Origin of the sequence: uncultured Veillonella sp. (assembly GCF_934190855.1) — a bacterium.
Classification (GTDB): domain Bacteria; phylum Bacillota; class Negativicutes; order Veillonellales; family Veillonellaceae; genus Veillonella.
Window position 1 is genome coordinate 1 of record NZ_CAKPTN010000001.1, and the last position, 57,671, is coordinate 57,671.

Annotated in this window: 53 protein-coding genes (1 of these 53 running past the window's edge); 46 read left to right on the plus strand and 7 right to left on the minus strand. The window is 40.7% G+C overall.

The features are described from left to right. Nucleotides 1–243 precede the first annotated feature (243 nt). From Q0F90_RS00005 to Q0F90_RS00015, 3 genes are all read left to right on the plus strand, one after another. On the plus strand, nucleotides 244–1,281 hold the full coding sequence (locus Q0F90_RS00005) for a nicotinate-nucleotide--dimethylbenzimidazole phosphoribosyltransferase (protein ID WP_296001775.1): 1,038 nt from the start codon (nucleotides 244–246) through the stop codon (nucleotides 1,279–1,281). A 9-nt stretch (nucleotides 1,282–1,290) separates the two neighbouring features. Then, complete coding sequence (locus Q0F90_RS00010) at nucleotides 1,291–2,604, plus strand: DUF389 domain-containing protein (protein ID WP_367113383.1); 1,314 nt, start codon at nucleotides 1,291–1,293, stop codon at nucleotides 2,602–2,604. Nucleotides 2,605–2,972: 368 nt separating this feature from the next. Next, nucleotides 2,973–3,806: a MetQ/NlpA family ABC transporter substrate-binding protein gene (locus Q0F90_RS00015; RefSeq protein ID WP_105098123.1), complete on the plus strand. Its 834-nt coding sequence runs from the start codon at nucleotides 2,973–2,975 to the stop codon at nucleotides 3,804–3,806. 143 nt (nucleotides 3,807–3,949) lie between these two features. On the opposite strand, the gene Q0F90_RS00020 is transcribed toward Q0F90_RS00015, so the two are convergent. Then, nucleotides 3,950–4,840 (minus strand): PocR ligand-binding domain-containing protein, encoded by an 891-nt coding sequence (locus tag Q0F90_RS00020; protein WP_296001784.1) that lies wholly within the window; start codon nucleotides 4,838–4,840, stop codon nucleotides 3,950–3,952. Nucleotides 4,841–5,352: 512 nt separating this feature from the next. Between Q0F90_RS00020 and pduB (Q0F90_RS00025) the strand changes: the two genes are divergently transcribed. The 23 genes from pduB (Q0F90_RS00025) to Q0F90_RS00135 all read left to right on the plus strand — a co-directional run bounded on the left by pduB (Q0F90_RS00025) (nucleotide 5,353) and on the right by Q0F90_RS00135 (nucleotide 26,922). Continuing rightward, nucleotides 5,353–6,066, plus strand: a complete 714-nt coding sequence (gene pduB, locus Q0F90_RS00025; RefSeq protein WP_296001786.1) for a propanediol utilization microcompartment protein PduB — start codon at nucleotides 5,353–5,355, stop codon at nucleotides 6,064–6,066. 21 nt (nucleotides 6,067–6,087) lie between these two features. After that, complete coding sequence (locus tag Q0F90_RS00030) at nucleotides 6,088–7,749, plus strand: propanediol/glycerol family dehydratase large subunit (protein ID WP_296001791.1); 1,662 nt, start codon at nucleotides 6,088–6,090, stop codon at nucleotides 7,747–7,749. Nucleotides 7,750–7,758: 9 nt separating this feature from the next. After that, a complete protein-coding gene (locus Q0F90_RS00035; RefSeq protein WP_296001793.1) occupies nucleotides 7,759–8,445 on the plus strand; it encodes a propanediol/glycerol family dehydratase medium subunit in 687 nt (228 codons plus the stop codon). Between the two features lie 11 nt (nucleotides 8,446–8,456). Next, nucleotides 8,457–8,987, plus strand: a complete 531-nt coding sequence (locus Q0F90_RS00040; RefSeq protein WP_105098113.1) for a diol dehydratase small subunit — start codon at nucleotides 8,457–8,459, stop codon at nucleotides 8,985–8,987. A gap of 18 nt (nucleotides 8,988–9,005) precedes the next feature. Then, a complete protein-coding gene (locus Q0F90_RS00045) occupies nucleotides 9,006–10,832 on the plus strand; it encodes a diol dehydratase reactivase subunit alpha (protein WP_296001798.1) in 1,827 nt (608 codons plus the stop codon). Further along, a complete protein-coding gene (locus Q0F90_RS00050) occupies nucleotides 10,829–11,203 on the plus strand; it encodes a glycerol dehydratase reactivase beta/small subunit family protein (protein WP_008602331.1) in 375 nt (124 codons plus the stop codon). The genes Q0F90_RS00045 and Q0F90_RS00050 overlap by 4 nt, the downstream gene beginning before the upstream one ends. A gap of 27 nt (nucleotides 11,204–11,230) precedes the next feature. Continuing rightward, a complete protein-coding gene (locus Q0F90_RS00055; RefSeq protein WP_296001802.1) occupies nucleotides 11,231–12,286 on the plus strand; it encodes a cob(I)yrinic acid a,c-diamide adenosyltransferase in 1,056 nt (351 codons plus the stop codon). 10 nt (nucleotides 12,287–12,296) lie between these two features. Continuing rightward, a complete protein-coding gene (locus tag Q0F90_RS00060) occupies nucleotides 12,297–13,019 on the plus strand; it encodes an MIP/aquaporin family protein (protein ID WP_296001804.1) in 723 nt (240 codons plus the stop codon). A gap of 81 nt (nucleotides 13,020–13,100) precedes the next feature. Beyond that, nucleotides 13,101–13,463 carry an ethanolamine utilization microcompartment protein EutS gene (eutS, locus tag Q0F90_RS00065; protein WP_008602338.1) on the plus strand — a complete coding sequence of 121 codons (363 nt, stop codon included), beginning with the start codon at nucleotides 13,101–13,103 and terminating at the stop codon, nucleotides 13,461–13,463. 13 nt (nucleotides 13,464–13,476) lie between these two features. Then, nucleotides 13,477–13,917, plus strand: coding sequence for a EutP/PduV family microcompartment system protein (locus Q0F90_RS00070; protein WP_296001807.1), 441 nt, complete (start codon nucleotides 13,477–13,479; stop codon nucleotides 13,915–13,917). An 18-nt stretch (nucleotides 13,918–13,935) separates the two neighbouring features. Continuing rightward, the gene (locus tag Q0F90_RS00075; RefSeq protein WP_296001809.1) at nucleotides 13,936–14,943 is read left to right on the plus strand and encodes a nicotinate-nucleotide--dimethylbenzimidazole phosphoribosyltransferase; all 1,008 of its coding nucleotides are present in this window, start codon (nucleotides 13,936–13,938) and stop codon (nucleotides 14,941–14,943) included. Between the two features lie 44 nt (nucleotides 14,944–14,987). Continuing rightward, nucleotides 14,988–15,269 carry a propanediol utilization microcompartment protein PduA gene (gene pduA / locus Q0F90_RS00080; protein ID WP_059364808.1) on the plus strand — a complete coding sequence of 94 codons (282 nt, stop codon included), beginning with the start codon at nucleotides 14,988–14,990 and terminating at the stop codon, nucleotides 15,267–15,269. 2 nt (nucleotides 15,270–15,271) lie between these two features. Next, nucleotides 15,272–16,123 (plus strand): propanediol utilization microcompartment protein PduB, encoded by an 852-nt coding sequence (gene pduB, locus Q0F90_RS00085; RefSeq protein WP_296001813.1) that lies wholly within the window; start codon nucleotides 15,272–15,274, stop codon nucleotides 16,121–16,123. Nucleotides 16,124–16,213: 90 nt separating this feature from the next. Beyond that, entirely contained in the window at nucleotides 16,214–16,405 is a 192-nt protein-coding gene (locus tag Q0F90_RS00090) for a hypothetical protein (RefSeq protein WP_105098105.1), read from the plus strand. A 59-nt stretch (nucleotides 16,406–16,464) separates the two neighbouring features. Then, nucleotides 16,465–17,007, plus strand: coding sequence for a BMC domain-containing protein (locus Q0F90_RS00095; protein ID WP_296001817.1), 543 nt, complete (start codon nucleotides 16,465–16,467; stop codon nucleotides 17,005–17,007). A gap of 32 nt (nucleotides 17,008–17,039) precedes the next feature. Then, the gene (pduA, locus tag Q0F90_RS00100; protein ID WP_005385294.1) at nucleotides 17,040–17,315 is read left to right on the plus strand and encodes a propanediol utilization microcompartment protein PduA; all 276 of its coding nucleotides are present in this window, start codon (nucleotides 17,040–17,042) and stop codon (nucleotides 17,313–17,315) included. A gap of 6 nt (nucleotides 17,316–17,321) precedes the next feature. After that, nucleotides 17,322–17,942: a phosphate propanoyltransferase gene (pduL, locus tag Q0F90_RS00105; RefSeq protein WP_296001820.1), complete on the plus strand. Its 621-nt coding sequence runs from the start codon at nucleotides 17,322–17,324 to the stop codon at nucleotides 17,940–17,942. Between the two features lie 10 nt (nucleotides 17,943–17,952). Continuing rightward, the gene (eutJ, locus tag Q0F90_RS00110) at nucleotides 17,953–18,792 is read left to right on the plus strand and encodes an ethanolamine utilization protein EutJ (protein WP_274204193.1); all 840 of its coding nucleotides are present in this window, start codon (nucleotides 17,953–17,955) and stop codon (nucleotides 18,790–18,792) included. Further along, nucleotides 18,782–19,285 (plus strand): PduM family microcompartment protein, encoded by a 504-nt coding sequence (gene pduM / locus Q0F90_RS00115; protein ID WP_296001824.1) that lies wholly within the window; start codon nucleotides 18,782–18,784, stop codon nucleotides 19,283–19,285. The genes eutJ and pduM overlap by 11 nt, the downstream gene beginning before the upstream one ends. After that, on the plus strand, nucleotides 19,272–19,538 hold the full coding sequence (locus tag Q0F90_RS00120; RefSeq protein ID WP_024066335.1) for a EutN/CcmL family microcompartment protein: 267 nt from the start codon (nucleotides 19,272–19,274) through the stop codon (nucleotides 19,536–19,538). The genes pduM and Q0F90_RS00120 overlap by 14 nt, the downstream gene beginning before the upstream one ends. Before the next feature lie 128 nt (nucleotides 19,539–19,666). Beyond that, nucleotides 19,667–21,100, plus strand: coding sequence for an aldehyde dehydrogenase family protein (locus Q0F90_RS00125; RefSeq protein ID WP_296001827.1), 1,434 nt, complete (start codon nucleotides 19,667–19,669; stop codon nucleotides 21,098–21,100). Between the two features lie 11 nt (nucleotides 21,101–21,111). After that, nucleotides 21,112–22,230: a 1-propanol dehydrogenase PduQ gene (locus Q0F90_RS00130; RefSeq protein ID WP_296001830.1), complete on the plus strand. Its 1,119-nt coding sequence runs from the start codon at nucleotides 21,112–21,114 to the stop codon at nucleotides 22,228–22,230. Between the two features lie 435 nt (nucleotides 22,231–22,665). Further along, nucleotides 22,666–26,922, plus strand: coding sequence for an acyl-CoA dehydratase activase-related protein (locus Q0F90_RS00135; RefSeq protein WP_296001832.1), 4,257 nt, complete (start codon nucleotides 22,666–22,668; stop codon nucleotides 26,920–26,922). Between the two features lie 622 nt (nucleotides 26,923–27,544). Here Q0F90_RS00135 and Q0F90_RS00140 read toward each other — a convergent pair. Continuing rightward, on the minus strand, nucleotides 27,545–28,732 hold the full coding sequence (locus Q0F90_RS00140) for a multidrug effflux MFS transporter (RefSeq protein WP_296001834.1): 1,188 nt from the start codon (nucleotides 28,730–28,732) through the stop codon (nucleotides 27,545–27,547). Nucleotides 28,733–29,103: 371 nt separating this feature from the next. Here Q0F90_RS00140 and Q0F90_RS00145 point away from each other — a divergent pair, with 371 nt between their 5' ends. Then, a complete protein-coding gene (locus Q0F90_RS00145) occupies nucleotides 29,104–29,388 on the plus strand; it encodes a PepSY domain-containing protein (protein WP_296001836.1) in 285 nt (94 codons plus the stop codon). Nucleotides 29,389–29,449: 61 nt separating this feature from the next. Here Q0F90_RS00145 and Q0F90_RS00150 read toward each other — a convergent pair whose 3' ends face one another. After that, complete coding sequence (locus tag Q0F90_RS00150) at nucleotides 29,450–31,087, minus strand: L-lactate permease (protein WP_296001838.1); 1,638 nt, start codon at nucleotides 31,085–31,087, stop codon at nucleotides 29,450–29,452. A gap of 296 nt (nucleotides 31,088–31,383) precedes the next feature. Next, nucleotides 31,384–32,523 carry an Ldh family oxidoreductase gene (locus Q0F90_RS00155; protein WP_009352449.1) on the minus strand — a complete coding sequence of 380 codons (1,140 nt, stop codon included), beginning with the start codon at nucleotides 32,521–32,523 and terminating at the stop codon, nucleotides 31,384–31,386. Between the two features lie 585 nt (nucleotides 32,524–33,108). Here Q0F90_RS00155 and Q0F90_RS00160 point away from each other — a divergent pair. The 6 genes from Q0F90_RS00160 to Q0F90_RS00185 all read left to right on the plus strand — a co-directional run bounded on the left by Q0F90_RS00160 (nucleotide 33,109) and on the right by Q0F90_RS00185 (nucleotide 40,075). Continuing rightward, nucleotides 33,109–35,112 (plus strand): molybdopterin-dependent oxidoreductase, encoded by a 2,004-nt coding sequence (locus Q0F90_RS00160; RefSeq protein WP_296001841.1) that lies wholly within the window; start codon nucleotides 33,109–33,111, stop codon nucleotides 35,110–35,112. Between the two features lie 131 nt (nucleotides 35,113–35,243). Continuing rightward, a complete protein-coding gene (brnQ, locus tag Q0F90_RS00165; protein ID WP_296001844.1) occupies nucleotides 35,244–36,575 on the plus strand; it encodes a branched-chain amino acid transport system II carrier protein in 1,332 nt (443 codons plus the stop codon). A 135-nt stretch (nucleotides 36,576–36,710) separates the two neighbouring features. After that, nucleotides 36,711–37,787 (plus strand): iron-containing alcohol dehydrogenase family protein, encoded by a 1,077-nt coding sequence (locus tag Q0F90_RS00170; RefSeq protein ID WP_296001847.1) that lies wholly within the window; start codon nucleotides 36,711–36,713, stop codon nucleotides 37,785–37,787. Between the two features lie 223 nt (nucleotides 37,788–38,010). Continuing rightward, complete coding sequence (locus Q0F90_RS00175) at nucleotides 38,011–38,247, plus strand: DUF1653 domain-containing protein (protein WP_296001850.1); 237 nt, start codon at nucleotides 38,011–38,013, stop codon at nucleotides 38,245–38,247. Nucleotides 38,248–38,255: 8 nt separating this feature from the next. Further along, nucleotides 38,256–39,032 carry an HAD family hydrolase gene (locus Q0F90_RS00180; RefSeq protein ID WP_296001851.1) on the plus strand — a complete coding sequence of 259 codons (777 nt, stop codon included), beginning with the start codon at nucleotides 38,256–38,258 and terminating at the stop codon, nucleotides 39,030–39,032. A gap of 137 nt (nucleotides 39,033–39,169) precedes the next feature. Further along, the gene (locus tag Q0F90_RS00185; RefSeq protein ID WP_296001856.1) at nucleotides 39,170–40,075 is read left to right on the plus strand and encodes a DUF3829 domain-containing protein; all 906 of its coding nucleotides are present in this window, start codon (nucleotides 39,170–39,172) and stop codon (nucleotides 40,073–40,075) included. Between the two features lie 70 nt (nucleotides 40,076–40,145). Here the strand turns inward: Q0F90_RS00185 and Q0F90_RS00190 are convergent, their stop codons facing one another. After that, nucleotides 40,146–40,451, minus strand: a complete 306-nt coding sequence (locus tag Q0F90_RS00190; RefSeq protein ID WP_009352284.1) for a hypothetical protein — start codon at nucleotides 40,449–40,451, stop codon at nucleotides 40,146–40,148. A gap of 301 nt (nucleotides 40,452–40,752) precedes the next feature. On the opposite strand from Q0F90_RS00190, the gene Q0F90_RS00195 reads away from it, so the two are divergent. The 11 genes from Q0F90_RS00195 to cysK all read left to right on the plus strand — a co-directional run bounded on the left by Q0F90_RS00195 (nucleotide 40,753) and on the right by cysK (nucleotide 50,837). Further along, on the plus strand, nucleotides 40,753–41,688 hold the full coding sequence (locus tag Q0F90_RS00195) for a DUF3829 domain-containing protein (protein WP_296001860.1): 936 nt from the start codon (nucleotides 40,753–40,755) through the stop codon (nucleotides 41,686–41,688). Between the two features lie 137 nt (nucleotides 41,689–41,825). Then, nucleotides 41,826–42,458, plus strand: coding sequence for a hypothetical protein (locus Q0F90_RS00200; RefSeq protein ID WP_296001862.1), 633 nt, complete (start codon nucleotides 41,826–41,828; stop codon nucleotides 42,456–42,458). Between the two features lie 78 nt (nucleotides 42,459–42,536). Then, a complete protein-coding gene (locus Q0F90_RS00205) occupies nucleotides 42,537–43,250 on the plus strand; it encodes a hypothetical protein (protein WP_296001865.1) in 714 nt (237 codons plus the stop codon). A 247-nt stretch (nucleotides 43,251–43,497) separates the two neighbouring features. After that, entirely contained in the window at nucleotides 43,498–44,139 is a 642-nt protein-coding gene (locus tag Q0F90_RS00210) for a peptidylprolyl isomerase (RefSeq protein WP_296001868.1), read from the plus strand. Next, nucleotides 44,129–44,410: a GIY-YIG nuclease family protein gene (locus Q0F90_RS00215; protein ID WP_296001873.1), complete on the plus strand. Its 282-nt coding sequence runs from the start codon at nucleotides 44,129–44,131 to the stop codon at nucleotides 44,408–44,410. The genes Q0F90_RS00210 and Q0F90_RS00215 overlap by 11 nt, the downstream gene beginning before the upstream one ends. A gap of 52 nt (nucleotides 44,411–44,462) precedes the next feature. After that, nucleotides 44,463–44,921 carry a DUF1934 domain-containing protein gene (locus tag Q0F90_RS00220; protein ID WP_005385333.1) on the plus strand — a complete coding sequence of 153 codons (459 nt, stop codon included), beginning with the start codon at nucleotides 44,463–44,465 and terminating at the stop codon, nucleotides 44,919–44,921. Further along, complete coding sequence (gene argS / locus Q0F90_RS00225; RefSeq protein WP_296001877.1) at nucleotides 44,887–46,620, plus strand: arginine--tRNA ligase; 1,734 nt, start codon at nucleotides 44,887–44,889, stop codon at nucleotides 46,618–46,620. Before Q0F90_RS00220 ends, argS begins: the two co-directional genes overlap by 35 nt. A gap of 15 nt (nucleotides 46,621–46,635) precedes the next feature. Further along, nucleotides 46,636–48,246 (plus strand): CTP synthase, encoded by a 1,611-nt coding sequence (locus Q0F90_RS00230; protein WP_296001880.1) that lies wholly within the window; start codon nucleotides 46,636–46,638, stop codon nucleotides 48,244–48,246. 256 nt (nucleotides 48,247–48,502) lie between these two features. Continuing rightward, nucleotides 48,503–49,066, plus strand: a complete 564-nt coding sequence (gene ahpC, locus Q0F90_RS00235; protein ID WP_009352518.1) for an alkyl hydroperoxide reductase subunit C — start codon at nucleotides 48,503–48,505, stop codon at nucleotides 49,064–49,066. A 370-nt stretch (nucleotides 49,067–49,436) separates the two neighbouring features. Further along, on the plus strand, nucleotides 49,437–49,886 hold the full coding sequence (locus Q0F90_RS00240; RefSeq protein WP_004698292.1) for an Rrf2 family transcriptional regulator: 450 nt from the start codon (nucleotides 49,437–49,439) through the stop codon (nucleotides 49,884–49,886). 15 nt (nucleotides 49,887–49,901) lie between these two features. Further along, a complete protein-coding gene (gene cysK / locus Q0F90_RS00245) occupies nucleotides 49,902–50,837 on the plus strand; it encodes a cysteine synthase A (protein ID WP_296001885.1) in 936 nt (311 codons plus the stop codon). Between the two features lie 179 nt (nucleotides 50,838–51,016). Here cysK and Q0F90_RS00250 read toward each other — a convergent pair whose 3' ends face one another. After that, complete coding sequence (locus tag Q0F90_RS00250) at nucleotides 51,017–54,766, minus strand: subtype B tannase (protein ID WP_296001888.1); 3,750 nt, start codon at nucleotides 54,764–54,766, stop codon at nucleotides 51,017–51,019. Nucleotides 54,767–55,057: 291 nt separating this feature from the next. Here Q0F90_RS00250 and Q0F90_RS00255 point away from each other — a divergent pair, with 291 nt between their 5' ends. Continuing rightward, complete coding sequence (locus tag Q0F90_RS00255) at nucleotides 55,058–55,642, plus strand: hypothetical protein (protein WP_296001891.1); 585 nt, start codon at nucleotides 55,058–55,060, stop codon at nucleotides 55,640–55,642. Between the two features lie 8 nt (nucleotides 55,643–55,650). Further along, a complete protein-coding gene (locus Q0F90_RS00260; protein WP_296001894.1) occupies nucleotides 55,651–56,229 on the plus strand; it encodes a hypothetical protein in 579 nt (192 codons plus the stop codon). A 114-nt stretch (nucleotides 56,230–56,343) separates the two neighbouring features. Here the strand turns inward: Q0F90_RS00260 and Q0F90_RS00265 are convergent, their stop codons facing one another. Then, nucleotides 56,344–57,671, minus strand: partial view of a fructose-specific PTS transporter subunit EIIC gene (locus Q0F90_RS00265; RefSeq protein ID WP_296001897.1) — the 3' portion only. The gene runs 658 nt beyond the window's last position; 1,328 of the gene's 1,986 nt are visible here — the last part of the coding sequence; its start codon lies off the right edge, out of view; the stop codon is at nucleotides 56,344–56,346.

Here is a 57,671-nt window from a genome sequence, read left to right on the forward strand (position 1 = left end):
CCTCAATTCCAAGGTGCTTAATTTTAGTAACTAGTTATACTTAAGAAAAAACTTAATTATATAACTCAAATGAAAGGTTATCCTGTATGGGATAGCCTTTTTAGTTTGCCATAAATTTATTTCTATAGTGAAAGCTAACAAACCTCATATTACTAGATATGTATTTTGTGTTATACTTTCATATAGAATAATATCGAATTAAGAGAAGGCTAGTCGCATATTATGTTCGGACTAGAGATTAAAATGAAAGATAACTCAGTATTACCTATAGAGGAACAATTAAATAGATTTCTGCAACCCAAATGTTTAATCCCTGGTGGTCTAGGATTGTGGGAGGTTTATTTCCGCAAGATTTGCACGGCTTGGGGCGAGATTGATGGTGAAATCCGACCACAGCATATCATATTCTCCGCCGATAATGGTTGTAATATGGAAGGCTATGTAGGGTATAATTACGAGGTGACGCAGAAACAATCCCGTAATATGCTCTTAGGTCGTTCATCGGCAACGCAATTTTGTAATTTTAACAACATTCCCTATGAGGTCGTCGATGTAGGTATTGCCTCAGATGACGGCATCGGTGTGGATCGCAAAGTAGCGAAAGGGACAAAGAATATATTAACTCATCCTGCTATGACTGAGGATGAGTTTAATAGTGCCTTTCAAGCAGGCTATGAAAGAGTACAACATTATGTAGAGCAAGGGATAAATCTATTTTCCTTTGGTGAAATGGGGCTGGGAAATACGACGACCTCTGCTTGTGTGTTGTCTGCATTGACTGGAGCTAATCCCACTAAAACTGTAGGTCCTGGTTCTTGGCCAGATAAACCAGATTTGATGAAGCGTAAAATTGACTTTGTCCGTTCTGTATTAGATACACATAAGGATAGTATTGTTGCTGAAAGTGAACCTGACAGAGTTTGTAGAATTGTAGCCCATGTAGGGGGCTTTGATATTGCTGCTATTCTTGGGGCTATGCTAGCTTGTGTAGATTTTAAAAAGCCTTTTGTTATTGATGGTTTTATTACCGCTGTAGCAGCAGCTTGTGCAGTACGCATGAACGCGCGCATTACAGACTATGCATTGCCGTCACATCATTCCCGCGAAAAAGGTACAGAGCTGGCATTGGCTGAGGTGGGGATTACACAAGATATGGTACCTATTCAAGCCCAAATGTCGATGGGGGAAGGTACAGGGGCTATTTTGATGGTACAAATGCTCAAAACTACTCAGCATATGTTTGTACATGTAGGTACCTTTGCAGATTTGATGAAATTATAAGGAGGAAGAATGGAAATAAATAAATACTTTAATATACATTTTGAGCGAGCTGATGATGCAACTATCTCTAAAAGGTTGATAGGTGGGGCTAAGATCAAGGGACCTGCGTTGGTTATCCTGATCCTCTCCATATTTATCGCCTCTATTGGGTTGAATATGAATAGTACGGCAGTTGTTATTGGTGCTATGCTTATATCGCCGTTGATGGGACCTATTTTAGCAATTGGCTTTGGCTTCGCTACGCTTAATTTTACAGTTGCGAAGAGTGGTATTTTAAGATTGTCCGTACAGATTATGATTGCTGTTTTGGCATCTGCTTTATATTTTTATATTTCCCCCGTTCAGACGGCTACATCTGAACTATTAGCGCGTACAGAACCGAATATTTTTGATGTATTCATTGCTATATTTGGTGGGTTAGCTGGGATTATTGGGCAAACGCGTAAGACCTTAGATAATGTTATACCAGGGGTTGCGATTGCAACTGCACTTATGCCACCACTATGTACGGCAGGATATGGACTTGCTAGTGGAAATTGGACCTATTTCTTTGGGGCTAGTTATTTATTCTTTATAAATGCATTCTTTATCTTCTTTGCAGCTTTTATTGTTTTAAAGGGTGTATATCGGTTGCCATTCCATGAACAAGCCGAAGAGCGTATTCGTCGTAATCAGCTAATATTTCTTGTGATTGGTCTTATTATGGCTATACCAAGTATTTATGCAGGCTATGATATGACCATCAAGTATTCCGAGTCAAATCATCTAGAGCAGTTTATTAAGAATGATATTAATCAAGACGGACGTCGACAAGTGATTGATTATTCATTGGATCGGACGAATAAGCTAGTAGACATAGTAGCTATAGGCGCTCCTGTGACTTCAGAGGAGCGAGCCCAGTTGGATGACAAATTACAGAAGGATGATTACTTGCAGCCTTATACATTACGATTTGTTACTAGCGTAGATGAGAAAAAATCTACTACGGATAAGGTGAACTCGAATAAATCTTCAGAGAATCTTGAAAAATATAAAAACTTGAGTAATCTGTACCAGCCGACTTATGAACTAGTAAGTGAAACTATAAATACTATGAAAACGACAGAAGCTGAAGCAAAGGCGTTATTCCCGTTTGTAAGCAAAGTGGAAGGCATGCCTTTGATAGATAATTTAGAACAGCCTAAAGCGAATCGCTATATGGTGATTATCCATACCACGTCCACTGTATCTGATGCAGATTTGGAACGAATAAAAGCTTGGTTAGAGGCTAAATTATCAGCACCTGTAACTATTTCTGTGGAGCAAACAACGTCAACTTTATAATTGAATCTTTTGATTTTGATTAGATTGTTTATTATATAGAGCGATATGTATAACGGTACTAAGTTTGATTGTACCTATTAGGTATATTACCTAGTAGTACGGGGAATCATCTTAGTACCGTTTTTATGTACTTAGCATAGCTAAATGTAATTACTCTTATCTTGCTATAGATTAAGGTTATATTAATTGATGTATAAAATCTATTATACGAGTGGGAATTAAATTGTTATACTTACTACATCGAAATTATTGAATAACTAATTGTAGATAGGTGATAAGAATATATAGCTTTTAAAATATCTACGAATGTTGTATACGTATGAGTCCTCGTCAGAGATGTAGGCTTTCATCTTAGATAGGAGGATTACATGAAAAAATGGTTAGCATTAGCAGCGACGGCCGTATTGGGCGCGTCCTTATTAATTAGTGGTTGTGGTTCTTCCACAAACAACGCAAGCTCCAGCGGTGCTGGTAGCTCTAAAGCAGAGGTATTAAAAGTAGCAGCAAACCCAGTACCTCATGCTGAAATTTTGAATCAAATTAAGCCATTATTGGCTAAAGAAGGTGTAGATCTTCAAGTTATTGAGTTTACAGATTATATCCAACCAAACATGGCATTGTCTAGTAAAGAAGTCGATGCAAACTTTTTCGCTAATGTGCCTTACCAAAATAACTTCAATAAAGATCATGGTACAAACTTCGTAAGCTTTGCACCAGTTCACATTGAACCATTGGCGATTTACTCTCAAAAAATTAAAGATTTGAAAGACTTGCCAAATGGCGCAAAAGTAGCAATTCCTTCCGACCCAACAAACAGTGCTCGTGCACTTCTCTTGTTGCAAAGTGCAGGTCTTGTAACGTTGAAAGACCCAACTGGTTTGACTAATACTCCATTTGATGTGACTAGCAACCCTAAAAACATCCAAATTACTGAGTTAGAAGCAGCTCAAATTCCTCGTTCTATCCAAGACTTAGATGCAGCTGTCATCAATGCTAACTATGCATTGCCAGCAGGTCTTAACCCTACAAAAGATGGCTTATTCGTAGAAAAAGCTGACTCTCCATATGCAAATCTTCTTTCCGTTAACCCTGGTGATGAAAACAAACCAGCTATCCAAAAATTAGCTAAAGCATTACAATCTCCAGAAGTTAAGAAATTCATCGAAGAACACTACAAAGGGGCCATCATCCCAGCGTTCTAATCAAATGAATGGTTAATAACATAAATTGAAGCGTTAATAACATAGTATATTTCACAAAACATCTCCTCAGATTAACTCTCTAATACAAAAAAGACGTAACACCATTTGGTGTTACGTCTTTTTGTTATTACTTGATTGGTGCATTACGCATCAATTGGTTTTGCATATTTTTTTCTGTACGAATGAGGGGTTTCTGTAGTAGCCATTTTAAAGATCTTACAGAAGTAACTCGTTCTGTTATATCCCAAGGTTTTACTGATTTGATTGACTGTTAATTGGGAATAGACCAACAATTTTTTTGCTTCTTGCATACGAAGTAGTGTTATATACTGCACTACTGAAAGTCCTGTATCATCCTTAAAAATCTTAGAGAAATAGGACTCGCTTAAATGAATATGTTCCGAAATCCGCCTGAGCGACACTCGTTTGCTCAGGTTTTTTTCTATGTATAATATAGCTTTCCTGATTTCTGGACGATTAATAGGCTGCTCTGACTCGACAAAGTCTGGTAATTGTTCATATGGTAGTTCTTCCGCCACTGAATCGTTGAATGGGAAGTAATGTTCCACTAAGATTCGTAATACCTTTGTAGCACTGTAAATTTGTTCTGCTGTAAGAACGGGTAATGCCTGATATAATGCGCGAAGCTTAGTGTCTTCGTGCCAATCTGTCTGAGTAGGTAAAATCGGCTTAATCGTAGTATCCTCTGTTTTCGTTTGCCCTGCCATGATAAAGCCTAAGATGGCTCCCTCTTTCATAACGGGAACGGAAAAATCTATGAGCCCCATGTGACAGCGATAAGGGCAAGAGGATAGCTCTTTTGTCGCATCGAGTCCTCCATATAGATCACATTGATTGCAGCGCTTAGCATAGGTTGGGTTTCGTCTTACTACCTTGCAGAAAGGGGAAAAGTTATATTCTTGAGATAACACTTTTCCACGATTATTGACGAAAATAGCTGCAATTTTTGTTATGTTTGTGAAATCTCGCATGATTTCGTTGATAAGTTTAGTATCTTCCCGAGTACAAATCATAGTGAAATCTCCAATCACAAATGTGCTAAGAGGTCTAGTAAGCTCACCGCTATAATCGCTTTACTTGCTCTCTATTTAGTGGGCTTGCTCATAAACCTAAGAAAAGAGAAAAGTGACATGCCACTTGAAATTCATATACTTATAACTCTACGTTATTACTAATACATATTCTCCTATATATGTATAAGTATAACAGGATTGTGGCATTTTTGTAATAGAAAAATCGTATTTTACGAATACACATAAAAAAGTTGTATTACAGAATTTTTATAATAAAGGTAGAAAAACCCTTATATTACATATATTTAGAAAGGATTGAGCCCAATGGACAGTGACTGAATAGCAAGGCATGCTCTATAAAATTATATGGTGTACAGGGAATATCGTTGCATATATATGAAAAATAAATGAAACGATAAAAAGCGATATAAGGCGACTTAAAACAATATCAGGAGATATAGCATAACATACAGCAACATACATTCCTGTACAAAGATACTTTCATTACACGTATGGAGGGTATTATGGCGACAACATGTGGATTAACTGAATTTGTAGGGACTAGCAAAACTGGTGATACTATAGGTCTCGTAATTGCTAATGTAGATCAACAAGTATTAGATGCGATGCAATTGAAGAAAAAATATCGTTCTATCGGTATTTTAGGTGCACGTACTGGTGCAGGTCCTCATATTATGGCAGCTGACGAAGCAGTAAAAGCGACAAATACTGAAATCGTTAGCATTGAATTACCTCGTGATACTAAAGGTGGCGCAGGTCACGGTTCTCTTATCATCTTTGGTGGTGATGATGTATCCGATGTAAAACGCGCTATTGAAGTGGCATTAGCTGAAGTGGAACGCACCTTTGGCGATGTATACGCAAACGATGCTGGTCATCTTGAGTTGCAATATACAGCACGTGCTAGCCATGCAGTAAATGCAGCATTTGGTGCTCCTGAAGGTAAAGCATTTGGCCTTATTGTAGGTGCTCCTGCAGCTATTGGTGTAGTGATGGCCGATGTAGCTGTTAAATCTGCTAACGTTGATGTAATTGGTTATGCATCTCCTTCTGCAGGCACAAGCAATTCTAACGAAGTTATCTTACAGATTTCTGGCGATTCTGGGGCTGTACGACAAGCGGTTATTTCTGCTCGTGAAGTAGGTAAAAAATTACTAGGTACGATGGGTGACGAACCAGTGAACGGAGCCCCTTCCTATATCTAATCTGAAAGGATGGTATGCCCTATGAAATCAAAACGTTTTGAAGTCTTAAGTCAACGTCCTGTTAATCAGGATGGTTATGTAAAGGAATGGGTAGAGGAAGGTTTTATAGCTATGGAATCTCCCCAAGATCCAAAGCCTAGTCTCAAAATCGAAGGCGGCCGCATCGTTGAACTCGATGGTAAACGCCGTGAAGATTTTGACCTTATCGATACATTTATTGCAAATTATGGTATTGTTCTCGACGGTGCTCCACAAGCGATGGCAATGGATTCAAAAGACATTGCTAATATGATGCTTACCCCTTCAGTACCTCGTGAAGAGATCGTTAAGATTTGTAAATCTATTACTCCCGCAAAAATGCTAGAAGTTGTTTGCTCCATGAACGTTGTTGAGATGATGCAATGTATGCAAAAAATGCGTGCTCGTCGCACAATGGCTAACCAAGCTCATGTAACAAACGTAAATGACAATCCAGTACAAATCGCTGCGGATGCTGCAGAAGGTGCACTTCGTGGGTTTGCGGAAGAAGAAACAACAGTAGCCGTTGCTCGTTATGCACCACTTAATGCGATTAGCTTACTCGTAGGCTCTCAATGTGGTCGACCAGGCGTATTGACTCAATGCTCCTTGGAAGAAGCAACAGAATTAGAACTTGGTATGCGCGGTTTCACAGCTTATGCAGAAACCATTTCCGTATATGGTACAGAAGACGTATTTACCGATGGTGATGACACACCTTGGTCTAAAGGCTTCTTAGCATCTGCTTATGCATCTCGTGGTCTTAAAATGCGCTTTACTTCTGGTACAGGCTCTGAAGTACAAATGGGCCAAGCAGAAGGTAAATCCATGTTGTACCTTGAAATCCGCTGCCTATACATTACAAAAGGCGCTGGTGTACAAGGTATTCAAAATGGCTCTGTAAGCTGTATCGGCATTCCAGCAGCCGTACCTTCTGGTATCCGCGCTGTATTGGCAGAAAACCTTGTAGCAGCCATGCTCGACCTAGAATGTGCATCTAGTAATGACCAAACATTTAGTCATTCTGACTTGCGTAGAACAGCACGTACATTGATGCAATTTGCACCTGGTACTGACTTCATCTGCTCCGGTTATAGCTCTACACCAAACTATGACAACATGTTTGCTGGTTCTAACTGGGATGCAGAGGACTATGATGATTGGACAGTTATCCAACGTGACCTCAAGGTAAATGGCGGTCTTATTCCTGCTCGCGAAGAAGAAGTTGTAGCGGTTCGTAATAAAGCGGCTCGTGCATTACAAGCTTTATTCAAAGCATTAGGCTTGCCTCCAATTACAGATCAAGAGGTAGAGGCTGCTACGTATGCTAATGGCTCTAAAGATATGCCTCCTCGCGATAAGGTTGCAGATATTAAAGCAGCTCAAGACTTGTTAAACCGCGGTGTTACAGGCGTTGACTTCGTAAAAGGCTTAGCTAAAGAAGGTCACCCTGATGTAGCACAAAGTGTTTTGAATTTATTGAAACAAAAAATCTCCGGCGATTACTTACAAACATCGGCCATCTTTGATCGTGATTTCAACGTTATCTCCGCGATTAACAATAGAAATGACTATCAAGGTGTTGGCACAGGGTATCGTGTGGAAGGTGAAGATTGGGAACGTATTAAAGATATTCCAAACGCCATTGATCCACGGGATATATAAGGAGGTGTCATGATGGCTGAAATTAACAGAGATGTATTACGCTCTATTATCCTAGACGTTTTACAAGAAATGGGCGGTGTTCATGAGGCGCCACAATTCAAGACTAATGTTGGTGAAAGTGCAGCACCTAGACATGAAGACCCAACTGGTGACGATAGCTGGCTACAAACTGGTGGCCCTGCACAACCTGGCACTAGCGCAGATGAAGTAGTGATTGCCGTTGGTCCTGCCTTTGGTCGCAGTCAACGACAAACTATCGTTGGTGTACCGCATCAAGAGGTAATTCGTCAATTAGTAGCTGGTATCGAAGAAGAAGGCCTTAAAGCTCGTGTGATCCGCGTATACCGTTCCTCTGACGTAGCGGCTGTAGCCGTTGAAGGTGATTCTATTTCTGGATCCGGTGTATGTATCGGCATTCAATCTAAAGGTACAACCTTGATTCACCAACGGGATTTACAACCACTTTCAAACTTGGAATTATTCCCTCAAGCACCGCTATTAACAGCTGAAACATACCGCGCTATCGGTAAAAATGCTGCTAAATACGCTAAGGGCGAATCCCCAACACCAGTACCAACATTGAACGATCAAATGGCTCGTCCAAAATACCAAGCATTGTCTGCGTTGCTTCACATCAAAGAAACGAAGCATGTAGTCAAAGGTAAGCCAGCTGATGAAGTTCGCGTCACTGTATAAGGAGGTTTACTATGGCTAACGAATTAGAAGCCTTAATTCGGCAGATCGTATCTGAAATAGAAGGGGCGAAAGGCAGTACAACACAATACTCTACGCCTCATACACCATCTACAACAAATACAGTAGATAGAGTGGTTACAATCGAAGATTATCCGATTGCTAAAAAACATCCAGAATGGATTGACCTAGGTCAAGGCCGTGACTTGAGCCATATTACGATGGAAAATGTTATGGCAGGTCACATTACAATGGATGATTTGAAAATTTCTCCATCTATTTTGAAAGCTCAAGGTCAAATCGCTAAGGCTGGCGGTCGCGATCAAATTGAACTTAACTTCTCCCGCGCTGCAGAAATGACAAAAGTTAGCGATAAACGCTTACTTGAAATGTATAATGCACTTCGTCCATATCGTTCTTCTAAACAAGAACTCTTAGACATTGCTAGCGAACTCGATGGTCTAGGTGCTCCAATTTGTGCAAACTTTGTACGAGAAGCTGCAGAAAACTATGAACGTCGTAAAAAGCTGAAAGGTGATAATTAACCTATAGGAGATGTCATTATGAAACGAATTGTTGGCATCGATATTGGAAACTCGACAACAGAAGCAGCCTTGGCCGAAGTGCATAGCAATGGTGAGGTAAAGTTTCTATCCTCTGCTATCGCTAGTACTACAGGTATTAAAGGGACTCGCGAAAATATCGTAGGCCTCATGGATGCCCTCAAGTCGCTAATCAGGTCTGCTAATCTTACACTACGAGATATTGACTTAGTTCGTATTAATGAGGCTACACCAGTTATCGGTGATGTAGCTATGGAGACCATTACGGAAACCATTATTACGGAATCTACCATGATAGGGCACAACCCTAAAACACCGGGCGGGTTAGGCCTTGGTGTAGGGTATACCGTTCCTATTGAGCAATTAATCGATAAGCCACAAGGTCAACCATACATCGTGGTGGCTCCAAAGATTATCGACTTTGAATTGATAGCACAGCTGATTAATGCATATTGCAAACGAGGTTATGATATTCGAGCTGCTATCCTTCAAGCCGATGATGGGGTGCTCGTCAACAATCGATTGGATCATAAAATTCCTATCGTAGACGAGGTTGCATATATCGATAAAATCCCAATGGGCATGCTTTCTGCTGTAGAGGTTGTAGAACCGGGGCAAGTGGTATCACAATTATCAAATCCGTATGGTATTGCCACTGTATTTGAGCTTTCACCAGAGGAAACAAAAAACATTGTACCTATTGCAAGAGCCCTCATCGGGAACCGTTCTGCGGTAGTTATCAAAACACCTGCAGGGGATGTTAAAGAACGGGTAATACCAGCTGGTTCCATTATAGTAATGGGAAACGGTAGAACTGTATCTGTTGACGTATCAGCAGGGGCAGAGCGAATCATGGAAACTCTCGAATCTGTTCATCCTATCGACGATATTAGTGGTGAAGCAGGTACGAACGTAGGGGGAATGCTGGAAAAGGTGCGCCTCACTATGGCTCAATTAACGAATAAATCACCTCAAGATGTATTCATCCAAGACTTACTGGCTGTAGATGTATCGGTTCCTATTAATGTAAAAGGCGGTCTTGCAGGCGAATTCTCTATGGAACAAGCTGTAGGTATCGCGTCTATGGTTAAATCGGACCATCTACAAATGGAAATCATCGCTAAACAGGTGGAAAAAGAATTGGGTATACCTGTTGAAATCGGTGGTGAAGAGGCTGAATCGGCAATCTTAGGTGCGTTGACAACGCCAGGGACTGCAAAACCAATGGCTATACTCGACTTAGGTGCGGGCTCTACTGATGCATCTATCATCAATCAAGAAGGAAAAATTAAGGCTATTCATCTAGCTGGGGCGGGAAACATGGTAACAATGCTCATCAACTCCGAACTTGGGTTAGAGGATATGCATATTGCAGAGGCCATTAAGCGAGATCCATTGGCTCAAGTACTCAGCGTATATCATATTCGTCATGAAGATGGAACGGTGCAGTTCTTTAATGAACCGCTATCGGCTGCATTGTTTGGTCGCGTTGTTATCGTTACTCCTGATGGACTCGTTCCCGTAGAGCGAGATATTCCTCTTGAAACGATTAAGCGTGTGCGCCAAACTGCAAAGAAACGAGTATTTGTTACTAATTCACTCCGTGCCTTAGCATCTGTCAGTCCTACTCATAATGTACGAGATATACCATTCGTCGTTATTGTAGGTGGCTCTGCATTAGACTTTGAGATTCCTCAGCTCGTAACAGATGAGTTATCTCAATACGCCTTAGTAGCAGGGCGAGGCAATATTCGAGGTGTTGAAGGGGCGCGTAATGCGGTAGCAACAGGACTTGTCCTCTCCTATGTAGGGAAGGGAGGCCAATGATGGATCAAAGTATCATCAGCAAGCCAACCATCTTGCTCTATACGACATCGCATATCGGTGAGGATGTATTAAAACCTGTTCTATATGGCATTGAAGAGGAAGGGCTACCCGTAGTAATTGAGGCTCATAGTGGTACTCACATGGATTTGGCTGATTTAGCATCTCGAAACTCGGCTTTGTCAGTCGGTATTGGCGTTGATGAACAAGCGATTGTGTTAACTTATAAAAACATACCAGCTCATCAATTTATTTATCGACTTACGGGCTATGCTCAATATCCAGATAGCTTGCGCACCTTAGGTGTCAATGCAGCTCGCCTTGTAAAAGGCAATCCATTCGCTTTTGACGAACGATTGGAAGTGGCCTTTTAAATAGAATGAACGTGAGAGGTGGTGCATATGGCTATTTATACGAAAACCGGTGATGCAGGTACAACGGCTCTTTTTGATGGCACTAGAGTACCTAAGAATTCACTTCGTGTGGACACATATGGAACCTTTGATGAATTAAATGCACAGGTTAGTGTGTGTGAGAAATTAGTCGTCTCACAGGAGAATAAACATGTGCTTCACACATTACAACATCAGCTATTCCGCTTATGTGCGGAGGTAGCAACGCCTCATGTAGAACATCTTAGTGAAAGTAGCAACTTGATTTCACAACAAGATATTAGCGACTTGGAACGTATGATCGATGACTATACGAAGCGATTACCACAACAACATAGCTTTATATTAAGCGGTAATTATTTATCTGCTGCAGAGCTTCATGTGGCGCGTACTATCTGTCGTCGAGGGGAACGATTACTCATTAGTTTAGGTGAAGTAGAACCAATTCGCGATGAGGTTCGAAAATTTATAAATCGATTATCTGATGCTCTTTATATCATGGCTCGCATGGAAGACTATGTGCAATTTGTAGAAACAATTGTAGAGCGCGTAGCAGAACGTGTTAAGAACAGTCATGCTGAAGTACTGGCAAAAACGAATCGGAGCTTATGGCATATGGGGCATACTACTGAAAATGGAGTTAGTTATATGGCAACTAGAACAAAGCTAGAAGAAATTATGACGAAACTTTCACAAGCAGCCTTGGACTATGCTCAGTCCATAGGCGTACCTATCGTTGTATCCATTGTGGATACAAAAGGTGTATTAATGTATTTCCATCGTATGTCAGATGCATTGCTCATCAGCAACGATATCGCACAGGCAAAGGCGTATACTGCAGTAGCTCTCAAAGCGGCAACTCATGAAGTACATCAAAGTGCACAGCCTGATGGCGATCTATTCAACATTGAATCCATGGTAAATCGTAAAATCTGCACCTTTGGTGGCGGTTATCCTATCATCATCGACGGGGAAATTGTCGGTGGGTTCGGCATTAGCGGTGGTACTGTGGCAGAAGATATGGACATTGCATCTCATGCATTACAATCTTTGTTAACTCGATGAGGTGAAAACAATGGACGTAACGCAAATGTATATTAGTGAGTTTGTTGGTACAGCCGTTTTACTTGCATTTGGTAACAGTACAAATGCATCGATTTTATTAAAGAAAACTATCGTTGGTATCTTTGGTACTAACTGGTTACACATTATTTTTGGATGGGCTTTTGCGGTAACCTTCGGTGTGTATGTAGGAATTACACTAGGTGGACCTGGTCATTTGAACCCTGCCGTTACCTTTGCTCTCGCTGTAGCAGGTATCTTCCCATGGGAACAAGTAATTCCAATGTCTATCGCTCAAATTGCCGGCGCTTTTGTTGGTGCTACTATCGCAGCGGTATTTTATTATCCGCACTTCAAGGAGACCGGTCCTGATGAAGGTAACTGCGTAGGTATCTTTGCAACTGGTCCAGCTATTGATCATAAACCTTGCAATTTGATTTCTGAAATCATTGCTACCTTTATGCTCATTCTAGCAATCCTTTGCTTAGGCAAGATGGTAGATGGTTTAGCTCCAGTGGTTATCGGTATTCTCATTGCATCCATCGGTATGTCCTTTGGTGCAACTACAGGTTATGCATTAAATCCAGCTCGTGACTTTGGACCTCGTTTGGCATATACTATTTTGCCAATTCCTAACAAGGGAACGGCAAATTGGCAATATGCTTGGGTCCCAATCGTTGGTCCGTTGATTGGGGCAGGCTTAGCTGTAGTATTCTTCAAATTAGTGGCACCTTAAGAGAAAACTGTACTGAACGACTAGTATTTACAGTCCTTTGCCACTAAATGAAACACATAATTTGTATTAGGAGGAGATTATATGGCCTTTCAAGAGGTAATTGATGCAAAACAACGCATCATTCAAGAATTTGTACCCGGAAAGCAGGTTACGATAGCCCATGTTATTGCTAATCCTAAGCCCGATTTATTTAGAAAAATGGGGCTTGAAGAAAAAGGACGCAATGCCATTGGGATTCTTACCATAACACCTGGCGAAGGGACCATTATTGCAGCCGATATTGCAAGTAAGTCTGGTGACATTGAAATCGGTTTCATCGACAGATTTTCGGGGGCACTTCTCATAACAGGAGATGTATCTGCTGTTGAATCGGCATTGCAGAGCGTTATTGAAGGATTGCAACGCATATTAGGATTCTTCCCAACGGATTTAACTAGATCCTAATGAAAGGGTAATTATGAGTACCGAACAGAAAGAAAAACGCATCCTTCTCGTAGGGCGCAGCGGATGTGGTAAGACCACATTGGCAGATACGATTACTCATGGCTCTGCAACGTATCACAAAACACAAGCCATAACTCGTGTGGGCAATTTTATTGATACCCCTGGAGAATATATGGAAAATCCTAATTACTATCGAGGCATTATCTTGCACGCCTATGATGCGGATATAGTGATTTTCATGATTCCTGCAGGCGATGAAACAACCATATTCCCACCAAGCTTTGGGAATTCGTTAAATCGCAAGGTTATTGGTGTTGTATCAAAAGTTGATACGGGAAAAGATGTGGAGGCACCTCGTCGCAATCTAAAATTAGCGGGAGCCTCTGAGATTTTTGAAATATCCGTTCACGATCAAGCATCGTTGAAACGTTTATGTGACTACATATATAGTTAGTTGAAAGAAGGTTTTTCCATGGACAGAGGTTTTGAAGAACAACTCAACCAATTTATTTTAAACAAGGCGATCATTCCAAAAAGCTTAGGTCTATGGGAGCGATATTTCAAAAAAATGTGTCTCGCTTGGCAAGAAATTCGGCCTGAGATTCATGTACAACATATCATCTTTTCTGCAGATAACGGAATCTCCGTAGACGGACTAATCGGTTATAACTATGAAATCACTCGTAAACAGTCTCAAAACATGATTGATGGTAAAAGTGCAGTTGCCAATTACTGTATCTTTAACCATATTCCTTACGAAGTGGTAGATGTTGGTATTGCGTGTCCTAAAGGCATCGGGATAGACCGAAAAGTTAGTCAAGGTACGAAAAATATTTTACATGGTGCCGCTATGAGCGGCGAAGAATTTGATTTAGCATACCAAGCTGGTTACAACCGCGTTGTGTACTATGCGGAATCAGGAATTAATCTATTTTCCTTCGGTGAAATGGGCGTTGGTAATACTACCACATCAGCAGCCGTGTTAAGCGGGCTCACAAAATTAGACCCACGCATAACTGTAGGACCTGGATCTGGTCCCGATGACGAAGCGTATATGAATCAAAAACGTGAATTTGTACAGACTGCACTGGCTCATCATAAAGGGCATCTCAATACACCAAAGGATGTTATTAGTCGCGTTGGTGGCTTTGATATAGCCGCAATTACAGGTGCGATGGTAGCTTGTACAGATTTACATATCCCATTCGTTATTGATGGGTATATTACAGCGGTAGCGATGGCTTGTGCCACTCAAATGAATGGTGATGCGCCATTGTATGGCATTCCATCTCATTATTCTCGTGAAGTAGGAATGGCCGCAGCATTAGCGTATGCAAATATACGTCTTGATGAAGTTCCTATCCATGGTCAGATGGCATTGGGGGAAGGTACAGGAGCTGTACTGATGGTACAACTACTTAAAACTGCACATTTTGCCTTTATGAATATAGGGACTATGGTGGAATTATTAGAAAAATAAATTTGTAATCTTTGTACTATGTTTTGTAAAAGGAGAGAAAACAGATGACACAAGAAGCATTAGGTATGGTGGAAACTAAGGGCCTAGTAGGCGCTATTGAAGCAGCTGATGCAATGCTTAAAGCAGCTAATGTGGAACTAGTGGGCAATGAAAAAATTGGCTCTGGTCTCGTTACTGTTATGGTTCGCGGTGATGTAGGTGCTGTAAAAGCTGCCGTAGATGCAGGTGCAGCCGCTGCAGAACGCGTAGGTGTTGTTATCTCTACTCATGTAATTCCAAGACCACATAGAGATGTGGAAGGTATTTTACCAACAAAGGGTGAATAACTATGGCCGATACTAAAAGTATGGTAGATGAGATTTTAAAACGCGTATTGATGCGTATTGACGGCGCTAATTTAGGAAATATAACTGCTGGTGCAGCAAGTAAGGTATCTTCTAATAGTAGCTCGTCAGCTGTACGTACCTCTAATGCAGCTCAACTACAAATATCTGTAATTACTGAACACGTAGGTAGCACTACTACAGGTGATACAGTAGGTCTCGTTATTGCCAATGTAGACAGTCAAGTATTAGAAGCTATGAAGCTCACTAAGTCATATCGATCTATCGGTATCTTAGGTTCACGTACAGGTGCAGGACCGCAAATCATGGCCGCTGATGAAGCTGTAAAAGCAACGAATACAGAGATTGTTAGCATTGAATTCGCCAGAGATATGAAAGGTGGTGCCGGTTCTGGTTCCCTCATTATATTCGGCGGCGATGACGTATCCGATGTAAGACGTTCTGTAGAGGTAGCATTACGTGAATTAGAACGTACTTTCGGGGAAGTATATATGAATGAAGCAGGTCATGTGGAAGTTCAATATACAGCGCGCGCAGGAGAAGCATTAGTGACTGCCTTTGGAACACCAGAAGGTAAAGCCTTTGGCTTGATCGTTGGAGCCCCAGCAGCTATTGGTGTAGTTATGGCAGATACAGCAGTTAAATCAGCTAATGTAGATGTGGTAGGCTATCAATCACCATCGAGCTCATCTATGTCTAACGAAGTAATTTTACAAATTTGTGGCGATTCAGGGGCTGTTAAACAAGCCGTTAAGGTAGCTAGAGAAGTAGGGATTACATTACTTAGTACAATGGGTAGTACAACTGAAAATATAGGTGAGTCCTATATAATCTAATGTGTTGATCATTGGATTGTATACTTAAATAACTGTAATCGTCATGATGGAATAGATGATACTTTCACAATGTGAATAGGAGGATTCATAATGGCAGAACTAAATGAACAAATGTTACGGGCTATCATTATGGACATAATGGATGAAGTAGGAATGCTCAAAGAGGAACCTGCTCAAGTTCAACCAAAAGAAGAACCAAAAGCAGATCTAAAATCAGAGCCTCAAGAGCCAGAGTTAAAAGATTTGATTCGTCAAATGTTAGTAGATATGCAACGTAGCTAGCATTATAGGAATGCATGAATCCAGAGAGCGAATCATCCAAGTATTAGACGGGAGGTGGCATGGTGAAAGAGTCGCTAGGATTGCTTGAGGTGGCTGGGTTATTGGGGGCTATTACCGCATCAGATGCAATGGTTAAGGCTGCCAATGTAAGGCTAGTAGGCATTGAAAAGGCTAAAGGCTCTGGGTGGATGACTGTTAAAGTAGCTGGCGATGTAGCCGCTGTAGATGCAGCCGTTCAAACAGGCGTTGCTATCACTACGGGAATGAATCTATATGTAGCGCATAAGGTAATTCCTCGTCCAGCAGAAGGCCTTGTAGAAGCTTTCAATGAGGACTTTAAAGAACAGCCAGCTAAGCTATCTGTTGAAATAGAGCCAGTAAAAGAAGTAGTTAAAGAAGAACCTAACAAAGACGGTAACGACGATGTTAAACATGGTTCTAAGGAAAATGGTAAAGCCGAGAATGAAGAAAAGAAGTCTTCTCTCGATGAAAAAGCTGTAAAGGTGTTGAATGAAATCGTTTCTACCATTGTTGATCCGAAGGATTCCAAGAAGGCAGTAACGAAAAAAGCTACACCGAAAAAAAGCACTAAAAAGAAATAATGTAAAGGTAAGAAGCAATAAAGGAGATTATCATGAATAACGCATTAGGCATGGTAGAAACAAAAGGTTTAGTAGGCGCAATTGAAGCGGCTGATGCAATGGTAAAAGCAGCTAACGTTACATTAGAAGGTACTGAAAAAATTGGTTCCGGTCTTGTAACTGTAATGGTTCGCGGTGATGTTGGCGCTGTAAAAGCGGCGGTTGATGCAGGCTGTGCAGCAGCACAAAAAGTTGGCGAAGTAGTATCTACTCATGTAATTCCACGCCCTCATAGCGACGTAGAATTAATCCTACCTAAGAAAGGATAATAGCTTATGGATCGGGAACAGATTCGTGCTATCGTACGAGAAGTGATCGAAGCCATGTTCGAATCGTCCATTCCCGTAGGTGTGAGCAATAGACATGTCCATCTATGTCAGGCGGACTGGGATGTATTATTCCCGAATCAGGCTATTACTAAGAAAAGTGACTTAAAGCAAACTGGAGAGTTTGCTTCAGAACAAACCGTTACCTTAGTGGGGCCTAAAGGGGTCATTCAAAATGTCCGCGTACTAGGCCCTCTTAGAAAACAGTCACAAGTGGAGGTATCGTTGACCGATGCTCGTACATTAGGCATAAAGCCTCCTATTGTGCTATCTGGTCATTTAGAATCAGCCGTAGAGATTACTCTATGTACTGAAAACGGGGAGATCACGAAACCTATTTGTATCGCTGCAAAACGACATATTCATATGTCGCCGGATGATGCAAAACGGCTTAATGTAAACGATGGCGATAGCGTTAATGTTGAACTTCAAACGCTAGAACGCACCACTGTGTTTGGTGATGTCATCGTTCGGGCCGTACCTGGTTTTGTCCTAGAACTTCACATTGATACAGATGAGGCAAATGCTGCCAATGTACAAGGTACAGTGATGGCGAGAATTGTACAGTAAAGTAGGTGATATGATGAAAGGTTTGAAAAAGGCAAATAATACATTGCAAGAGTTCTCTGATCTTGTAGAGTCTAAACAAGTGAGCTCTCATAATCAAAAGAATTTGCGTGTAGGCATTGACCTTGGCACATCATCTATTGTCCTATCCGTAGTAAACGATAAAGGCAAACCTATATATGGCGCCTTTGAATACAATGAGTCTATTCGAGATGGCCTTGTAGTTGACTATGTGGGGGCTGTTACAATTACGCGAGCGTTAAAGGCTAAGGCAGAAGCAGCCTTAGGCACAGAACTTGTATATGCCGCAGCAGCTGTTCCACCTGGAACGATAGGCAAGAATAAAGATGTTGTAGGTCACGTTCTAGAAAGCGCCGGTTTTGAAGTGACTTGTATTCTAGACGAACCTACCGCTGCTGCTAATGTGCTAGGCATTACCGATGGCGCTGTTATCGACGTCGGTGGTGGTACTACAGGCATAAGCATTTTGAAGGATGGCCGAGTTGTATATACCGTAGATGAGCCGACAGGGGGTACCCATATGAACCTTGTTATTAGCGGGGCTTATGGTATCTCTATTCCTGAGGCAGAGGCTTATAAACGGAATGAAGCAAACAAACGCGATGTATATGCAACCATACGGCCCGTAGTTGAAAAAATGGCAGCCATTTCTAAGCGCGCGTTGCAAGAGGGTGGTTATGAAAAAGGAACCCCTATAGTAGTTGTGGGCGGTGCTTCTAATTTTGAGGAGTTTACAAAGACTTTTAGTCAATATATAGGATTACCTGTTCATAAGCCTCTATATCCTGAATTTGTAACGCCCTTAGGGATTGCCATGGGAAGTGAGCCTTAATATGGATGCATTAGTTAAACTGGTGCTAGAACGCCTAGAAAAGCGCATGACATCCACTGCAACCTTTATGGTCACGGAGAACACTAGTTATGATGAGCATATATTGTTGCAGAATCAACTCATTTCTTTTACTGGTATAGATTATGGTCATATACGAGAGTTAATGAGCGATACATTGGTGCCTTGGATAGCCTGTTTGCACCGTGCATTGGCCTATGACTGCGAGGTAACAATACGCCTAGCAGTTCCGGTGACCTCGTTGATGAATCCATCAGTCATTCTAGACTGGCCTATCAAATTTCTAGATAAATTTGGTCGTCCTATATATGCCAGCCATCAAGGTTGGATAACGGCCTCTTTTATAAGATCTTGTGAAAGTCAGTCTGTTATCGTCATATATAGGGGACAACGGTTTACCATGGCTGCTCGAGATGAAATTGAGCGCTTACATATCACAATAATTGAAGGGAACGAGAAGTATGCAAGTCGGTAAAGTAGTGGGTAGTATCGTATCTACTCAAAAGCATGAATCTCTAAAGGGAATGAAACTGATGATGGTGGACATTCTCGATGGAGAACAAGAGTTGACGGGGCGCATAGAAATCGCCGTCGATACAGTATGTGCTGGTGAAGGTGAATATGTGCTTCTAACTCGAGGCTCATCGGCACGGCATATTTTCGAAGATGATAAAGGCACCGCAGTAGATTGCGCTATTGTGGGTATTATTGATAGTTTTGAAAAATAATTGTATAGGAAATAGCTGGTGCCAGAGTTAAACCTAGTTATTGTGTCACATCATGAATGTATCCTTGATTGTGTACACCGTTAGTTGACATGGTCATTGCATCAGCAATGCAACCTATATGGAGGTTCATGATGGAAAACAATACACAGTTGAAAGAAATGATCCGCTCCATGGTTATAGATGTATTACAGGGGCAAAAGCAAGAAGCAGCCTCATCACAACCTTTTAAACAAGCGCCTAGAGGTCAAGTTGAACCAGGTGTATTTGATACTGTTGATGAGGCTATTCGAGCAGCAAAAGCAGCGCAAGCGCGCTTTGAAGATTGCACCTTGGCAACCCGTGAAAAGGTAATAGCAGATATCCGTGCTGCTATGCGCCCACGAGTACAAGAGTTGGCTCAAAAAACTGTTGAAGAAACAGGAATGGGTCGCGTTGCAGATAAAGTATTGAAATTAAACCTTACACTCGATAAAACACCGGGTGTAGAAGATCTCGTTACAGAGTGTGAAACTGGTGACAACGGCATGACATTATATGAATTGTCTGCCTATGGTGTCATCGGTGCTATTACACCAAGTACAAATCCAGCAGAAACGTTGATATGTAATACAATCGGTATGCTAGCAGCAGGGAATGCCGTATTCTTTAGTGTGCATCCTGGTGCTAAGCATCTAAGTCGGTTGCTAGTTAGTGAACTTAACCAAATCATCGCTAAGTCGATTGGCATTGAAAACCTAATCGTCACACTTCGTGAGCCATCTATTGAGTCTGCTCAAGAGATGATGTTGCACCCAGATGTGAGTCTATTAGTTGTTACTGGTGGTCCTGGTGTAGTAAAACAAGCGCTTCAAAGTGGTAAAAAGGTTATTGGTGCTGGTGCTGGTAATCCACCAGCCTTTGTAGATGAAACGGCAGATATTAAAAAGGCAGCTCAAGATATCGTCCTCGGTGCTAGCCTCGATAATAATATTCTATGTATCGCTGAAAAGAGCGTCGTTGCTATGCGCCAAATTGAGACACAACTAGTTCAAGAAATGGTGAAAGCAGGATGTGTCCTCGTTGATAATCAACAAGATATTCAACGACTCGTAGATTTAACAGTGTTACCGAATGGGACACCAAATAAAAAGTTTGTCGGTAAGAATGCAAGCGTCATTCTTGGTGCGGCACATATCCCGTACAACGGTGATCCACGATTGATCATCATGCGTACACCAAAAGACCATCCATTTGCAGTGATTGAAATGTTAATGCCTATTCTACCGGTTGTAACGGTAGATAGCTTTGATGAAGGTCTCGATGTATGCTTGATGTTAGAAGCGGGCTTACATCATACGGCAACCATGCATTCTTTGAATATGGAACGCCTCAATCGGATGGCCCGTAAGATGAAAACATCTATTTTTGTTAAGAATGGTCCATCCTATGCAGGGCTTGGTTTTAGTGGTGAAGGTACGACAACCTTTACAATTGCTACACCTACTGGGGAATCTACTACATCAGCGCGCTGCTTTGCACGTCGTCGTAGATGTTGCTTAACAACAGGATTTAATATTCGATAGGTGGTGAGCATATGAATAAATGGACTTTTCCAACCCAAATTTATGCAGGACCAGATTCGTTGAATCGTCTTACAGAATTTAATAATGAATCCATCCTTATCATATGTGATCCATTTTTGAAGGATTCACCAAGCCTTACCTATGTGATGGGATTAATGGACAGTAAAAATAAGGTAACCATCTATACTGATGTAGTACCTGACCCACCCATAACTCATGTAGTAAAAGGTATTGAATTTATGGAAGGTATTAAGCCCTCCGTCATCATTGCCATAGGTGGTGGCTCTTGCATTGATATGAGCAAAGGGATTGCTTATTTTGGTCGTAAATTAAAGCATATGGATATCAAATCCTTTATTGCAGTTCCTACTACTAGCGGCACAGGATCTGAAGTAACCTCTTTTGCTGTTCTTACTGATAGCGAAACACAAATTAAGTATCCTCTTGTAGATGATGCGGTATTACCTGATGAAGCTTTATTAACGCCATTATTTGTAAAAACATCTCCACCTAATGTTACTGCTTTTAGTGGTATGGATGTACTTGTTCACGCTCTTGAAGCCTATGTGGCAACGGCGGCAAATAATTTTACTGATGCATTGGCTCAACAGGCGATTGAGCTTGTCTTTGGGTACTTACCAAAATGTCATAAACCAACAGCTACAGAGCATGACCGCATGTCTATGCACGAAGCATCATGTCTAGCAGGGCTTTCCTTTAATCGGGCTGGCTTAGGTATTGTTCATGCTATGGCACATCAATTGGGCGGACAATTCCATGTGCCTCATGGTTTAGCAAATAGTATGCTCTTACCATATGTAATCGGCTTTAACTGCTCCCGCAATCCGGCGGTAGCGGAGAAGTATGCCCGTTTATCTGCTAAACTTGGCTTTGCAACCCATAATGCATCAGAGGCGGATAAATTAGCTGCTCTTATAGAGGCTATAGTTACATTGCAACATACATTAAATTGTCCAATGAATCTGACAGCCTTTGGTGTAGATAAAGCTGTATCGGAATCTAAGCTCGACCTTATGGCAGATAGAGCACTAGAAGATATGTGCTATAGATTCAATCCATATCCTGCTAACCATGATGACTTGATTAGCTTATATAAAAAAGTGCTGTAAATCCATATAAAACCGATATTAACATAATGTTTTGAAAAGAGACTTTGATGATTTCATTGAAGTCTTTTTTCTTATTTTTATATGACTGTTATCAGTTTATTTAAGTACTGTTAGATACATCTTTTTTTATAGTAAAGTGTTATAATATTCTTTACATCCTATAGGAAATATAACATTGCAATTCAAAATTAAGTATATTCTTTATAACTCTTTGGAATATGGAAAGCTTAGATTTTAACTGCTTTTGTTGTATAATATAAGTAGGATATTTAAAAATTTAGATATTTTCGTGAAAGTATAATATCCTCATCTAATTTTGAGTTTTACAAGTTAGATGTTTAGTGCATCGTATACGGTATTTTATGATGTGCTACTTTCACAAAAACGAGTGTGATCGCTTAGGTGGTCATACGGTTGTTAAAAAGAGAGGTATTTATGCAGCACATGCTACGCATGGGTATTGACGTGGGGTCTACAACGGTTAAAGTTGTACTATTGGACGAACACGATAATTATTTGTATAAGAAATACGTACGCCATTATGCGAACATTTTGGACACAGTATATACCTTGCTCCAAGAGGCTCAAGCGGGCCATGAAGATGATCTAGTTCATGTATGTATCACTGGTTCTGGTGGTATGGCGATGGCTGAAAAGGTGCGCATTCCATTCGTACAAGAGGTTATTGCTGAAACGCGAGCTGTAAAAGCACTCTATCCAGAAACAGACGTTATCATCGAACTAGGTGGTGAGGATGCGAAGGTTACTTACTTGGGTCAAACTGCAGAACACCGTATGAATGGTTCCTGTGCTGGTGGTACAGGCGCTTTCATCGACCAAATGGCGACCTTGTTGCAAACTGATGCATCTGGTCTTAACCAATTGGCTATGAATTCTGATACAATTTATCCGATTGCGGCACGTTGTGGCGTGTTTGCAAAAACCGACGTTCAAGCCTTGTTAAATCAAGGTGCATCCCATGAAAACATTGCTAAATCCGTATTCCAAGCTATCGTAAACCAAACGATTGCAGGCCTCGCATGCGGCCATAAAATCGAAGGTAATGTGGCATTCCTTGGCGGCCCGTTGACATTCTTGTCCGAATTACGCCAATGCTTCTGTGACACATTAGAGCTGGAAGAGTCTCAACGCATTATCCCTGAGAATGGTGAATTATTCATCGCTTTAGGGGCGGCATTGATGAAAGATGAATGCCGTGAGATTACGGTTGGTCAATTGACAAAGGAAATCGGTGCTCTTATCGGTATTCCTATGGAAGCTACAGACCGTGTAGATCCGCTATTTAAAAATGAACAAGAATTAGAAGAATTCCGAGCTCGTCATGCTAAGGCGGTAACGCCAAAGGCAAACATCGAAGATGCTCAAGGTCCTTGCTACCTTGGTATTGATGCTGGTTCTACTACGTTAAAAGTAGTGCTCATCAACAGCAATAAGGAAATTATCTTCTCTCACTATGGTCCTAACCATGGTAAACCATTAGAAAAATCTCGTGAAATTATCGAGCAAATTTACACATTATTGCCTAAAGGTGCGTATATTGCGCACTCTGGCGTAACTGGCTACGGCGAAGCCTTTCTTAAACGTGCCCTCGGCATCGATATCGGTGAGGTAGAAACGATGGCTCACTATCGTGCGGCTCGCTACTTCTGCCCTGATGTATCCTTTATCTTGGACATCGGCGGTCAAGATATGAAATGCTGTAAGGTTCGCGATGGCTACATCGAAGATATCGTATTGAATGAAGCGTGCTCCTCTGGTTGCGGTTCTTTCATCGATACATTCGCATCTGGCTTACGCATTCCTATCGACCAATTTGCGAAGGAAGGTTTGTTGGCAACCTTGCCAATCGACTTAGGCTCTCGTTGTACTGTATTTATGAACTCTAAGGTTAAGCAGGCTCAAAAAGAAGGTGCTACGGTACAAGATATCGCAGCAGGTCTTGCTTATTCTGTCATCAAAAATGCCCTTTACAAGGTTCTTAAGGTAAAAGATCCTAAAGAATTGGGCGATCATATCGTTGTACAAGGCGGTACGTTCTATAATGAATCTGTATTGCGCGCCTTCGAGAAATTGATGGGTGTAGAAGTAATTCGTCCTGACGTATCTGGCTTGATGGGTGCATACGGTATGGCTCTTCTTGCTGCCGAAACAGCTGAAGAGTTGCAAAAAGGTAATAGTACATTGCTAGATAGTGAAGGTCTTAACTCTTTACAAGTATCTACGACAATGCGCAATTGCGGCCTTTGCTCCAATAACTGTATGCTTACAATCAATGCATTCTCCGATGGTCGTACCTATGTAACGGGCAATCGTTGTGACCGCGGTGCAGGTGGTATGATTCAAGAGGAGCGCAAAGCAGTTCCTAACTTAGTAGATGTAAAATTACGTCGCTACTTCGACTATTACTTAAAGAAAAATATTCCAGAGTTTGAAGGTAAAATGCGCGTAGGTATTCCTCGCGTCCTCAACATGTACGAGGATTTCCCGTTCTGGTTCACATTCTTCAATACCTTGGGCTATGAAGTAATCCTTTCTGATTACACTACAAAGGACCAATACAATAAGGCTATCGATACGATCCCATCCGATACGGCTTGCTATCCAGCAAAGGCTGTACATGGTCATATTCGCGACTTGGCGAATGCACAGGTAGACTTTGTTTGGTACCCTTGTGTGCAACATGGTCCTAAGGAATTTAGCCGTGACAACAACTACCATTGCCCAATGGTTATTTCCTATCCAGAATTAATTAAAAACAACATGCAAGACGTACTAGGGGATACTCCATTCCATGCGCCGTTCTTGCCGTTGGCTGATAAAAAATCTCTTGTTCCGGCCCTTGTGAAAGCATTGGACTTCTTGGATCTCAAGAAGAAAGAGATTGCTAAGGCTGTAGACCTCGCTTGGGAAGAGCAAGAAAACTGTAAAGCTTCTTACCGTGAAACGACGAAGAAAACTGTATCTCGCCTTGTGGCAGAACAAATTCCGACTATCGTTTTAGCTGGTCGTCCATATCATTTAGACTCTGGTATCAACCACGGTATTCCTGAGCTCATTACTTCACTTGGAATGGCTGTTCTTACTGAAGATGGTGTAGCACCTCTCGGTAACGATATCAAACACTTGCGCGTTGTAGACCAATGGTCCTACCATAGCCGTCTATACCGTGCTGCTGAATTCGTAAGTAGAACAGAAGGCTTCCAAATTGTAGAGCTTAACTCCTTCGGTTGTGGTCTCGACTCTATCGTTGCGGATCAGGTAAAAGATATACTTTCAGCAAATCATAAAATCCATACCTTACTCAAAATTGACGAAGGTACAAACCTTGGGGCCGTTACGATTCGTCTGCGCTCCTTACAATCTGTAATGGAACGTAGCTTGCGTCGTCATAATAACCCAGAGGCACCGGAAGAAGTGGTAGTGGAACAATTACCAACGTACGATTACAATCGTGTGGTGTTCACTGAGGAAATGCGTAAGACTTATAAAATCTTGGTGCCCCAAATGTCACCATTGCATTTTAGCCTCTTAGAGCCGGTCCTCAAAAACGAAGGCTATGACTTTGAAATGTTGCCAGCGCCTACCCGTGACGATATCGAAGTGGGCCTAAAATACATCAATAATGATGCATGTTACCCAGCTATTATCGTTGTAGGTCAGCTCATGGCGGCCTTGCTATCTGGTAAATACGACGTAGAAAAAACGGCTGTTATCATCTCTCAAACGGGTGGTGGCTGTCGTGCGACGAACTATATCGGTTACTTGCGAAAAGCATTGATTGATGCTGGTATGAAACAAGTACCAATCCTATCCCTCAATGCAAGTGATATGGAACGTCAACCAGGCTTTAAATTGACTAAAGGCTTCTTGCATCGCATGATTCAAGCCGTTGTATACGGTGATGCTATTATGCAATGCGTATTGGCGACACGGCCATACGAAAAGAACCCTGGCTCTACCGATGCATTATGTGATTACTGGCTTAAAAAGCTTCGTGAAAACATTACATCTGCAAGTCTTCGCCAGTACAACAAGTACATCAAAGAAATTATCCATGACTTTGATAACTTGCCAGTCAATAAAGACGTACAAAAACCTCGCGTTGGTGTAGTAGGGGAAATTTACGTTAAATTCCATCCTAGTGCGAACAACCATATCAATGAACTCATTGAAAAAGAAGGGGGCGAAGTCGTTACATCTGGCTTATTAGACTTCTTCTTGTACTGTGCAATGGACAGCACATACCGTGCGAAACACCTTGATGGTACATGGCTATCTGGCTTCTTTGGTACACTGGCTCGTGAAGCCCTTGAACTATACCGCTTGCCATACGCTAAAGCAGTAGCGGCGTCTAAAAACTTTGACCCACTACAACGTATGACAGAAGTGGCAAAAGAAGCAGCTCAATTTATCGGCCTTGGTAACCAATGCGGTGAAGGCTGGTTCCTCACAGGTGATATGATTGACCTCATCGAAAAAGGGGCCAAACAAATCGTATGCTTGCAACCATTCGGCTGCTTGCCAAACCACGTAACAGGTAAAGGTATGGTTAAAACCCTATCTGCGGCTTATCCAGACGTGCGCATTGCTGCCATCGACTACGATCCAGGATCCAGTGCGGTAAACCAAGCAAATAGATTGAAACTACTACTATCGACAATGTTTGAATAAGAGCTCTGTTATATTTTCAATGGGGCCCCATTACAACTACATATCACTAGTATAGAAAAAACAAAGTCCTCTCTTGGCTCAGTACGTCGCTACGCTCCGTAAAATCGCTGCAGAGAGGACTTTGTTCTTTTCTATATACGCTATTTATGAAGATCTCCCATTGAAAATATAACTAGTGCAGATGGGGGAAGGGAAAAGTGCTATTACTTAATCCGTCATAAGGAGGCTTACATTTATAATGGGGCCCGGATACAACTGCATATTATTAGTATAGAAAAAATACAGCCCTCTCTTGGCTCAGTACGTCACTACGTTCCGTAAAATCGCTGCAGAGAGGTCTGTGTTCTTTTCCGTACAATCAGTTGGACAGAGGCTTTCCGTTATTGTGCTTAAAGTGTTTGTGAGGAATAAGAGTTAATCTATTTTTAGATATGGTATGATAGCCCTACAATGGGACATCTTCATAGCAAAAATTAATAAAAATAGCGTTACCTTTTTCGAAGCGATTTTACGGAACGAAGTGACGTACTGAGCAAGAAGAAGGTAACGCTGTTTTTATACTAAAATTTATTCTATTGTAGCGGGGCCCCATTGTAGGGCTCACACAAATGTTTAAAAGAGATTATTCTTTTTCAACCAAACCATATAAACACAATAAGGAAAGCGCTGCACATACTAGCATTGTTATCCCCATGGGAATACCTGTATATTCCCCACCAATACCAACGAGTGGAGATACAATACCTGCCGCAAACATGCTGGCAAAGCCTAGTATGGCAGAGGCACTGCCGGCCATTTTTCCGTATTTAGTCATCGCCATAGAGAAAGAGGCGGAACCGAATAGGGATACGGTACATACGGTAAAGAATAGGATGGTTGTTACAGGAATGAGGGACCATTCAAAAATCATGGCAATTAAGAATAGTAAGGACCCAATTGTAAGTTGCCATAGACTGAATGTAAGTAGTTGACGAGATGTTACTACATTACTTGCTCGTCCGCTAATAGCACTGGCTAAGATGATACCGCAGCTATTGATACCAAAAAGATAACTAAATTCTTGGGCTGAAAGTTGAAAAATATTTTGGTATACAAAGGAAGAACCGGAGATATACGCAAAGAATGCACCAAAAGCAAAGAATTGAATTAAAGATTGTCCTAAAAATGGTTTATCTTTAATGAGTGTAATATAGTTTTTGGTTGCCGATGCAATGCCACCAGCTATACGCTTTTCTTTTGGTAAACTTTCACGGAAAACAAGAGAACCTACCAATAGAATTGCAGAGAATACAGCTAAGATTATAAAGATAACGCGCCATGTAGTGAAGAGAAGTAGTTGGCCACCTACTAAAGGTGCAATTACAGGTGCGAGGCCATTGACCATCATGAGCAATGCAAATAGTTTAGTTAGTTCTTGACCAGACGCAAAGTCTCGAGCGATAGCTTTAGATATAACTACCCCTATAGATCCTGTTAAGCCTTGTAGAAATCGACCTAGTAATAGTATTTCGATACTAGGAGCATAGGCGCAGATAATGCTAGAGACAACGCAAAGTAGATTACCTACTATAAGTGGCATTTTACGTCCCATGGTATCGCTTATGGGGCCCCCAAATAATTGTCCTAAGGCAACGCCAAAGGTCATAACACCTATGGTCATTTGAATATTAGATGCTGTTGTGTTCAGTTCGCCAGGCATAATTGGTAATGCTGGCAAATACAGATCTGTGGCAAGGGGTGTAATAGCCGTTAATAGACCGAGAAAAACCACCATGAGAAAGGAGACCTTGGTTGAACTTTCCTGTGTCATAGACACCTCCTGTATTTAAAATAGGGAATAAAAAAGCCTGCGAATCGCACTTCGCAGACTGCATTTAATTTTTTCGTTTTAACAAGAAGTATTGTAACACGATTAAAACATAAATTCTATAGATTTTTTTGTAAAAGTTTTTTCTAGCTGAGAGGTAAACAACATTAAGCTTAAATATAAGTTTTATAGATTAATATATTGGAAACTTTGATATATAAGGTGGTAGTATAATAAATTGAAAGTGTTCACTATAGAATATGATATCAAATCTTTGCGTTTGATATATCGTGTTTTATAGATTAAACTATAAAGGTTGATGGAATAGGAAAATGTCAATGTAATTGGTCGTTTATCGTATATAGGAGTTTAGTATGAACAAATTTATAAAAACATTAGTATTGGCAGCAGTTGCTGTTATTGGTACTGCAGCATTCACATCTGTAGAGGCTATCAGCTCTGACGAGGCTGTGCAAAGTGCATTGGCTCGTGTTCCAGGTGCAACAATTGCAAATGTAACTGAGTTTAATCGTGACTATGATCGTGGTCGCTTAGAGTATGAAGGCGAAATTCATTACAATGGTTATGAATATGACTTCGAAATCGATGCAGATACTGGTACTTTCACTAAATGGGAAGTGGAACGCAAATCTTACTAATAATAAAAAAAGAACAGCTCATTTCTGAGCTGTTCTTTTTGTTTACCTTATTAGCAATATCTTAGAAGAAGATACTGTGAATTTGGTGGATGAAATGTTGACCGAAGAAGGAGATGCAACCATGCATTACGATGAATACGATGAAGTATTTGAATGCAGTGTTCATGATAACGCTTGCTTCGATTTCATGCTCTAATTTATGAGCTTCATCAGCACTGATTTCTTTGTGGTTTTCGAGGTATGCTTTCAAAGCAGGACCTACGGCACCAATGGAAATCGCGATAGATTGTGGAGACAACATTTTACCGATACCAGCTGCACCGGAGTTAACAGCTGCTAACCAGAAGCCAAGGTCTTCCCAGTTTGTAGGATCTAAGCCTTGAGCTGCTGCGATTTGAAGTGGACCAAACAATACGTTGGAGTTTGTACCGGAACCAGTCAAGAAGGCACCCAACGCACCTACGATAGGAGCGAATAGAGGGTACAAGGAACCTGTACCAGCAACCATTGCTTTCGCAATATCTGCAGTCATACCAGAGTATGTCATCAATTTAGCTGTCATAACAACTGTGATGATTGTAAGGTATGTGAATTTCAAGTTTTTAACTGTGGAACCCAATGTACCGAAGATTTCGCCAGCTTTTGCTTTTTGGATGAAACCGCCAACAATACCAGCGATGAAGATCATGATACCAGGAGTTGCAATCCATACGAATGTGTAAGGTTTTGCACCAGGACCTTGGTAAATAGGTACAGATGTTTTAATGGACGCAAGTGGACCATTGATTGCAGGGAACAATTTGGAAGTTAATAACAATAATACGAAGATCAAGATGAATGGCATAGCCGCTACAAGACCTTCGCCACCGGAAACTTTAGGAGCTTCGCCAGTTTGTTTAACTGCGTATTCAGGATCATTAGGAGGCATAATTTTTGCACAGCCAATGATAACTGCCATAATTACGATGGATGCAGAAATTACGGATAATTCAGGACCCATTACAGCATTGATTACAATTTCAGGAACAGCCAATGCTAAACCAGAAAGTAATGTTACAAGGAATACGCCTTTTAACGCTTTGAAACCGCCACCGATGATCATAACAACGAAGAACGGAGCAATTAGGTTAAGTAAGAATAATTGAACGGAAATGAATGTACCCAAGTGGCTTGGATCAAGGCTTGTTAAGGATGCCAACGTAGTAGTTGGGATACCGATAGAGCCGAATGTTGTTGGTACGGAGTTAGCAACGAGACATGCAATGATAGATTTAAGTGGGTCGAAACCTACGGCAACCATCATAGCTGCAGGAATTGCAACGGCAGTACCAAAGCCAGCCATACCTTCCATGAAGGCACCGAAGCCCCATGCAAGTAACAATGCAAGTACACGAGTATCAGATGTTACAGAAGAAAGCATTGTTTTAATAGTTTCCATTGCTTTCGTGTATACTACCAAGTTATAAACGAAGATAGCAGCTGTAATAACTAATAGGATTGGCCAAATTGCCAAAGCGGCACCTTCAAGGGCACCAGTGACCATAATGAATGGGTCAGCTTGGAATGCTGTAATAGCGATGATGAAAGAACCGATTGCAGCAACACTTGTTGCTTGCCATGCAGGTAATTTCAAGATGGATAACGCTACGATCAACCAAATGATTGGAGATAGCGCTAATAGAACGGTGATAGCACTCATTTCTAAAATCATCCTTTCAAGAAAAACAAAAATATATGCTCAACAGGACGATGTAGTTTAATCAAATAAATTGATGAGTAAATCGCTATTATATTAAGTTGTAAAAGTTCAGTTAAAATGTAAAGTTACAATAAAATAACAGATATACTTATCGCAAAAATTGATGTAGTACTTAAAAATTTTTAACCTCATAAGTTATGAGGTTAGAAATATAAGAGAGGGGACATAAACAGTGTTTATGTCCCCTTTCTGTACTAACTACAAGTCCTTGTTAGGGCCATTACTAAGTTCAGGTATTAGTAGTTACCTTTGAACATTGTAGCAGGAGCTTCTGGTACATAATCGCCGAAGTAGGATTTGAAGTCTAGACCTAATTCGTTGCAAAGGTCTTGAACTTCAAGCATTGTACCGTTAAGTACAGGGATGCCTTCAGCTTTAACTTTTTCAACGGATTCATGTTCTTTTTCGCCATGAGTATAGATGCGGTCTTGACCAGCAGCTTTAGGAGCTTCGCGTAATTCTTGTAAGAATTGAGAGAAGTGTTTTTTGATTTCAGCAGGGTCACCGAAGAATTCAGGATTGATAGCCATGAAGCCGTGGCAGATGTTGGATTTACCGCCAACCATACATTTGTTGGAAGTACCGCCTTGAGACAAGATGGAGGAGAATAATTCAGCAATCATACCGTTACCATAACCTTTGTGGCCGCCAAGAACTTCTGTAGCACCACCTAAAGGAAGGATACCGCCGCCTTCATGACGGGAGATGTTGCCCAATACTTCAGCTGCATCAGTGGAAGGAACGCCGTCTTTATTAACAGCCCAGCCATCTGGAGTAGCTTTGCCCATTTTGTTGTACATTTCAAGTTTACCACGAGTTACTACTGTAGTGGAGCAATCGAAGAAGAAGTCAACAGGATCAGCAGGTACAGTCCAAGCGATAGGGTTGGAACCAAGCATAGCTTGACGAGCATATGTAGGAACCATGATTGCTTCGGAGTTTGTACAAGAGAAACCAATTAAGCCTTGGTCGGAAGCCATTTTAGCATAGTAACCAGCGATACCATAGTGGTTGGAGTTACGTACGGATACGATACCAACACCGGATTTTTTAGCTTTTTCGATAGCCATTTCCATAGCCATATGACCCAAGATTTGGCCCATGCCGTCATGACCGTCGATAACTGCGGAAATTGGAGTTTCTTTTACGATTTCAGGTTTTGCGTCGATTTTGATCAAGCCATTAGTGATACCTTTGTGGTAACGAACCATACGTTGCATACCATGGCTTTGAATACCGAACAAGTCGGAAGTCAAAAGTACGTCTTGGATGATGTCAGCTTCTTTTTCGGAGAAACCGAATTTTTGGAAAGCGTCCATGCTCAATTTTTTTAGTGTTTCATAAGGGAATAACACAGTGTTTTTTGCGTCTGCCATCGTTAAAACCTCTTTTCAGAAAATATGTACCTGATATAGCAACTACAGTTTAAAGGAATCATGAAAATTACATGACTCTCTGGGTAGCTCTATATCCTCTCAAATGACACTGTCAGTATAGCACAGAAAGAAGTGAGATTGAATAGTCTTGCAGTCTGAATGACATTACTAAATACGCATACGTACGGGTGATTTTAATCACATATTCTATAGTGTATAAGTAGAAAAGCTGATTATACCTAAAATTACATGGTTATGACTTTTAGTCATTGTTGCATGATTTTTTTGTAGATTTAGAGTATTTTTATAGACCTTATTAGTATAACTGTTCAGGTTAATAGGAAGAATGATAATGGATAGATATCGATAAAACTTGAAATGTTAAGGTTTATATATCAAAATAATTGATGAGGTGATAAAATGAATGTGATAACTGAATGTATTGATATACAGAAAATTCTTTGTCTTCATGTTTTCTTTAAAATTAAAAGATGTAAAAAAGATTACACATATACAGGTCATACTATAATATAATATAAATATACATCCTATAGTTTATATGATTTATAAGCGAGGTGCTTATTTGTGAAAGAATATAAGTCTGTTTGTCCCTATGATTGTCCTGATGCATGTGGGCTAATCGTAAGTGTTGAAAATAATAAAGTAGTGTCGGTTCGCGGTAATAAGGACCATGCTTTTACCCGAGGCACATTATGTCCTAAAATGGTGCACTACGAAAAGGTCATCCATTCTCCATTGCGTTTAGAATATCCTATGAAGCGCATTGGTAAAAAAGGTGTTGGTGAAGACCAATATGTACGTATTAGTTGGGATGAAGCGCTAGATACAATAGTAAATAATTTCAAGCACACTATTGACATCTATGGTAGTGAAAGCATTTTGCGCTATTCCTACGCCGGAACAATGGGTGTTATTCAAAGCCCTGCAGGAGATTATTTCTTTCGTCGAATAGGTGCTACCGATCAAGATAGAGGTATTTGCTCGCCTGCGAAACAAGCGGGGTTTCGATCTGTTTATGGTGACACCTTAGCTATTAAGCCACAAGAGGCCCAACATAGTGATTTAATTGTATTGTGGGGCATTAATGCGACGGCTACAGATCTTCATATCTTACATGATGTAAATATTGCTAAAAAGAATGGGACTCGAGTTTGGATTATTGATACCCATAAAACATATACCTTTAGTCAAGCTCATGAACAGATTATTGTGAAACCCGGTAGTGATGGAGCACTAGCATTAGGCATGCTTCATATCATTCATCGTGATGGCTTGGCGGATATGGATTTTATCAATCAACATGTACAAGGATATGAGCAGCTAGTAGAGCAAACGTTGCATGACTTTACGCCAGAGAAAGCATCTGAAATTTGTGGTGTTTCTGTAGAGCGTATGACTGAGTTTGCTCATGCTTATGCTAAAGCTAAGGCTCCATTTATTCGCCTCGGTAGTGGGTTGTCTCGCTATGGCAATGGTGCTATGACATGTCGAGCAGTCAATGCTTTGCCGGCTGTTGTAGGTGCGTGGCAGCACCTTGGTGGTGGTTTGCTATCGAGTGCTAGTGGTAGTAAGTTCGTTGGTAAAGATGTGATGCAACAGGCTCATGTCCATGCGCCAGCTAAACGATTGATGCCGATGATTAAGCTTGGTGAAATGCTTACAAATCCTGAAGGGACTAAAGTCCATAGTTTATATGTGTTCTCTTCGAATCCTGCCATTACAGCGCCTGACCAGAATGTTGTACGCAGAGGTCTAATGCGCGATGACTTATTCACTGTGGTACACGAGCGTTTCTTTACGGATACTTGTAAGTATGCTGACATTATTTTGCCTGCTACTACCTCTGTAGAGCATGATGATATTTACAATTCTTATGGTCACTATACGATTGGAACAGGTTATAAATTGATTGATCCCATCGGTGAATCTCGTTCCAATTGGCAAGTCATTGCAGAGTTAGCAAAACGGATGGGTCTTGATGATGAATTCTTCAATCATAGTGAACGAGAATTGATAGATCACATTGTGCGTACTTCTAGTCGTATATCTAAAGAAGACCAAGATTTGATTCTTAGTGGTGAGCCGGTAGAGATGACTGTGCCTGACAATTACAAGATGGATTTTAAAACGCCATCTGGCAAAATTGAGCTTTATAATCCTCATGATGTGGAGCCACTCATTCGATATCTGCCACCATATGGTGATAATGCACCGTTTTGGCTTATCAATGGTAATGATATTCGTATTTTAGATTCTAGCTTCTGTGAACTTGATTTTGATGATCCGGAATTGATGAAACTTCGTATCCATCCAGAAGATGCAAAATTATATGACATTAGTGATGGGGATGAAGTAGAAATCTATAACGACCGTGGTCGTGTAAATATAAAAGCTTATTATGATGATGAGGTGCAACAGGGCACATTAGTTTCCCTTGGTGTATGGTGGCAATCACAATCTAGTGACACTAAAGTTGCTATCAATGCACTTACGGCAAATCGCCCAACTGATCAAGGTTGGGGCAGCACTTTCTATGATGTACAAGTTCATATTAGAAAAAATTCCTAGTTAAATCCCTTTACTTGCGGGAATAATGCTATGCCGATATGGAATAGTAAGGATATTTTTCTTGTATACCTAACCCCCTTTAGATTATAATGGTAATATTATTTTTATATAACCTAAAGGGGGTTACATTTATGAATGGTAACGACAATTTGTCGACCCGTGCCTATTTGGCCATAGGCATGATGTTATTCGCCCTATTCTTTGGGGCAGGGAATTTGATCTTCCCAGCGGCCTTAGGTCAACAAGCTGGTAGTAATGTAGGTTGGGCTTTGCTCGGCTTTGTATTAACAGGTGTAGGCCTTCCATTGTTAGGTGTAGCAGCGATGGGTTACTCCTCCTGTAAAGATGTTGAAGAACTGGCAAGCCGTGTTCATCCGTTTTATGGCTTGTTGTACACAATTTCTCTTTACTTGAGTATCGGTCCAATGTTTGCGACGCCACGTACTGGTACTGTAGCTTATGAAATTGCAATTAAACCTTTTACTGAAGGTTTAAGCATGAATATGGAACCAATTTTCTTGGCATTATTCTTTGGTGTTTCCTTATGGCTGTCCATTAGCCCACAAAAGCTCGTTAATCGTATCGGTAATATTTTGACACCAGCATTACTACTTGTAATTCTGTTGTTAATTATTAAATCTTTTATGACTCCACTTGGGGGCTATGCAGTGCCACAACCTGCTTATGGTGATGCGCCAACAGCTGTGTTACAAGGTTTCTTGGACGGCTATAATACGATGGATGCGTTGGCTTCTGTAGTATTTGCTATTCTAGTCATCGACTTTGTACGTCTTAGTGGTGCTACATCTCGTGCGGTGATTACAAAAACAGTAATGGAGGTAGGTGCTATCGCGGTAGCCCTTCTCGGTATCGTATACGTGTTTATTGCGAATATCGGTGCTACAAGTGTAGATCGCTTCGGTTTATTCGATACAGGTGCTCCTGTATTGTCCGTAAGTGCGAACTACTTGTTTGGTGATTTCGGTCAAATCATCTTGGCTATCATCGTTCTCTTGGCTTGCTTGTCCACGAGTATCGGTCTTATTACTTCTTGTGGTACGTACTTCCATAAGTTGACTCCGAAGATTAGCTATAAATTATATGTAGTCATCTTCTCCGTTGCGGCCTTTGGTCTTAGCATGTTTGGCTTGAAAACAATCATCAGTGCTGCGATTCCAGTGTTGATGCTCTTGTATCCGTTAACGATTGTAATCATTTTGTTAGCACTTGTTAACAATATGTTCGGTGGTCGTCGTTGCGTATATGCATGGACAATGGCTTTCACAATGATCTCTGCTCTTATGACTGGTCTTGAAACGGCAGGCATTGCACCTGCTGCATTGGAACAGCTCTTCACTCAATACATTCCATTCCAGGCTGCTGGTATGGGCTGGGTGAGCTTTGCGGTATTAGGCTTCGTTGTAGGTCTTATCCATAAAGGTCTTGTGTCCGAAAATAAATAATAATAGTAAAGGTTCTATGCTTTCATCTTTGTTGAAAGTATAGAACCTTTTTTGTGCTATAAAAGTTGCCGCCTAAAATTGCTTTTATAGGTCGGAGTTTCTATAATACATATATAGTATATAAAGGAGATTATTATGCGCAGCACTCATTGTTTACCTAGTTATAGCTTTGGCGGTCACGATGTATTTGACGCCATTCCACAATTTACAAAATTATACGGTCGTACAGTAGCCATCATAGGTGGTGAGACCGCACTATCTAAGGCTATGCCTCATATTCAGCCCGTACTAGATAAGGCAGGTATTAATGTATTAGATATTATTCCATTTGGTGGTGAATGCACCTTTGCTCGAGGCAAGGAAATCGCAGCCATGGATTCTGTGAAAGCTGCAGACTTTCTATTTGCTGTAGGCGGCGGCAAGGCTATCGATACGGTGAAAGTAGTAGCGGTAGAACTAGATGATAAACCATTCTTTACCATTCCTACTATTGCATCTACCTGTGCCGCTACATCTGAAGCGGCCGCCGTATATACGGCAGATCATAACTTTGACGGCATTGCCTTTGTAAATCATCCGCCAGTACATTGCTTTATTGATGCAGATATTTTAGTGGAGGCTCCTAGCCGCTACTTATGGGCGGGCATGGGCGATACTATTGCCAAGCATTACGAAACCTTGATGTCTGCACGTAATCGTGAGCAAGTGTACAATACGCAACTAGGTCTTGTATTATCCTCTATGTGTAGTGAACCGATCTTTGAGCATGGTTTACAGGCTTATAAGGATAACGAAATTAAACACCGTAGTGAAGCCTTTGATTTGATGGTGATGACCGTAATCTTTACGACAGGTATCGTGTCTGGCTGTATGCCTGGCGATTATAACAGCATCATTGCGCATGCTATTTGCTACGGCTGTGCTACAAATGAAGAAACCGAAAAAAATCATTTACACGGTGAAATGGTGGCTTATGGTTTGTTAATTCTCTTTATTGTAGATAAACAATTAGACCAGTTAAAACGTTGGTTGCCTGTATATCGTGCAATCGGCTGGCCTACGAAGCTTTCACAAATGGGACTCGATGAATCTCATATTCCACAAATCGTGGAGAAAGCAGTATCTGTTCGCGATGTAGTAGTATCACCATACGAGATTACGACTGATATGTTGGCAGAGGCCATTCGTTATATGGAAACTATAGAATGTTAATTACTAGATTATCGTGAATTTACCCTTTAATAGTTATATAATAATAGTTAGAGTATTTTACGTTTTTATTATCCGTTTAGGTTGTAACTCATTGTTTTTATGATTAATTCGGACCTATATTTTTTCAATATTGTTACGTAATGATGCGTTGATAATGGATATTTAGATACATTAAGTCTAGTAAAATTAACTACTGTTTTAGATTGATATAAAGAGGTTGTTCATGAGTGATATTGTAAAAGGCGGTTTATATCGTCATTTTAAGGGGATGTATTATTACGTATTAGACGTAGCGACTCATTCGGAAACGGGTGAGAAATTTGTAGTATATCAAAAGCTCTATGATGAACGTGACATGTACATACGTCCCTTAGAGATGTTTGTAAGTGATGTAGATCGGGAAAAATATCCCTATGTAGAGCAAAAAGAGCGGTTTAAATTGATGAGTGGACGTGACTAGGAGGGCCTGTGGAGCAAAAGTTTTTCTTTTTCGATATCGATAATACCCTAGCTGTATGGCCTGAAGGCAAAATCCCTGAAAGCGCGCAATACTGCTTGGATGAATTGAAACGCCGTGGTCATCGTGTAGCATTAGCAACAGGTCGTATTCAAGTAGATGCTAAACGCTTTGCGGAACAAGCAGGGCTTACCGATTTTGTAGCGGACGGTGGTCATAGTATTACCGTTAATAATGAATTGGTGTCCATGATTGGCATGGATCGCGACGCGTGTATTAAATACTTAGAATATTTAGAATCTCATAATATTCCTTGGGCTGTTACGGACCGCAATAAATTAGGTCGCATTACACCGTACAAGGAGATCTTGGAGTGGAATCCCAATTGGGATGTATTTAAAACGACTGTAGACCCTAATTTTGACTTTCATAATGTTGAAGAGTTTTATAAGATCTACGTGTTCTTTAAAGAAGGGGAAGAAGAGGAGAAAGATATTGAACATATGACGCACAAGCTGATCCGCTATGGCGAAGGCTGTGTTTTGTATGAGCCAATGGAAAAGGCCTTAGGGATTCGCAATATGCTTGAACATTTTGGAATGAAACCGAATCAAGCTGTTGTATTTGGCGATGGCTATAATGATTTGTCCATGTTTAGACCGGAATGGCTTAATATTGCGATGGGGAATGCGCGTCCTGAATTAAAAGCAAAAGCGGACTATATCACTACAGATTGCGATAAGGACGGCATTTATAATGCGTGTAAACATTTTAAGTGGATCGACTGATGTATAGTTAATTCCCTTAATTAAAGTGAGATTTATATAAATGTTTAATTATTGTAGCTGTAGCTACGAAATTAGTGTGGCATAATTAGTATAATGCCTTTAGTTCTATACTCGTGTGTAAATAGGAGAGAGAAGTCATGAACAACAAACGTAGATTATTTTCCACTGTACTTTGTGTAGCGGCTTTGACTGCAGGCTTATTCGTTTCTGGTTGCGGTAGTGATAAAGCGGGCGGTATTGGTTCCGTAGTATCCTCCGTAGTTGACGGTGGCGATGAAAAAGCAGTTGCAAAGCTTAACACACTTATTGATGCAACTAACCGCTTCAACAGTGACAATGTTTCATTTGCTCAATTCCAAGCAGAAGGTTTGGCTAAATTAAAAGGCGGCTTCGCAGAAGGTGCTATTACTAACCAACCTCACTTTGACAGATTACAAGCAGATTTAGAAAAAGCTAAAAAAGAAGGTTCCACATTCAAAGAAGTTGATGCAGAGCGCGACAATGTATTGAACATTCTTAATGAATTAGTGCCGGTATATAAAGAGTTGACAGCTTATGATGATTCTAAAGCTTACATGAACGATGGCGGCGCTAAAGGTAAAGACCTTGCTGCTAAATATGTAGCGGCAGTAGAAAAATTCGATGCTGCTTATGCGAAGTTCAACGAAACTCTAAATAAAGTTAATGCGGAACAAAGCAAAAAACAAATCGAAAAATTGAAAAAAGACGGTAAAAAAGGTTATGCGGCAGCAATGGAATCTACGCTTCGCTTAACTGAGCTTGTGGATAAATTGGAAAAAGCTCCTCAAAATGCTGATAAAGCAGCTGTTGAAAAAGAACTTTCCGAAATTGAAGCATTGCTTAAGAGCATAAACAACGACCGTGGTCAAGTGCTTGCTGATCGTTACAACTCCGTTGTTGGTGAAGTACGTCAAGTGCTAGCTGATCCAAGCGACAACAACCTTAACAACATGATTGAAGGTTTCAATGGTTATATTGATACGTATAACAGCACAACTCCAGACCAATTCGACGCTAAATAATCGAATAGCTAACGAGTACGTAAGGGTAAAAAAACAGAGCTCCTGGAGGGGCTCTGTTTTTTTGTTTATATTATTTTAAGTCACTTACATCGTAACCGCGTTGGATCATGTTTTGGCGAACTTCTTCCATCATAGGCGTACGGAATTTTAACCAGTACATAATCGCACCTGGGATGCCACTAAAGAGTAGGAAAATAACAAAATACATTGTTTTTACTGCGTTAAATGTATTGCGTAGTACCTTTTCTGTAGTTTGTTCACGGCGTAGAGAACGACGCATAATGGCACGAACCATTAAGATTAAGAAGAACGTAAAGATACAACTAAAAATGGTGTAGAAGAAAATAAAGGTCAAGAGTGATAAAATATCGTCCATAGTTTCTCTCCTTTGACAATAACTACAGCAGCGTAATGATTACCAATAATAAAGAATTCTCTCTCATCTATGGCTGCATAAAAATAAGTACATAACGAATTATATACATTGTTTTGAGCGTTGTAGTCAAGTAGATTAGTTAGAATTTGCAAGATTGGAATATTACGGTGTTAAAAATAGGCTTATTTGCATTTTTAGTATGAAAGCATGATAAAGTTCATACTTAATTCATAGGGAAACGTTTTATAAGTTGGTATAATAAAAGATGATTATACTATTGTGTTTGTATAGGAGAATGATTATGAGCTCTAAACGTAAGTTAATTTCCACCTTATTGTGTGTAGGTGCTTTAACAACAGGTTTATTCGTTTCTGGTTGCGGCAGTGATAAGGCAGCAGATAAAGTATCCTCTGCAGTATCCTCTGTTACAGATTCTAAGTCTGATGAAAAACTAAATAAGGCATTTAATGAACTGATTAAAGCAACAAATGAATTTAATGGAAACAACGTAACTTGGTGCAAACAACATGCTGAAAACCTTGCTAAGTTGAAAGCTGGTTTCGATGAGCATGCTATTAGTGCTCAGCCTAGATTTGAAAGCTTACAAAAAGGTTTACTGAAAAGTAAAGAAGAAGGCAATACATACAAAGAAGTTGATGCTGAGCGCGATAATGTATTAGCTATATTGGATGAGTTAGTACCTGTTTATAAAGAACTTCAATCCTATACTGATTCTAAAGCATATCTTAATGATGGCAAGGCTAAAGGTAATGAGTTAGCAGCTAAATACGTAGCAGCTGTAGAAAAATTCAAGCCTGCTTATGATAAGCTAGGTGAAGTTATCAATACAGCAAACAAAGAGAAAAATAAAAAGAAAATGGAACAAATGAAGAAAGATGGTTACAAAAACTATGCTGCCGTTATGGAAGCAACTCTTCGTTTGACAGATTTAGTTGAAAAAGTACAAGCAACGTACACTAACCCTGATAAAGCTGCTATCGAAAAAGAAATTGGCGAAATTCAAGGGTTGCTTAATGGCATAGATTCAAAAGACTCCCATAAAGACTCTTTAGTTCGTAACTTCAATGATACTGTTGGTGCTATTCGTCAAGTAATGGTTGATCCTAACGACAAATACCAAGATCGTAACCTTAATCGTATGATTCAACAATATAATAGTTACATTGATTCTTATAACCGCATTAAACCAGATGATTTTGACGGTAAGAAAAAATAATATCGCTTTTATAAGAGAGCCTCTCGTTTTACGAGAGACTCTCTTTATAGTATGAAGTATACGGCTTAATGGCAGTGCATACTTCTCCATAATTATGATTTGTACAATAAAAACTAATTTGTATATGAGGAGAGCCAATGAAACGGTTCGTAAAATTATTTGGTATTTTTACCTTATTAATGTCTTTGTTGCTCATTACAGGTTGCGGTAGATATCAAGCTTTTAAATCCGTGCTAGATGAAATTATTTATAAAGGCACTACCTATGTAGATAATCCTACCGATGCTAGTGTTACTTTCACATTGGATGGCACAAGCTATACTGTGGATGCGCACAGCGTTAAGGAAATTGATTTGAAAGAGGGGTCTCATACACTGGTTACGCCGAAAGGTGAAAGTAAAACCTTTACCGTTTCTCAATACGATATGAAGTCCATTTTGAATCCGACGGAAACGACGTATGCCATTTGGTATGTCCAATATGGAGACGGCAAGGTTGGCAATGTGCAACATGGTGAAGTAACGACATCTATTGGCGATGATGTGTATGTAGGTCCTATGACGACTCATTCTGATATTTATATTGCACGTCGTGGGAAATATCCCTTCCGTTATGGCCTTGATGAGCCTTTTGATGAAGTAGTCTATGTCAATGAGCGGGATCCTAATGAGAAGGGTAATCCTGATGCATTGGTGTTCGGAAAAATTTATCGCCCCATGGAATTTAAGGAAGCATATCCTAAATTATATAAAGAGTATTTAGGAGAATGAACGGTTTAAATAAGTAGTTTATTTATTATCTATTTGTATGTTATGCATACAATTGTTTTTGGTGTTAAGGAGATAATTATGAATAAGAAATTATGGGCCCGTTGTTTGATGGCCGGTGTATTATCTATGAGTTTATTCGTTGCAGCTGGCTGTGGCGAGTCTAAAGAGGATAAACAGGCTAGATTTGAAAAGGCTCAACAAGAGGCGTTGGCACAGGACCGTTCCAATAATGTGGCTCTTACAGATAAAATTTCTAAAGCCGATACTTGGAAAACTGCTATTAATAAGTTGAAAGAGCGCGGTGAATTAAAAACTGCTCCAATTCAAGTTTCTGGGGATATGACTTTTGATCAGAAGACCTTTAAGATTGACGTAGTAAAACCAGGGACTACTGAGTTGTTACGTTATCAATATGATTTTGAAAAGCAAACTTGGTCTGATGGGGCTCCTGTTGACGTAGTTGGTCCAGGCAAGAACGATATTGCTCAAACATTCTACTCCATCGACAATTTAAATCCAGATATGATGGCCACTGTTATTGAGACCTTCAAAAAAGAAGCTCAATCCAATCCTGAGTTGAAAGATACCTATACAGGCTTTATTACTAAAGCTGGTATGGGTTGGGGGCCAAAAAGCCAAAAATTCTTCTACTTTGTAAATCAAATTGACTCTGATGGGGGCGGCTTGGAAAATGATAAAATAATTGAAGCCACTTACGATGAAACTGGTAAGGCTATCAAGTTAAAGGTAAAACCTAAAGGTAGTAAAGAACGCAAAAATCTTATTAAATAAATATTGAATGTATTTTGCTTTCCATGTATTGAAATACTCTATGAACTAAGTTTGTTATTAAATTTGTATAGTAGAGATATTTTATAGGTCAAAATATTCTAGTAAAATTTAATGATTTTTTAGAATATTTTGGCTTTCAATACGAGTGTAATATGATATACTAAAAAAGAGCCGCTCACGGGTTGAGCGGCTTTTCTATGTGAATTTTAAATACATGTTAGTATATACGATATATTTTGGGGGAACTATGAACTGGAAACGCTTGGCTTTATGCGCAATGTTGGGGATTACAATGCTTGGTACAGCGGCATGTGGAACAAAAAGTGGGGAACAACCACAAGGGAATACTGTAAAAGCAGAAACGGTAACTATGCCTAATTTCTCTAATGCGCCAATTGCTGATGAATACGCTATTTTTGATACAAATTATGGTCAATTCAAAGTTCGCTTACTAGGTTCTAAATCACCGATTACGGTTAAGAACTTTGATTACCTAGTAAAAAAAGGCTTCTATAACGGTGTTACATTCCACCGCGTTATCGAAGGCTTTATGATTCAAGGCGGGGATCCAGATGGCACAGGTGCTGGTGGTCCTGGCTATACCATTCCTGATGAATTCTCTAATGACTTACATTTCAATAAAATGGGTGTTCTTGCCATGGCTAACCGTGGCCCGAACACGGGGGGATCCCAATTCTTCATTACCTTAGGCCCTACAGATTGGCTAGATAATAAACATACAATCTTTGGCACTGTAGTACAAGGTATGGACGTTGTTGAAAAAATCGGTAAAGTAAAAACTGGCCGCAACGATAAACCGGTAGAACCAGTAATCATTAATACCATTACATTGGAACCGATTACTGACGATGCAAAAAATGGTAAATAAGGAGGCTAAGTCTGAAGAACGGCACTATGTGTATTTAGTGCGTTGTGCAGATGATTCCTTGTATTGTGGATGGACTACAGATCTCGAGCGCCGTATGGATGCTCATAATGGCCATATCCCAGGTGGTGCTAAGTATACGCGGGGCCGTCGCCCTGTAACCTTGGTATATTCTGAAAGCTTTCACCATAAACATGAGGCCCAACGCAGAGAATATGCCATTAAACAGATGACAAAGGCTAAGAAGTTGAGGCTCATTAAGGGTGCAAAATAGTCCTTAATTATGGTATAATATGATGATTAATTACTACCATGGAGGTTGAAAAATGAAGCGGGTTCTAGTGTCCGTAAAAAGTGTACAACGAGATATGGACGGCAAGGATACCGTGGTGGAACTGATTTCCCCTGGTACGTCACATGAAAAGGGCAATGCTCAGTATGTGCGTTACGAAGAATCCAGTGTAACTGGTTTAGATGGGGTGAAGACGACCATTAAAATCCATGATGACTCTATTGTATTGCTCCGCACAGGGGCCGTGAATATGCGTCATCAATACGTCCGTGGTGAAGAGCGCGAGTCCGTGTATGAAACGCCGTATGGTGATTTACACATGGCCGTAAACACTCATGAATTAACAGTAGACTTTCACGAAGGCGTAGGTCATGTTCATTTAGGATATGACATTTCCGTCGAAGGTGAATGGCAATTTTATAATCAGTTAGATATAGACGTGCGGGAGGATACAGAGCATGGAAATGAAGGAAATCCTGAAATCGGGGATTGAACAGGCATTACAAGATACGATTAACAGCGGTGGTTTGCCAGCTGGGGAATATCCAGAAATCGTTCTCGAAGTGCCACCTCAAAAAGAATTCGGTGATTTTTCTACAAATATCGCTATGCAATCCGCTCGTGTAGCTCGTCAAAACCCTCGTGCTATTGCAGAGGCTTTGATTAGCCATATGAATTTTGATTGGCTTGAACGTGCAGAGGTTGCTGGCGCAGGTTTCATTAACTTCTTCTTGAAATCTGATATGGTATACGATACGTTGAAAGCCATTTTAAATGCTGGCGAACAGTATGGTGTTCAACCATTGCGTGCACGTGATACGATTCAAGTAGAGTACGTAAGTGCGAACCCAACAGGTCCGTTGCATGTCGGTCATGGTCGTGGTGCTGCCTATGGTAGTGCCCTAGTAAACTTGTTGCGTGCAGCAGGTTACAATGTACAATCCGAGTACTACATCAATGATGCGGGCAACCAAATCGATAATATGGCTATTTCCATTGAGTACCGTTTCCAAGAGTTGCAAGGTGCTACACTAGTGTTCCCACCTAAGCGCAACGAAGACGGTTCCATGCCTGAATTCGATATTCCAGAAGGAGCTCTTGTGTTCCCTGAAAATGGCTACCGTGGTCCTGATATTATCGAAACTGCAAAAGCGATTGCAGAACGGGAAGGCTTTGATAAATTGAATGCTATGAACGAAGCAGATCGCATTGCCTTGTTCAAAGAGGAAGGTCTTAAAGAAAAACTAGCTCGCCTAGAAGAAACATTGAGAAACTTCCGCGTTACTTTTGATAATTGGTTCTCTGAACGTACAGTTCACGAAACTGAGGAAATTCATCATTCCGTAGAGGCTTTAAAGGCTCTCGGTAAAGTGTATGAAAAAGACGGTGCTTTGTGGTTGAAATCTACTGATTATGGTGACGATAAAGACCGTGTTGTTATTCGTGATAATGGCGTTCCTACATACTTAGCGGCAGATATTGCATACCACCGCAGCAAATATGATCGTGGATTTAAAGAAATGATTGATATTTGGGGTGCTGACCACCATGGTTATGTATGCCGTGTGAAAGCTGCTATGGCTGCTTTCGGTTATGATCCAGACCAATTAACTGTATTGTTATTACAAATGGTAGCATTGTTCCGCGATGGGGAACTCGTTAAATTATCTAAACGTAGTGGCGATAGCGTTACATTAGATGAGTTGATTGATGAAGTAGGTGTAGATGCATCTCGTTACTTCTTCTTGATGCGTTCCTTAGATAGCCAACTTGATTTTGATATTAATTTGGCGAAATCTCGCAGCAATGATAACCCAGTGTATTATATCCAATATGCTCATGCTCGTATTCACAGCATTTACAACCAAGTGCGTGAAGCTGGCATCGCATTTGGCGATTATAGTGAAACTGATTTCACAACGCTTACAAGCGAAATGGAATTAGAATTAATTAAGAAATTAGCTGAATATCCAGAAGAGGTAGTTCAATCTGCTGAACATCGTGCACCTCATCGTATTGCTCGTTACTTATACGATTTGGCAAGCATGTTCCATTCGTTCTATCGTCAAGGTCGTATCATTGGCGTAGATCCAGCGTTGCAACAAGCTCGTCTAGGATTAATCACAGCGATTGCCCTCGTACTTCGTCAAGGCTTGGGTATTTTAGGTATTTCCGCTCCGGAAAAAATGTAATAGGTGGGAGGCATCATGGCAACTAAGTATATTTTCGTAACTGGCGGCGTTGTTTCTTCTCTTGGTAAAGGGATTACAGCAGCATCCTTGGGTCGTTTGCTTAAAAACCGAGGTTTCAATGTAACGATTCAAAAATTTGACCCATACATTAATATTGACCCTGGTACGATGAGCCCTTACCAACACGGTGAAGTATTCGTAACAGATGACGGCGCTGAAACTGACCTTGATTTGGGCCATTATGAACGCTTCATCGATATTAACCTTAGTAAACGTTCCAACATTACAGCTGGTAAAGTGTACTGGTCTGTAATTAATAAAGAACGTAAAGGTGACTACTTGGGCAGCACTGTACAAGTAATTCCACATATTACAAATGAAATTAAACAAAATGTATACCGCGTAGGTAAAGAGGATAACGCTGATGTAGTTATCACTGAAATCGGTGGTACAGTAGGCGATATTGAAAGTTTGCCGTTCATGGAAGCTATCCGCCAAGTGAAAAAAGAAGTAGGTCGTAACGACGTACTTTACATCCACGTTACATTGGTGCCTTACATCAATGCAGCAGGCGAGTTGAAAACTAAACCTACTCAACATAGCGTAAAAGAATTGCGCAGCATCGGTATTCAACCAGATATCTTGGTATGCCGTAGCGAAAAACATATTTCTGACGAAATGAAAGAAAAACTTGCTTTGTTCTGCGACGTAGAACCAGAAGCAGTTATTGAAAATCAAACTTGCAGCTCCATCTATGAAGTACCGTTGATGATGCAAGACCAAGGTCTTGATGACATCGTTATCAAAAAGTTAGGTCTTGAAGAACGTCCTTGCGATATGACTGCATGGAAAGAAATGGTTCACAAAATCTTGAACCCAAGCAAAGATATTACAGTGGCTATCGTTGGTAAATACGTAGCTTTACATGATGCTTACCTTTCTGTAGCTGAAGCATTGAGCCATGCTGGTATTGAAACAGATACTAAGGTACATATTCGTTGGATTGATTCCGAAGAACTTGATGATACATCTGTTGATCCTAAAGATATTTATGAAGGTATCGATGGCATCGTAGTACCTGGTGGCTTCGGTTCCCGTGGTGTAGAAGGTAAAATCCGCACAATTCAATACGCTCGTGAAAACAACATTCCATTCTTGGGCCTATGCCTTGGTATGCAATCTGCAGTAATGGAATTTGCTCGTAACGTATGTGGTATGGAAGGTGCAACTTCTAGCGAATTCGACGAAAATGCTAAATATAAAGTAATCGACTTGATGAGTGATCAAGTAGACGTAGATAAAAAAGGTGGTACAATGCGCCTTGGCGTTTACCCATGTAAAGTAGAAGCGGGTACAAAAACTCGCGAAGTCTATGGGGAAGATCTTATCTACGAACGTCATCGTCACCGTTATGAATTCAATAACGAATACCGTCAACAATTGACGGATGCTGGTTTAGTTATCTCTGGTACATCTCCAGATGGTCGTCTTGTGGAAAGTGTGGAAGTTAAAAATCATCCATTCTTCATCGGTACACAAGCGCATCCAGAACTTAAATCCCGTCCAAATAATGCACATCCATTATTCCGCGGTTTAGTAGATGCGATTTTAGAATTAAAAAAATAGACTACCATTCTACTGTTAGTAGTAAATCTGTTGTAGTACGTAAAAAGAAGAAAGATGCTCAGAAATGAGCATCTTTCTTCTTTTTTATTCATAGCGAAAAATGTTGAAAAAACATATCGATAAATTTAAAAATAACACTTGCAATATTGAATGATATTTGTTATTATATAGACAAAGATAGATATAGATATGGTGTTAAGTGCACCAATATAAATATAATCGTTACACTTTGAAACTCAAACAAGGAGGACATGACATGTCTATTATCGGTAAACAACTTCCTGAATTTACACTTGATGCTTTCAAAAAACCTGAATTGGTAAAAGTAAGCACTGCAGACGTGTTGGGTAAATGGTCTGTATTCGTATTCTATCCAGCAGATTTCACATTCGTGTGCCCTACTGAATTGGAAGACGTACAAAACTCCTATGCAGAGTTGAAAGAATTGGGTTGCGAAGTTTACTCCGTATCTTGTGACTCCGAATTCGTTCACAAAGCATGGTCCGATGCTTCTCCAACTATCAATAAAATTGAGTACTACATGTTAGCTGACAAAAAACATGAATTAGCTGACTTCTTCGATGTATTCCAAGAAGAATCCGCTATGGCTTACCGTGGTACTTTCGTAGTAGATCCAGAAGGCTTCGTACGTACAGCTGAAATCCATGACATGGGTATTGGCCGTTCCGCTGAAGAATTGGTTCGTAAAGTACAAGCTGCTCAATTCGTAGCTAAACATGGCGACCAAGTGTGCCCTGCACGTTGGAAACCAGGTAAAGACACTTTGAAACCAGGTCTTGATCTTGTAGGTAAAATCTAATTTAGAAACCTATACTTAAATGCTAGAGTAATCTAGACAACTCCTCAAATGACAAAAACACGGGCGCGCATCGTTTTCCTGACGATACGGTAAGTCCCAATACCAGATGAACCCTCTCCAATTCATCATGGTAAACCTCATATAACAAACTACAAACTATACGCAAAAGGACTGGCCTTCGGGCTGGTCCTTTTGTGTTGTCTATATCCCTTTATAAAAGTAGGAAATAAGTTCTTGCTTTTTTGATTTGAGTGGTCTATAATGAAATTAATTCCTAGTGATATACAAGGTTTTATAAATATAGTATAACAAGTGCTTTATAACATGGGGTGTGTTAGCGCACTAACTTTTACAAAGAGAGGCAGGATATATGAGGATTTCCACAAAAGGTCGTTATGCATTGATGGTTCTCATCGATTTAGCAGAGCAAGGTCAAGATAAACCCGTTTCCTTGCGATCTGTGGCGGAACGACAAGGCATTTCTGAAAAATACCTAGAAGGTATCGTAGCTCGTTTGGGTGCTGCAAACCTAGTGGATAGTATTCGCGGTAAATATGGCGGCTATCGATTATCTAAAAGCCCTAAAGAGTACACAATTATTGAAATTTTGCTTGCTACAGAGGAATCTATGGCTATCATTTCCACCCTCGATGAAGGGGTGAGTACTGATACAGTAATCAACGAACGTACCGTTGGTTTCTGGGCAGGATTACAAAACTATATTCATGATTATTTAGAAAACGTAACTCTTCAAGATGTAATTGACGGAACTTACGCTAAACTTGATACAAAATATGATAATTGGGATGGTTCTATTTAATAAGGAGTGACCACTATGTCTAAAATTGCTAAATCTTTTGTTGAATTAATTGGTAAAACACCGTTATTGGCGGCTACACGTTTTGGTGCTAAATTTGGTGCAGAAGCAAATATCTTCGCTAAATTGGAATACTTCAATCCAGGTGGCTCTGTAAAAGACCGTATCGCAGCAGCGATTATTCAAGCAGCTGTTGAGTCTGGTGAATTACAACCAGGCGGTACAATCGTAGAAGCTACATCTGGTAACACAGGTATTGGCTTATCTGCTGTTGGTGCAGCACTTGGCTATAAAGTAGTTATCGTAATGCCTGAAACAATGTCCATCGAACGCCGCAAATTGATGCTCGGCTATGGTGCTCAACTTGTATTGACTGATGGCTCTCTTGGTATGAAAGGCGCTATTGCAAAGGCTAAAGAAATTGTAACTGCTACAGCTGGTGCCATCGAAGCAGGTCAATTCGTAAACCAAGCTAACCCTACAATTCACTACAGAACTACAGGTCCTGAAATCTGGCAAGATACTGATGGTGCAGTAGATATCTATGTAGCAGGTGTTGGTACAGGTGGTACTTTAACAGGTGCAGGTCGCTACTTGAAAGAACAAAACCCTGATGTTAAAGTTGTGGCTGTGGAACCAACTGATTCCCCAGTATTGTCCAATGGTAAACCTGGTCCTCATAAAATCCAAGGCTTAGGCGCTGGCTTCATTCCAGATACTTTGGACACTAATATTTACGATGAAGTAATCCAAGTTACTAACGAAGACGCATTTGCTACATCTCAAGCATTTGGTCATACAGAAGGCGTATTGGTAGGCATTTCCTCTGGTGCAGCTCTTTGGGCCGCTCAAGAATTGGCAAAACGCCCTGAAAACAAAGGTAAAAATATTGTAGTAATTCTTCCTGATACAGGCGAACGCTATTTGTCTACAGCTTTATTCCCTGAAGTATAATAGAATATGATTGGTGAAAGCAGAGAATTTGCTTTCCTAAAATAACAAGGCCCCTCGTTTAGAGGGGCTTTTTCTTGTTTAACACACTTAGGAGTTGTTTTATGGGAATTTGATCCGGCATAAAGAAAAAGGAGCTACTAGGTAGCTCCTTTAATGTTATGGTAAGTATTTAGTTGTAATTATCTACCGTTTTTAACGATATTGTCCATCCAGTTGAATAATTCGTCTAAATCGTAGTCACCAGAATGGGTTACATCAAATGGTGTAGCCATATCTACTTTATACCCAAGGTTTTGAGCACGTGTGCCAACGATCAATGGAATTGCTACAGATGTATTGCTATCAGCTGTACCGTAGCGGATACGATAGAACTGTGCATTTGTCGCTGCCGGAGAACCGAGATAGTTCATCGGGTTCATCATAGTAACAATCTTAGCATTTTGTACGTATGCCTCTGGATTAGATGTTGTATCATGTAAAGCTGCAGTAATTGTAAAGTGGTTATTATCTGTTGTGCTTGTACCGAATAAGTTATTCTCACCAGTATCATTAAAACGGGAATCGAATGCACCTGGTTCTTTTGAACGGCTTACAAATTGGTTATAAGCTTCCCAGTTAATATCTTTGATGGTGCCTGTTTTACTATCGCGTATGAGATAGGTATGTTTAGATAAATCAGTACCTTTAGCTTGTGCCTTGTTAGCGGCTGCAACGATAAATTCTTTCACATAGTTTTTGAAAGTACCATTACCATTTTTGTCGAGTTTCAACACACGACCTACAGAGTCACGTAATTGTAAGTTATTTACGTAATCTGGGAAGTGTTCACTTAACAAATTGGAATAAGCCACATCATCAGCACTCAAGTTTACACGTTGCATTGTGCGTTTTGGAGGTGCAGGCGTACCGCCTACGTTTGCTTGTGGCAATTCTCCTGGGGTCATAGTCACTTTGTTAAAGGATGTAATACCGTTATAGTTCCATTCGTAAGCCATATCTGCCGCATCAAGGTTAGTGATAGGGGCGTACGCAGAGACCGCGTATACATTCGTTGCCGCTGTAGCTGCGCCTAATGCTTGTAAATATGGTTGGAAGTCGGAGCTGTTACCAGCAGCACCTTGTAACAAGGATACAGCACCACCAGCACTTGTACCATTTGTAATAATGCGGTTTGCATTACCAGGCATAGTGGAATCGTTGGCATGTAAGTATGCTGTAGCAGCTTGTAAGTCAACGATTACTGCTGGTGCTTTGCCGATGAAGTTACCATCGGATGCTTTGTTTGTGCGGCCACGTGTAGCTGGGGAAGCTACTACATAACCACGAGACAATGCGTAAAGAACACTGTTAGGTTTGCCATTTTCAACTTTAGGTGTCATAGCTTGGCTTGGCATGTAACCACCTACCGCATTTGGCATGAAGATAGGGGCTGTTTGCGTATTGTAACCATTTACAGTGCCGTTGTTAAAGTATTCTTCCGGTACATAAATGTTCATGTACTGTTGATCGATATCGATAGGATTAGCCACGTAAGGGATATATTCGAAGGCGCGATATTTGATTTCCTTGTTATCTACTGTTGTAGACATGGATTCATAATTTTTCACGTCGAAGGCAAGGCTAATCTTTGAAGATGCATCAGCTTGCAATGGTGGTTCCATTGGTTGGGAAAGAATATCTTTCTCTTCTGTTACACCAGATCCTTTGGTGGATGCTTCGTTACGAGCATCTACATAGGATTGAGGTAATTTACTTTCTTGAGCTTGTTGAGCTTCTGCTTCAGCTTTAGCTTTAGCTTCTGCCTCAGCCTGAGTTTTAGCAGCAGCCTCTGCTTCGGCTTTAGCTTTTGCCTCTGCTTCAGCTTGTGCTTTAGCCTTAGCTTCGGCTTCGGCTTTAGCTTTTGCTTCGGCCTCAGCTTGTGCTTTAGCAGCAGCTTCCGCTTCTTCTTTTGCTAATTGCTCAGCAGCTAAACGTTCTTGTTCCTCTTTAATCGCAGCTTGTCTTGCCATTTCTGCTTGTTGGGCCGCGATACGTTCTTGCTCTGCTTTGATAGCTGCTTCACGTTCAGCTTTAGCTTGCTCAGCCGCGATACGTTCTTGTTCTGCTTTTAGTGCGGCTTGACGTTGCGCTTCCGCTTGTTCTGCCGCAATACGCTGCTGTTCCGCTTGTTGAGCAGCGATACGCTCTTGCTCAGCCTTTAGAGCTGCTTGACGTTCTGCTTCTGCTTTAGCAGCAGCTTCTGCACGTTGACGCGCAGCTTCTTCAGCAGCTAAACGTTCTTCCTCAGCTTGTTGAGCAAGGATTCGTTCACGTTCTGCTTTTAAAGCAGCTTGGCGTTGAGCTTCAGCTTGTTCAGCAGCGATACGCTCTTGTTCAGCTTTTAGAGCCGCTTGGCGTTGAGCCTCAGCTTGCTCAGCCGCAATACGTTGTTGTTCCGCTTGTTGAGCTACAATACGCTCTTGCTCTGCACGTAAAGCTGCTTGGCGTTGAGCCTCAGCTTGTTCAGCTGCAATACGTTGTTGCTCTGCTTGTTGAGCAGCGATACGCTCTTGTTCAGCTTTTAGAGCCGCTTGGCGTTGAGCCTCAGCTTGCTCAGCAGCTATACGTTGTTGCTCAGCTTGTTGAGCTGCAATACGTTCTTGTTCAGCTTTTAAAGCCGCTTGGCGTTGAGCCTCAGCTTGTTCAGCAGCGATACGTTGTTGCTCCGCTTGTTGAGCTGCAATACGTTCTTGTTCAGCTTTTAAAGCCGCTTGGCGTTGAGCCTCAGCTTGCTCAGCAGCGATACGCTGTTGCTCTGCTTGTTGAGCAGCGATACGCTCTTGTTCGGCACGTAAAGCTGCTTGACGTTGAGCCTCAGCTTGCTCGGCAGCTTGACGTTGTGCTTCTGCAATACGTGCTCGCTCTGCTTGTTGAGCTGCAATCCGCTCTTGTTCTGCTCTTAATGCAGCTTGTTGCGCCGCACGTTGTTGCTCGGCTTGCATTGTTGCTTGACGTTGAGCTTCAGCTTGTTGTTGAGCTATACGTTGCTGTTCCTCTTGCATTGCCGCCTGACGTTGAGCTTCGGCTTGTTGCTGGGCCATACGTTGCTGTTCAGCTTGAATCGCCATTTGACGTTGTTGTTCAGCGAGAATTGCAGCTTGACGTTGAGCCTCGGCTTGTTTTTGGGCAGCCATTTGTTGATCAACTTGAACTACGCCACTTTGTTTAGCTGCTTCTTCTGCCTCTAGTTGAGCGATTCTTTCACGTTCAGCACGTTGAATATCGCGGATAGTCAATTTTTGTTTAGCTACAACGGCTTTAGTTGTCGTTGTATTAGCAACTGTTAAAGGCATAGTAGATTGTTCTTGTACAACTACAGGCGTACGTTGTACTTGTGTAGTTTGAATTTGTTGCTTCCCATCCACTTGCTTTTGTACAGTAACAGGCTCTGTTTTTCGTTGTACATTCATTAAGCTGTGCATAGCCAATGTTGGCTCCATAACAGTATTAGTTTGTTTATTAACAACGTATTGTGGTTGAGAAACCGCCATATGCTGCTGAGACAAAGCTTTTGCCGTATCTGTTACTGGTACCGGACGTACACGAGGGATCAACGGTGTTACCTTTGAAGGCGCTTGCGTTGTTACAGTTCTAACTATTTGCGCTTGCATCACCGGCTGTGTTTGCATTGGTACAATTTGTTGTGTCTGTGCAGGTGCTTGTTGTTGAGTAACAACAGTTGTTTGTGCAATTGGTGGGGTAGGCTGAGTTACTACAGGTCGTACGACTGGGGCCCCTACATTCGTAGTGGCTTGAGTCGTTGATTCAGTGGTAGTATTCGAACCTACTAAATCATTCATGTTGAGTGTAGGGGCTGCGTGGGCAACACCACCCAACGCTGCTGCTGCAAAAAATGCGGCAGTGACCTTACGTTTCCTAGATGATTTCATGAATTACTCTCCGAACTAGAATTGAAATAATAATTTATAATTTTAAAATTTATTTATATTTATATAGTTTAACATAAACCGATATATTTGTACAATTTGTGGAAATATTGATGATTACTGGATAGGCGTAAATAAGGTAAAGTTTTAAAAGTATAATTAAATTTAAAGTACACAGGATATTAAATATTGCCTTTAGTAATTTCAAGATACGTTTTCTTATGTATACATTTTTCAATATAATATGATATGCTTTTTGTAATTTAACTGAGTTTTAATTATAAAGGAGAGAGCATGTTTAGAAAATTCTTATTAGTGTGTATGGTGCTAGGTTCTTTCACCATGCAGATACAGGCTATATCGATTAATGAACTGAATGGATCACCACAGTTTAAAAATGTATATCAAAAAACCGATTCCTATCAAGGTACTTATCCAAAGGATAGGCTAATAAACTATTTAAATACTTACTCTGTAGAATCACTAGAATACGCAGCGCCACATTATAAATTAAAAGGTACTTTTTATACCGTTTATAAATATACTCGTGGCACGTTTATTACTGAATATGAAATAACGGCTACGTATAATACTAATTATTCATTAGGTTCTTTAATACATGCCAGTCAAATGGTACCGCCATCCCCATCTATGTATGCGGTTATAAAGGCAGCACAAGATGATTCTGGCATACAAATCGACTTACGAGAAGTGAAGCGATTTAATGGGGATGGTACTGAGGTTAGTAGTACAGTTCCTTTAGTACATCAAGTACGACCTTTAGATCGTAGTCGTTCAGATGAAAACCTCTTTGCTGTAGCAGATGCTATGTTTGCACTTGCATATCAGCAACATTTCGATGATATTGTCGTGAAATGAGGTGCCTTATGAAACGTTTCTTATTTTTTATGGCCCTATTATGTGTTTGGTGTATTTCTTTTAACTCTGTAAAAGCCGTTTCTAATGTGGAATTACGAGATACAAGTCGTTTTGAACATATTATATCTAAAGGTGATACTGGTGGTGGGGACGGGAAATACATTGAGTTGAGTACAATCAAAGATGTGTCCTCAAGTGCCAGTACCAAAAGTATAGAGGCTAAGATTTATGTTGTATTGCCTTCGTCTAATTTGATTCGAGAATACGCCATTCATTATGACTATAACTTAAATTATTCCTTTGCGAATTTAGTTGCAAGAATGCCCGAGTTTAAACAACAATTTCCGGATTTCTATTTAGGTGAAATATGGAATATAAAAATGGATGATTCTGGAATTATTGGTACTGTTAAGGCTCAACAGGATTACACGTTGCATGGTGAAAGTAAACCTACACAACCAGGTTATAAAGGCTACGAGCATGTTACCTTCTTAACACCTACAGACTTTGATTTTGAAAGCTATCATGTTGCAAATCGTGTTTTCAAGAAAGTATTTGGCGTATTTTATGATGATGTAATCCGATAGTGTTACATAAGAAAAGGACTAGAACTCCTAGAGTTCTAGTCCTTTTGCTATATGTACTTATTTAGCATATGTACGTTTTTGCTATATGTACTAGTATTAAACTAGCTTTTACAATTATTTTTTCAAGCTTGGTTTTACAAGTGCCAAGATGAAGCAAGCTACAACGGAACCGATTGCGATGGATGCAAGGTATAGAAGTGGGTTGCCGATTGTAGGTACTACGAAGATACCGCCGTGTGGAGCACGTAGTGTACATTCGAAGAACATGGACAACGCACCAGCTGTACCGGCACCGATGATGCAAGCTGGCAATACGCGAACTGGATCAGCCGCTGCAAATGGGATAGCCCCTTCTGTGATGAAGGAAAGGCCCATGATGTAGTTTGTGATACCAGATTTACGTTCAGCCTCTGTGAAGCGGCTAGGGAAGAATGTAGTACAAAGAGCGATTGCCAATGGTGGAACCATACCGCCTGCCATGACAGCAGCCATGATACCGTATTCGCCAGTAGCAAGAGCGCCAGTGCCGATAACGTAAGCTGCTTTGTTTACAGGACCGCCCATGTCAACGGACATCATAGCACCAAAGATAAGACCTAACAATACGCGGCTAGTAGTGCCCATGGATTGTAAGGAGTCCATTAACCAGTGGTTAAGCGCAGATACAGGAGGGTTGATGACAAAGGTAATAGCAAGACCAATGAATAATACGCCTAGTACTGGGTAGAAGAGAACTGGTTTTGTACCTTCTAATGCTTGAGGCAAACCAGATACTAATTTTTTAACTAACAATACTAAATAACCTGCTGCAAAGCCGGCAATCAATGCGCCAAGGAAACCAGAACCACCTTGGTTAGCCAATAGGCCACCAACGAAACCAGCTACAAGACCTGGACGGTCAGCAATACTCATAGCGATGTAACCAGCTAATACTGGCAACATAAAGCCAAAGGATGCACCACCAATTTGCATGAAGAATGCAGATAAAGGATTGCCAGAACCAAAGTTTTTAGGATTTGCTGGATCTAATGTATCAAACAAGAATGCGAGGGCAATTAAGATACCGCCACCAATAACGAATGGCAACATGTGAGATACGCCGTTCATCAAGTGTTTATAGATTTGACGGCCTACGCTGTCAGATGCGCTAGCAGCGATTTCAGCAGCTTCGCAGTCTGCTGCAGATGCTTGGTATACAGCTGCTGTACCAGCCATTGCTTCGGTTAACAGCTCTTCTGCTTTGTTGATGCCGTTTGCAACCTTAGTTTGAATCATCGGTTTGCCATTGAAGCGAGCCATTTCCACTTGGCGGTCAGAAGCGACGATGATGCATTTCGCATGTTTGATTTCTTCTGCTGTAAGAGCATCTTTTACGCCAGACGCACCGTTCTTTTCAACTTTTAAGGAAATGCCCATTTCTTTGGCTTTACGTTCTAAAGATT

Bases quoted from the DNA above. Each gene is read 5' to 3' on its own strand.
- Q0F90_RS00005 (WP_296001775.1), top strand. From the start codon at position 244: ATGAAAGATAACTCAGTATTACCTATAGAGGAACAATTAAATAGATTT.
- Q0F90_RS00010 (WP_367113383.1), top strand. From the start codon at position 1,291: ATGGAAATAAATAAATACTTTAATATACATTTTGAGCGAGCTGATGAT.
- Q0F90_RS00015 (WP_105098123.1), top strand. From the start codon at position 2,973: ATGAAAAAATGGTTAGCATTAGCAGCGACGGCCGTATTGGGCGCGTCC.
- Q0F90_RS00020 (WP_296001784.1), bottom strand. From the start codon at position 4,840: ATGATTTGTACTCGGGAAGATACTAAACTTATCAACGAAATCATGCGA.
- pduB (WP_296001786.1), top strand. From the start codon at position 5,353: ATGGAGGGTATTATGGCGACAACATGTGGATTAACTGAATTTGTAGGG.
- Q0F90_RS00030 (WP_296001791.1), top strand. From the start codon at position 6,088: ATGAAATCAAAACGTTTTGAAGTCTTAAGTCAACGTCCTGTTAATCAG.
- Q0F90_RS00035 (WP_296001793.1), top strand. From the start codon at position 7,759: ATGATGGCTGAAATTAACAGAGATGTATTACGCTCTATTATCCTAGAC.
- Q0F90_RS00040 (WP_105098113.1), top strand. From the start codon at position 8,457: ATGGCTAACGAATTAGAAGCCTTAATTCGGCAGATCGTATCTGAAATA.
- Q0F90_RS00045 (WP_296001798.1), top strand. From the start codon at position 9,006: ATGAAACGAATTGTTGGCATCGATATTGGAAACTCGACAACAGAAGCA.
- Q0F90_RS00050 (WP_008602331.1), top strand. From the start codon at position 10,829: ATGATGGATCAAAGTATCATCAGCAAGCCAACCATCTTGCTCTATACG.
- Q0F90_RS00055 (WP_296001802.1), top strand. From the start codon at position 11,231: ATGGCTATTTATACGAAAACCGGTGATGCAGGTACAACGGCTCTTTTT.
- Q0F90_RS00060 (WP_296001804.1), top strand. From the start codon at position 12,297: ATGGACGTAACGCAAATGTATATTAGTGAGTTTGTTGGTACAGCCGTT.
- eutS (WP_008602338.1), top strand. From the start codon at position 13,101: ATGGCCTTTCAAGAGGTAATTGATGCAAAACAACGCATCATTCAAGAA.
- Q0F90_RS00070 (WP_296001807.1), top strand. From the start codon at position 13,477: ATGAGTACCGAACAGAAAGAAAAACGCATCCTTCTCGTAGGGCGCAGC.
- Q0F90_RS00075 (WP_296001809.1), top strand. From the start codon at position 13,936: ATGGACAGAGGTTTTGAAGAACAACTCAACCAATTTATTTTAAACAAG.
- pduA (WP_059364808.1), top strand. From the start codon at position 14,988: ATGACACAAGAAGCATTAGGTATGGTGGAAACTAAGGGCCTAGTAGGC.
- pduB (WP_296001813.1), top strand. From the start codon at position 15,272: ATGGCCGATACTAAAAGTATGGTAGATGAGATTTTAAAACGCGTATTG.
- Q0F90_RS00090 (WP_105098105.1), top strand. From the start codon at position 16,214: ATGGCAGAACTAAATGAACAAATGTTACGGGCTATCATTATGGACATA.
- Q0F90_RS00095 (WP_296001817.1), top strand. From the start codon at position 16,465: ATGGTGAAAGAGTCGCTAGGATTGCTTGAGGTGGCTGGGTTATTGGGG.
- pduA (WP_005385294.1), top strand. From the start codon at position 17,040: ATGAATAACGCATTAGGCATGGTAGAAACAAAAGGTTTAGTAGGCGCA.
- pduL (WP_296001820.1), top strand. From the start codon at position 17,322: ATGGATCGGGAACAGATTCGTGCTATCGTACGAGAAGTGATCGAAGCC.
- eutJ (WP_274204193.1), top strand. From the start codon at position 17,953: ATGATGAAAGGTTTGAAAAAGGCAAATAATACATTGCAAGAGTTCTCT.
- Q0F90_RS00120 (WP_024066335.1), top strand. From the start codon at position 19,272: ATGCAAGTCGGTAAAGTAGTGGGTAGTATCGTATCTACTCAAAAGCAT.
- Q0F90_RS00125 (WP_296001827.1), top strand. From the start codon at position 19,667: ATGATGGAAAACAATACACAGTTGAAAGAAATGATCCGCTCCATGGTT.
- Q0F90_RS00130 (WP_296001830.1), top strand. From the start codon at position 21,112: ATGAATAAATGGACTTTTCCAACCCAAATTTATGCAGGACCAGATTCG.
- Q0F90_RS00135 (WP_296001832.1), top strand. From the start codon at position 22,666: ATGCAGCACATGCTACGCATGGGTATTGACGTGGGGTCTACAACGGTT.
- Q0F90_RS00140 (WP_296001834.1), bottom strand. From the start codon at position 28,732: ATGACACAGGAAAGTTCAACCAAGGTCTCCTTTCTCATGGTGGTTTTT.
- Q0F90_RS00145 (WP_296001836.1), top strand. From the start codon at position 29,104: ATGAACAAATTTATAAAAACATTAGTATTGGCAGCAGTTGCTGTTATT.
- Q0F90_RS00150 (WP_296001838.1), bottom strand. From the start codon at position 31,087: ATGAGTGCTATCACCGTTCTATTAGCGCTATCTCCAATCATTTGGTTG.
- Q0F90_RS00155 (WP_009352449.1), bottom strand. From the start codon at position 32,523: ATGGCAGACGCAAAAAACACTGTGTTATTCCCTTATGAAACACTAAAA.
- brnQ (WP_296001844.1), top strand. From the start codon at position 35,244: ATGAATGGTAACGACAATTTGTCGACCCGTGCCTATTTGGCCATAGGC.
- Q0F90_RS00170 (WP_296001847.1), top strand. From the start codon at position 36,711: ATGCGCAGCACTCATTGTTTACCTAGTTATAGCTTTGGCGGTCACGAT.
- Q0F90_RS00175 (WP_296001850.1), top strand. From the start codon at position 38,011: ATGAGTGATATTGTAAAAGGCGGTTTATATCGTCATTTTAAGGGGATG.
- Q0F90_RS00185 (WP_296001856.1), top strand. From the start codon at position 39,170: ATGAACAACAAACGTAGATTATTTTCCACTGTACTTTGTGTAGCGGCT.
- Q0F90_RS00190 (WP_009352284.1), bottom strand. From the start codon at position 40,451: ATGGACGATATTTTATCACTCTTGACCTTTATTTTCTTCTACACCATT.
- Q0F90_RS00195 (WP_296001860.1), top strand. From the start codon at position 40,753: ATGAGCTCTAAACGTAAGTTAATTTCCACCTTATTGTGTGTAGGTGCT.
- Q0F90_RS00200 (WP_296001862.1), top strand. From the start codon at position 41,826: ATGAAACGGTTCGTAAAATTATTTGGTATTTTTACCTTATTAATGTCT.
- Q0F90_RS00205 (WP_296001865.1), top strand. From the start codon at position 42,537: ATGAATAAGAAATTATGGGCCCGTTGTTTGATGGCCGGTGTATTATCT.
- Q0F90_RS00210 (WP_296001868.1), top strand. From the start codon at position 43,498: ATGAACTGGAAACGCTTGGCTTTATGCGCAATGTTGGGGATTACAATG.
- Q0F90_RS00215 (WP_296001873.1), top strand. From the start codon at position 44,129: ATGGTAAATAAGGAGGCTAAGTCTGAAGAACGGCACTATGTGTATTTA.
- Q0F90_RS00220 (WP_005385333.1), top strand. From the start codon at position 44,463: ATGAAGCGGGTTCTAGTGTCCGTAAAAAGTGTACAACGAGATATGGAC.
- argS (WP_296001877.1), top strand. From the start codon at position 44,887: ATGGAAATGAAGGAAATCCTGAAATCGGGGATTGAACAGGCATTACAA.
- Q0F90_RS00230 (WP_296001880.1), top strand. From the start codon at position 46,636: ATGGCAACTAAGTATATTTTCGTAACTGGCGGCGTTGTTTCTTCTCTT.
- ahpC (WP_009352518.1), top strand. From the start codon at position 48,503: ATGTCTATTATCGGTAAACAACTTCCTGAATTTACACTTGATGCTTTC.
- Q0F90_RS00240 (WP_004698292.1), top strand. From the start codon at position 49,437: ATGAGGATTTCCACAAAAGGTCGTTATGCATTGATGGTTCTCATCGAT.
- cysK (WP_296001885.1), top strand. From the start codon at position 49,902: ATGTCTAAAATTGCTAAATCTTTTGTTGAATTAATTGGTAAAACACCG.
- Q0F90_RS00250 (WP_296001888.1), bottom strand. From the start codon at position 54,766: ATGAAATCATCTAGGAAACGTAAGGTCACTGCCGCATTTTTTGCAGCA.
- Q0F90_RS00255 (WP_296001891.1), top strand. From the start codon at position 55,058: ATGTTTAGAAAATTCTTATTAGTGTGTATGGTGCTAGGTTCTTTCACC.
- Q0F90_RS00260 (WP_296001894.1), top strand. From the start codon at position 55,651: ATGAAACGTTTCTTATTTTTTATGGCCCTATTATGTGTTTGGTGTATT.